A 56,451-nucleotide genomic window follows, 5' to 3' on the forward strand; every position below is an offset into this window, starting at 1 on the left:
ACCGTACAAAATTAGGTTCGGTCAAACTCACTTCTAAAAGCCGAAACGCCCTATTTTCCGTTCTCACTCTTCCTTGTCTACTGGTCTACCTGTCTTCTAAGTCTTACCTAAACCCCCATCTTAAAAACCTACCCTTGTGAGGGGGGGGGGAGACTTCTGTGAAACAAATCAGTTGAGTATCCGTATTAGAAACGGGGGTAATCGAAATGTCGAAATAGGTTGTATCATTAGCCATTTTCCAGGCTACATTTTCCAGCCTGACAGGATAGCGATCGCGTTTCACTTTTTCTAGAGATTGGCATAAACCCGGAAGCTGCCCAAGTGGGAGACTTTCCAGGGAACTCCCCAGATCGTTGAGAGTTAAGCCAAATAGAGTATTTGCCTTTGCATTCGCCATGATTAAGCAACGGTTGCTGTCTACAGCTAGCTGGGCGGCGGGACTTGTCTCAAAGGCTGTTTGCCAGATGCGGCTATCGGTAGCTAGAGAATTGATGGCTGGCTTTGGGCGCGATCGCGAACTGAGTTGCAACTGTTCCTCAACATCCAGTTTTAGCCCTTTCTGATAAACCCGATGCTTGATGTTAATGAGTGTGAAAATTGGTCTGGGAGTCATTACCATTTCTGACTTACCCAAGAAGAGAAAGCCGTTATTTTTGAGTCCATAATGAAAGCGAATCAGAATGGTTATTTGAATGTCCCATTTGAAGTACATTAGGGCATGGCGACACACCAGCAAATCGATTTTAGACATGGGAGCATGTTGTGCCAGGTTATGATAAGCGAAGAGGATCGTGCGGCGAAGTTGTCGATGAAAGATATAATCGCCTTGTTCGGTTTGCTCAAAGTATTTCTCCAGCAGATCGGCAGGAATTGCGCTGACGTCTCTCGGTTGATACGTGGCATTTCGGGCTTGCGAGAGGGCATCCTTATCCCAATCGGTAGCGAAAAATTTAAGGCGCTGTAAACAGGATTCGATGCCCAACGCTTCCGCAAATAGGATAATGAGGCTATAGACTTCCTGCCCAGACGCACAGGCGGCACTCCACACTCGAATCGGTTCATCGGGCTGTTTGCTGGCGATGATTTTGGGGATGAGTTCGTTGGCTAGGTACTCCCAGGAGTCGCGATCGCGAAAAAAGCTGGTCAGGTTAATTAAGACCGTGTTTAATAAATGAATATACTCCTGGGAATGGCTCTGCAAATAGTGCAAGTAGTCTTCATAGCTATCAATCTTTAACTCCCCCATCCGGACACGGAATCGGCGCACTAAGCTAGAACGTTTGTAGCCAGTCAAGTCGCAGCCACGGCTGTACTTGAGATACTCTAATAAGGCTTCTAATTCCCACTCTGCTGTGGACACAAGCTGTCCCTCAGTGACCAATAAACTGGAGTAACAAACAAGATGCTCAATGCAGTGAGCAAGATGCTTACACTTGACTTAAGGTTTAAATGCCAAACAGCTTAACCTACACTAGATTTGAGTCTAGCGGTTTCTCTCGTTTTCTTCAAGCTATGTAGTGAAGGGAACAGGGAACGGGCAACAGGGAATAGTGCGGGTCAAGTGTTGATTGGCTTGTCGATCAGGGGTAGCTTAACCTTAAAGGTTGTCCCCTGTCCAACGCCTGGGCTAGTGGCATGAATTGTACCACCGTGGAGTTCGACCAAGTGACGCTCTACTGCTGGTACATAAACAACCAATGGCTTACCCATCAGGTAATGGTGTGGTACATTCAGCAGCATCGCCGCCGCTTGGTTTGCTTCCAGAATTAATCCTTTGGTATCGGTGAGCAAGCAAGCATCCGGCGCAAAGTGGAACAAATCGTAATAGCGCTGGTATTGGATGAACCCTGACTCACTCTGTTCGAGTAACTCTTGTTCAATAACGTCTGATACATCCAGACTCGTCTGCATCCGCTCGTAAGCTACTTCCAGACTATCAAGGGAGGATGCGATCGCGTCCCCGATTTCTCCAATCTGTTCCTGTTGTTCCGGTGTCAGAGACATCATATACTCATGCAGCATCTCCCCCATCTCCCTCATCTCCCTCATCTCCCCCATCTTCCCCATCTTCCCCATCTTCCCCATCTTCCCCATCTCCCCCATCTCCCCCATCTTCCCCAGCTTCCTACCCTAGAAGGATGAATCATCTGCCTACCCCCTGTCAGGATAGTCCTGTAGATTGATAGCTGTCAGCGAACCCGAAAACTCTCAACTATCGCCACCTGACATCAAGCTACTGCTCAACCGTTAATCGGTGTAGATACAAGGGGCAATTGTCTCCTTGGTATCGCCTAGAGAGGCAATGCCATACTCTATGGCATTCCACCTGACATCGGGTTAATTATACCTTAGATTCGTTGTGCTGTTTCTGTGAACAAAAAGGAGGTTTCATGCAACGCGAACAATGGTGGAAAAACGCGGTCATTTATCAGATTTCGCCGTGGAGTTTTAAAGACACCATGGAAAATGGCAAAGGAGACTTAAAAGGGATTATTGAGAAACTCGATTTTATTGCCGCCCTTGGCGTCGATGCCATCTGGTTAACGCCCATCTTTCAATCCCCGATGAATGATCTAGCGTATGACATTACCGACATGCGTAAGGTTGATCCCATGTTTGGCAGCCTTGAAGATTTTGAGCGATTACTGAACCTATCTCACGCCCTGGGAATGAAAGTGATGATTGATCAGGTTTGGAATCATACCTCAGATCAGCATCCTTGGTTCCAGGAAAGTAAAAAAAGTCGGGATAATCCCAAAGCCGACTGGTATGTCTGGGCAGATCCCAAAGAAGATGGTTCACCCCCGAATAATTGGCTATCCGCCTTTATGGGCGAAAGCGCTTGGCAATGGTCCGGTGAACGTCAACAATTTTACTTCTATAATTTTCTCCCCAGTCAACCGGATTTAAATTGGCATAATCCGGACGTCGTTGATGCCTTAATGAAACGGGCAAAATTCTGGCTAGAGTTAGGTGTAGATGGTTTTCGGGTTGATGCGCCTAATTTTTTCTTGCATGATGCCAAATTGCGAGACAATCCGCCTCGCCCCGATGATGCATCATTACCCGATGGTGTCGCCCCCGATAATCCCATTGTTCGGCAGTCATTTAAATACAATTTCTGTCGTGAAGAAACCTTAAAAGCCCTCAAACCAATTCGGGAACTGGTGGATCAATACCCAGGGGTAATTACCTTAGCTGAAGTCACCTTCTGTGAAGACTCAATTGCGCTATCCAGTCAGCATGTGGGACCCGATAAATTACACATGGCATATAATAGTGCCTTGCTGGTTGATGAACCGATTAGCGCTAAATTAATGCACGATACCCTGAAGAAAGTCGAACATTATTTCAGCGACGGTGGTAATTGCTGGATTGTCGGGAATCATGATTATGGTCGTCTCAAATCCTGTTGGACAGGAAAGGATGTCAACGGAAATCCCTACCCTGACGAATTTTATCATGGAATTGCGGCAATGTTACTGTCTATGCCAGGGACGTTTTGTCTCTATCAGGGAGACGAATTAGGCTTACCTGAAGCCAGGATTCCAGAGGATATTCCTCCCGAAGAAATTAAAGATCCCTTTGGTAAAGCCCTTTACCCAGAAGTCCCTGGACGCGATGGTTCCCGCACCCCGATGCCTTGGAAATCTTATGCTGCCAATGCTGGATTTACTATCGCCCAACGCGCCTGGTTACCTGTTCCTGATTCCCATTTGAATCGAGCCGTAAATATCCAAGAACCTGATCCCAACTCCCTATTAAATACCTGGCGGCGGCTGATGCATTGGCGTCAAGATCAACCTGCTTTAATGTGGGGAATGACGAATGCTAAAGTTCTGGATACTGATGAACCTTTATTTGCCTTTATTCGGGAATCTGCTGAACAGCGTTTACTGTGTATGTTTAATCTGGGTGATACGCCACAGCAGTATGATTTGTCGGCTTATCCAGACTGCCAGGAAGTTAAGGGTTCTGGGTTTACCACAGACCGATCCGGTGATAGGTTAAAAATTCCGGCTTATGGTGTCTTTTTTGGGGAATTGAATCTATCTGAAGACGTGTAGAGACGTAGCATGCTACGTCTCTACACTCTCCCTGTTCCCTGTTCCCTGTTGCCTATGAATAACGTCAACTGTCAAAATCCTCAATTAATTGATTGGTGGCGGAATGCCATTATCTATCAGGTTTATCCTCGCAGCTTTTACGATAGTAATGGCGATGGTATCGGTGATATCCCCGGAATTATTGCTCATCTGGATTACATTACTGCCCTAGGTGTGGATGCTATCTGGTTATGCCCGTTATTTGAATCGCCAATGGATGATTTTGGCTATGATGTGACGGATATGTACACCATTGATCCAGATTTTGGTACTCTGGAGGATTTTGATCAGCTTTTGGCAGATGCTCATAATTTAGGCTTAAAAGTAATCATTGATCAGGTGTGGAATCATACCTCAGATCAGCATCCTTGGTTCCTGGAAAGTCGCCAAAGTCGGGATAATCCCAAAGCCGATTGGTATGTCTGGGCAGATCCCCAAGCGGATGGTTCTCCACCGAATAATTGGTTATCGGTGTTTTTGGGCAAAAGTGCTTGGGTATGGGCACCCCAACGAGAACAATTTTATTTTTATGACTTCTTAGAATTTCAGCCGAAACTAAATCTACACAATCCCCAAGTTGTAGATGCCATTTTCAAATGTGCCACGTTTTGGCTAGAACGGGGTGTAGATGGATTCCGCTTAGATGCGGTCAATTTCTTGATTCATGACCCCAAATTACAAGATAACCCGCCGCGTCCAGAGGATGCGTCACCCCCGGATGGTATTCTCTCGGCTAATCCCTTAGCCAAGCAACTGTTCCACAATCAAATTTGTGATGCCCAAAATTACCAGCTTTTGCAACAAATTCGCCAACATGTGGATTGTTATGAGGCGATTACCTTAGGAGAAGTTACACTGTCGGAAGATGCGATCGCGATCTCCAGCGATTATGTTACCGGAAGCGAACGATTACATCTGGTGTACAACAGTGCGCTATTTTTCCAGAACCCCTTCAGCGCCACTCAGATGCGTCAAACCTTGGAACGGATAGAACACCATTTCTCCAGTGGGGGGAACTGTTGGATCGCCGGAAATCACGATTACCGTCGCTTGAAATCCCGTTGGACAGGGAAAGATGCCCAGGGTAATCCTTATCCGGAAGAATTTTATCATGCGATCGCGGCAATGCTTCTCTCGTTACCCGGAGCCTTTTGTCTGTATCAGGGGGATGAATTAGGGTTAACCGATGCCGAGATTCCCGAGGATATCCCCGCCCAACAGATGCAAGACTCCTTTGGACAAGCCCTTTACCCCGATATCCCTGGGCGAGATGCCTCCCGTACCCCCATGCCTTGGCAAGCAGATGCAGCGAATGCAGGCTTCACAGAGGCAAAACAGCCGTGGCTACCCATACCAGAGGAGCATATCCCTTATGCCGTTGATCGGCAACACAAAGACTCCAATTCCCTACTAAATACCTGGCGGCGTCTCTTGCATTGGCGCAAACAGCAACCCGCCCTCATCCAAGGCGAGACGAAGATTTTACAGACAGAGGAACCAATTTTGGCGTTTATCCGCGACGGTGAACAACAGCGTTTGCTGTGTTTGTTTAATTGGAGTGACGTACCCACCCACTATGACTTATCCGATTATCCAGACATCAAAGCCGTCGCAGATTCAGGGTTTACGGCGGATAGACAGGGCGATACCCTCAAGCTTCCTGCTTATGGTGTCTTTTTTGGAGAGATAATCTAATGTAACGTTGGCGGGATGTCACGAATTTCTCCAATCGCCAAAAATTTATGTCAGGCTGGACTTAGAGCCTTAGTACAGAGTAAAGCGACAAGAGGTAACAATAAAATTAATCGCGTATGAGTGAACAATCCACCCTCAACCCCACATCTACCACAGACCCGGTTAAAAAACCGACAGACCCGGTTAAAAAACCGGAATCCAATCAAAAATCCCATGAGTGGTGGCGTAGTGCCGTTATCTATCAGGTCTATCCCCGCAGCTTCATGGATAGTAATGGCGACGGCATCGGTGATCTCAAGGGTATCATGCAAAAACTGGACTATATTGCCTCCCTTGGCGTTGATGCGGTTTGGGTTTCACCGTTTTTCAAGTCCCCGATGAAGGACTTTGGTTATGATATTTCCGACTATCGTGCAGTTGAACCGATATTTGGCACGATGGAAGACTTCCAGCATCTCCTGAATAAGGCACATGATTTGGGGTTAAAGGTACTCATTGATCAAGTATGGAACCATACCTCAAACGAACACCCCTGGTTTCTAGAGAGTCGCAGTAGTCACGACAATCCCAAAGCCGACTGGTATGTCTGGGCAGATGCCAAACCCGATGGGACACCCCCCACCAACTGGCTTTCCACCTTTGGCGGGACGGCTTGGACATGGGACCCTATACGAGAACAGTATTACCTGCACAATTTCCTCGCCGAACAGCCGGATTTAAACTGGTATAACCCAGAAGTTAGACAAGCGATTCTGGATGTGGCACGGTTTTGGTTAGATATGGGGGTTGATGGGTTCCGCCTAGATGTGGTCAACTTCTTTACCCATGACCGTCAATTGCGGGATAATCCACCCCGACCCAAAAAGATGAAGCGACCGGCTGGGGCAGATGCTCACGATCCCTTTTTCTCTCAATGGAATAAATATAACTTCTGCCAACCGGAAACTTTGGAATTTCTCGAACCGATTCGAGAGTTAATGAATCAATATCCCGGAACCATGACATTAGCTGAAATTAGTTCGGCTGAAGATACGGTGGTTACGTCCAGTGAATATGTTAAAGGAGAGAAACGCTTACATACAGCCTATAACTCTGCTTTGATGCACGATGAACCGTTGAGTTATCAGCGAGTGCGCGACATGATTGAGCAGGTAGAAAGCCATTTCCAAGATGGCGTCATCTGCTGGACAGGAGGAACTCATGATTTTCCCCGACTAAAAAGTCGCTGGCTGAAGTTTCTCATTGACGATAAATTCACTCATGCCATCTTTGACCATCTGTTTATCGCGCTACAGCTTTCGCTGCGGGGAGGTTGCTGTATTTATCAAGGGGATGAACTCGGTTTAACCCAAGCCACGATTCCCTTTGAAAAAATGCAAGATCCCTTTGGACTAGCGGGGTATCCATCCATTGTGGGTCGAGATGGGTCACGCACCCCCCTCCCTTGGCAGAAAGATGCGCCCAATGCTGGCTTTACCACAGCAGAAGAACCTTGGCTACCCATTGCCGAGGAACATCGTGACCAAGCGATTGACCAGCAGGACAACGAACGGATGTCTCTGTTAAATAAATATCGCCGTTTGATTCATTGGCGCAAGAAACAACCTGCTTTACTGAAAGGGGATTTAACGCTGTTGGATACAGAGGAACCGTTACTCGGTTTCACTCGCCAATGTGACGAACAAAACCTGATTTGTCTGTTTAATTTGAGTCCAATGCCTGTACATTATGATTTATCGCCCTACCCCAACTGTTATCGAGCCGATGAGTCTGATTTTATCAACCGACGGTATAACGGGGTGGTAGAAATTCCCGGCTATGGCGTTTATTTTGGCAATTATTCGCCGGACGCTGAATAGGGTTGAATTGTCAAAGGTGATAATTAAGGGAGGATTTGTAGGAATTCTCCCTTTACACAGACAGATCCCCGACTTCGTAAGAGTTGTCGGGAATCTTGCTTGAGGCTTTTTGACACAAGTTGAGAAAAGGGCGACCCGATCAAATTGAATGCAATGGAGTTTTTCATTAGTGCAAGCGGGTCGCCCCTACAGGTTTTTATACCAAATCCGCTTTAATAGTCCCCCTTCTCCCTTGATGGGAGAAGGGGTTAGGGGATGAGGGTGAAATGGGAAACCCAACAAAATCAAGGGCTAAAGCCCTTACTACGAACCTGGGTTCTATTACTAGCTCAACTCCCGAAGTGGCTAACCAATAATCAGACATGACACAGCTAAAATTGTGGAATAGATTTTACCGTTAAAATGGGCGCACGTCGGTGCGCCCCTACAATTCTAATCCACCAAATAAGGTGTGTCACGCCAGCCCCGACATCCGCCCGGAGTTCAAACTCCGGGCTAATAGCTTAAGTCCGTTAAAATGGACTAAAATGCTTATACTTATTCAGCCGACCCTAATTAAATGATTTCAATATGTTATCTCCAGAACAAGATCCTATTTATCAACTACGTTTTCGGGATTTAATCTTTGGCATTCAAATCCTATGTGTTGCATTTGGTGCTTTAGTTTTAGTCCCAATAATTGCTGGATTAGACCCTAATGTAGCTCTTTTTAGCGCAGGTATAGGGACTTTGATTTTTCAAGTTATAACCGGGGGGAAGGTTCCGGCATTTTTAGCCTCTTCTTTTGCTTTCCTTGCACCAATGGAATTGGGGATTAGTCAATATGGTTTAGCTGAAACTCTTTCTGGTTTATTGGCAACAGGCATCGTTTATTTGTTCCTGAGTTTGTTGATTTTTTGGGGAGGTGAAAAGATTATTAATCGCATTTTACCCCCCTGTGTCACTGCACCCGTAATTATGGTAATTGGTTTAGCTTTAGCCCCTACAGCCGTGAACATGGCTTCTGAAGCTGGAGAGACTTATTCCGTTGGCATGGCAGTTGCTGTTTCTTTAACGACTTTAACCGTTACTATTATTACTACCGTATTTGCCAAGGGACTATGGCGTTTACTACCCATTTTGACAGGTTTAGTTGCTGGTTATTTAGTGGCTTTACCATTAGGAATGGTGGATTTTTCCGTAGTTGCACAAGCCAATTGGTTTGCCATTCCCCCGTTTACCTTTCCTAAATTTCATTTACCCTCTATTATTTTTATTTTACCGATTGCGATCGCTCCAGCTATTGAGCATATTGGAGACATTCTAGCCATTAAGTCAGTTACAGGAGAAGACTATGTTCGAGATCCGGGGTTACATCGAACTTTATTAGGTGATGGTATTGCTACTTCGATAGCCGCTTTATTGGGGGGTCCGCCCAATACCACTTATTCTGAGGTAACTGGGGCAGTGGCAATTACCAAAATTAAGAATCCTGCCATTATGACCTGGACATCAATTTCTGCTATTATCTTATCGTTTTGTGGAAAATTAGGTGCTGTTTTACAAACCATCCCTGCACCAGTCATGGGGGGAATTTTAGTGATTTTGTTTGGTACTATTGTCGTAGTGGGGATGCAAAGTCTGCTTAATCACGGTGAAAATTTAATGAAACCTCGCCATGTAGCCATTATTTCGGTAATTTTGGTTTTTGGAGTTGGCGGGATGAGTTTTCAAACCGGATATTTTGCCCTGGAAGGAATCGGTTTATGTAGTATTGTGGGAATTTTGTTAAATCTGTTTTTACCTCAAAGTATTAATGATTAATACTATTGGGATTTATTTAATTATCCGGGACTAGCAGGCAATTTGTTCAATATCTTGGCTGCCGCAGCGATTATAGAGACTATTCTATGATGAGTCTGGGAAAGCTTAATTATGAACCGGCGCTAAAGCGCAACTACGAACTGGCAACTACGAACCGGATAAGCGCCCATCTTCCATATAAATAATCCGATCTGCAATATCTAAAATGCGATTATCGTGGGTTACGAGCAAGATTATACATCCCTGTTGCTTGGCTAAATCATGCATAATATCAACCACATCTCGTCCCGATTTTTTATCCAAGGCGGCGGTGGGTTCATCAGCTAGCACGATTTGGGGGCGGCTGACAAGAGCGCGGGCGATCGCGACGCGCTGTTTTTGTCCACCTGATAAATCGGCTGGGTAATAATTAATTCGCTCTTTTAAACCCACCTGCTTGAGCATTTCTGCCGCCCGATGGTGGCGTTTTGACTTGGAAAAAATGCCATGGACTTCTAATCCCATTTGCACATTCTCAAGCGCGGTTAAACTGCCGTGTAAATTGTGGGCTTGGAAAATATAACCATTGTGTCGTCTTGCCTGTACTAACTCATTCTGGCTGGCTTGACAAAGTTCCTGCCCCAACACGTTTAAACTGCCTGACTGAGCCGATCGCAAGCCGCCTAATAATGTCAGTAGTGTGGTTTTTCCCGATCCAGAAGGACCGGTCATAATTATAATTTCGCCAGCAAAAATCTCTAAATTGATGTCGAACAACACCTGCTTTCGCAGTTTCCCTGTGCCAAAGTAGTGGTTAAGTTGATGAATGGAAATTACGGGTTGATTAGTCATTTGTCAAAACACTGATTTCACGGATTTATTGGGGATATAGGGGTAGGGAGGTGAGAGCTTATTGACACTGATTACACAGAAAATTTAGTTCTCTCATCAAAATAGGATGATTGGGATTTTAAGCGTAATTTGTCTTATGTCATTTGTAAATTATCTCCCTCATTTCCCCCAACTTTAGAAAATATCAGCCGGATCAGCCGCTTGGAGTCGGCGAGTCGCGATCGCCCCTGATGCACCACACATGATAAATGTCAACAGAAGCACAAAAATAGCCCGACTCAACGGCATCGCCAAAGGTAGCGCGGTTGCAGCCGCTGTAACTTGATAAGCCGCCAATGCGATCGCTAAACCGGGTATAAACCCTAACACCGATAAAATCAGTGCTTCTTCAAAAATTACCCCTAACAAATAAGTATTCCGATAACCCATTGCCTTGAACGTGGCATACTCTTCCAAGTGACTATTTACATCCGTCGAAAGCACTTGGTAGACAATCACCGTACCCACAATCAAACCCATCGTGGTGCCTAAGCCAAAGACAAATCCAATCGGTGAGTTCGATTGAATATCAGCAATTTCAAAATCCACATAACCCTGACTCGTCAGCACCTGCACATCTTCCGGTAACCGCGCTGCTAAAGCGTCTCTCACCTGTTCTGGTTCATACCCCGGATGCAGACGAATTAATCCTAGGTTTATCGATCCAGCATCGCGTTTGGGAAATAGCCTTAAAAAGTTTTGATCACTGGTAATTAATGCGCCATCATCAGCAAAGGATGCGCCGACTTGGAATAATCCGGCTACAGTTACGGTTCGTTGTCCAATTTCTGTGGTGGCTGACTCTCTCTGTTTAACCTGGGCAATCATATCCTGGTATTCCCCCCGCGAGGCTTGGTCAAATAAAACGGTATCCGGTAGCCGAATCGCGTCGAGTTGTTGGTTGACTTCAGGTAAATTAAAAGCAGGTCGATCCGGGTTTTGTCCAATCAGCAGCATGGATGTCTTTTGGCGGGTTTGGGGATTTCGCCATTGCACGGAGCCAAGGTATAATGCATTAGCTGAGGCTACTCCTGGCACGTCTTGAGCTTGGTACAGTCGCCGTCGGGTAAAGGTTCGCAATTGCCCAAAGTTCTTTGCCTGAGTGCTAATTACGACTAAGTCGGCTTGTAGGGTGCGAGGATATTGGGTGTTGGTTCTGTAGAGAGCATCAGCAAACCCCAGTTGCATAAAAATCAGCACATCGGCAAAGGTGATCCCTGCGATCGCGGTTAACAGCCGCATTCGATCATGTTTAAGCTGAAGTAACCCTAGGGGAGTGCGCTGTTGCAATGTTTTGATGAAGCCAAGCATGGTTTCTGATTAGGGGTTGCTGAATAAGGATTGTGGTGAGGGGAAGCTGGAGGAGCAGAGACAGTCCGATGAAACATCTTTTGTAGGGGCGGGTTTTACAACTAACGTTTTATTTTCACCCTGATATAACTAAACCCGCCCCGACCTAACCGTTCAATTATCACAAATAACAAATGACAAATAACAAATGACAAATGACAAATTACTCGGTTTGAATCGTGACTGTAACTTGTAAATTGCTTAATCCTGCCACGTTCTGACTCGAGTTGGGATCAAGACGAATGTGAACTTCAACGACTTTGGCATCAATGTTGGCAGCGGGATCTTCATCAACAACCTGTTGTTGCTCGACTTGTAAGCCAATCCGCTTGACTGTACCCTGGAGTGAGTTAGGAATAACGGGTGATGTAATCGTGGCAGGTTGACCGACCTGAATCTGGGAAATATCACTTTGGTAAACTTCCGCGATCGCTTTCATCTGTTGGGTTTGCCCAAGCGTGACGATGCCCTGATCGGCTATTTTTTCGCCCGGATAGGTGTGAATTTTAATAATTTGACCCGCACGGGGCGATCGCACTTCGCCTTGCTCTAAATTGGCTTGGGCTTCGACAACGGCAGCTTTGGCTGATTGGACTTCTGCCTCGGCTGCTTCTACGTCTACGGGACGCACTTCGGCGAGTCGATCCAGGGTGGCTTGTGCCTGTTGAATTTGCTCTTGACTGGTTGTTTCAATCCGCCCTAACTCGGCTTGCGCCTGCTGAACCTGTTGTTGAGCCGTGATGTAAGCCAGCCGCTTGGCATCCCGTTGAGAGGCGGAGACAGCACCCTGCTGATACAAGGATTCGTATCGCTCATATTCGATTCGGGCATTTTGCACTTCTGCCTGCAACCGATCCACCGCCGCCCGTTGAGCCGCCAAACTCCCGGCTCGATCTGCCTGAAGTCGGGCAATTTCAGCACGCTGGGCTTGCAGTTCACCGGCTTTGACGCCAGCTTTTACCTGTGCCAGTTTTGCCTGAGCGACGCGAACCTGATTCTCGGCTTTTTGCAGGGATGCTTGTAAGCGATCGCGGTTATCTAAAATGGCAATCACCTCTCCCACTTGGACGCGATCGCCCTCCTCCACCAACAGTTGCTCAATTCGGCTTGGCTGAGTTGTGGTTGAGGCTGTGAGGTTAATCATTTCGACCGCTGGCTCTAACCGCCCCAATGCCGTCACTGTTTGGATTTCAGGCACAACGAGGACATCTGTTTGAGCCTCCCTCATCTGAGCTGCTCGAAATTGCCAGACTCCCCATCCTGTTCCAGCCAGTCCCAAAATGGCTACGCCGACAAATGCTAGCCAACGGCGTGGTGATTGTGTCGATGCTGCTTGATGGTTCAACAGGTCTAAGCTCATGGACGTTCTCCCTCTCAGAGGAAAGCTTTATCTGTATCTGTTTATATTTTACTAAACGGTTTAGTAATGTCAACTACACGGTTTAGTAAAATAAGAAGCATGGATCGGGCGACCTATCCTTTCTCCCCCTGAGCCAAAGGCAGGATCAAAACTCTCGCACTTTTGGGGCGGGCGCGAGTCACATCTAGGTCAGTGAACAAACCCTACACATTCAAAACCCAAAACTTAATCAAATGGTAAATCGTTCCACTCCACCCAAGTCATCCAACCCGGAAAAACCCGATAAAGCCCAGGCGATTTTGGCAGGTGCTTTGCAAGTGTTTACCAAGCATGGATACACAGCAGCGAGCATGGATCGGATTGCATCAGCAGCAGGAGTGTCCAAACCCACGCTGTATAACTACTTTCAAGATAAACAGGGATTATTTATCGCCTTAATCCACCAACTCACCCAAAAAAACAGTCAGCTCATCCTCAATTTGCCCACTGAGCCAGACTTGCAAACGCCTCCTGAGCAGGTTCTACGTCAAATGGCAACGGCGGTACTCGACGAGTTTGCTAACAATCCAGCGCTGTTAACCTTAATGCGGTTAATCATTGGCGAGTCGGAGCGGTTTCCGGAATTAGCTCAAACCCATGTACGCGAAATGATCAAACCCTTAATGGAACGGCTGTCCTTGTACCTAGCCTCTCAACCCCAACTCAAATTGTCTGATCCCGTTGTCGCCGCCCGGATTTTTACAGGCTCTCTGGTTCATTACCTGATCATTCAAAACGTCATGCAGGGTCATGAGATTTTGCCCTTAGACCGTGATCGCATGGTTAATGGTTTAATTCAGCTAATGGCGGCTGGGGAAGCTAGGGGAGCTGAGGAAAGCAATGTAGAGACGTAGCATGCTACGTCTGGGAGCTGGTTAGTTATTTCTGCCAGGATACACTAGATGCTGCTGATTGCTTGTGTCAAGCTTGATTGAGATACTCTAATCTTGACCCAGTTTGCCAACCTCACAGATAAGCGATTATTCTGCCTATGGTGACTCTACTCATGGAAGCAAAATAATTTTTTTTAGACTAAAGACCCAAATTTAAACTTATGCCAACGTTTCGTGATTTTGTAGCTGTAGGTGTGGGGACTGCGATCGCTCTGATCTATACAAAACCAAGCGCCTCTCAAGATTTACCGTCGCCGCTTAACTTTCAACGTCAAGCTCCGACTCATCAACCTGATCGGTTGACACAGCAAGGATTGACAGACATGGCTCCCCAATCCACGGAGGAGAACGTACTTCTTGATGCAGGTGATGAAGAGGACAAAAGGCAGAAGGAGGAAGGAATTGATCCCGATGCCTTCAGCACCAGCGTAGATGCGATTAAAAGGGAGCAACGCTTTCATTCTCCCCGGAACACGATAGAGGAATCAACTCACGCTGAACCACCTGACCCCCTGAACTCGGCGAGTGAACCCGTAACCTCTGATACAGAAAATTCCGCCAATTCCGCAGAACCAGCTCAAGACTCAAACCAACTCATTACCCAGGAGCCACAGCGTTCGATTGGTCAATCCCCTGAAGCCATTCCATCCCTTCCCACGCTAGAGGAACCAGAAACCCCTGCACCCGACTTTCTCACACCCGATATCGAACCTCTGCCGATACCTTCTACCACTCCTGATCGACCGATATCAGAATTGCTCAATCCCAGTCCCAATCCACTCCAGTTTCCCACCGAATCTGAAGAAGTCCAAGTGCAAACGACTCAGCCAATTACCCTAGAACAGGCAATAGGATTGGCACGGCGTAACAATCAACAGTTACAAGTGGCTAGACTCGAGTTAGAACGAGCGGAGTTTGCCCTGCAAGAAGCCCTAGCTGCCGAGTTTCCATCGATTAGTGCCATTGCCGAATTTACCCGAACTGAGTCGGAAACAGGGGGTCAACAAGGTTTTTTACAACAGCTTTTCGGTCAGACAAATCAGACGATCACATCGACAAGTTTTGATACCCGACTGGAACTAAATTATGCCGCCTACACGGCTGGGCGTCGTCCCGCTGCCATTAAAGCTGCCGAGCAACAGGTACGTTTCCAGCAACTGGATGTAGAAAGCATTTTTGAACAGCTACGATTGAATGTCACCAGTGCTTACTACGATTTACAACAGGCAGATGCCGAAGTCGAAATTAGCCAAGCGGCGGTTAACGATGCAGCTCGCAGTCTGCGGGATGCCGAGTTACTCGAACGAGCTGGCTTAGGCACTCGATTTGAAGTATTGCAGGCACAGGTGGAACTTGCCAATAATAATCAAGCCTTAACCGACGCGATTAGTCAGCAACGCATTGCCCGCCGCCAAATTGCACAATTGTTAAGTTTGGATCAGCAGGTAGGAATCTCTGCGGCTGATCCCATCGATGTGGCAGGGGATTGGGAACTCTCTCTGGAACAAAGCATTATTTTAGCGCTAAAAAACCGGGCAGAGTTGGAACAGCAACTGGCACAACGCAATATTAGTGAACAACAACAGCGCATTGCCCTCGCGGACAATAAACCCCAGGTGAATCTATTTGCCCAATATAATATTTCTGCCCAGTTGGATGATAGTGATGGTCCGACTGATGGCTTAACCTTAGGAGCGCGACTCCAATGGAATTTCTTTGATGGGGGAGCCGCCAAAGCCAGAGCCAGACAAGAGGAAGCGAATGTGGCGATCGCAGAATCCAATTTTGCCAATCAGCGTGACCAAATTCGCCTTGAGGTTGAACAAGCTTTTTTCCAGTTAAAAGCTAGCCAGGAGAATATTCAAACTGCATCCTTTGCTCTAGAACAGGCACAAGAAAGCTTACGATTAGCACGGTTACGATTTGGCGCTGGGGTTGGTACTCAAACTGATGTAATTAATCAACAAACGGCGTTAACTCGTGCCAGAATCAACCTGTTGACCGCAATTCTGGACTATAACCGAGCGCTAGCCACGCTGCAACGGGCGATTAGTAATCTTCCCAATAGTATTCTTTTTGATGTGCCTTAAGGATTCGTCATTCGTCATTTGTTAGGGAACAGGGAACAGGGAATAGGGAACAGGGAACAGGGAACAGGGAACAGGGAACAGGGAACAGGGAATAGGGAACAGGGAACATTGAGTGAACTTCCTCATCTCCCCCATCTCCCCCATCTCCCCCATCTCTAGGGGACAATTTCGGTAACGACGCGATCGCTCGATCCACTCCTGACGATCATGCTCTGATCCTGTAATTTACCCACGGCGGTGGCTCCGGTTACATTAAAAGGGGGATCAACTTGTTTATAAATTACATTCCCTGACGCCTGCATCTTCTGAGTGGGGATGTCCCACCTAACCTGATTGGCATAGAGTTCGGCTTGATTGCGGCTTCCTACCCCTTGCACACCCCCCTTTAAATTGGCGACTTCGCTCTCTAAATCCACCTGACCCTGATTCGCCGTAATCACCACATTCTCATCCTGATGGACAATTTTAACAGGCTGATTTGAGCGGACTGTTTCCGCCTTGACATCCCAGATTGCTTCATTGCTAGAGATTAAAACTGGGGGATCAATAGACGTAAGCTGAACATCGTTTTTCAAGATCGCGACTTTGGTTTTTAGGTTATAGTCTGTCTGGTTGGCGACAACGCGATCAGTCACGGTTTTATCCTTGTACCGTTCCATTTGAGTCCGTTGATCCCCCATTAACTTTTGTCCTTTAATTTGCCAAAGTAACTGCTCTGTTTTCAGTTGCACATTGGGATCTTTTGAGATTGCTTGAACCGACCCTTTCAGTTCCATTTGCTCTTGGCGGGTCAAATACTGCCCTTCATTCGCCGTGACCTCAATTTGTTCAGGATGGCGTCCCTCTAAATTTCGGCGTACCACTAACAACTCGTTCTCAGGTAACCATTCCAACTCCTCACCCTTGAAAACCGCACCATTGCGGGTATCTGTCGCCGTAATGTCGCCTCGCAGAAAGATTTGTTTCCCATCTTCCCGAACTTCCCCACTCTTGGCTGACACTTTTAAAATGACCTTTCCATCTTGAAATAAATCACCCGTTGGCTGTTCAACTTTAGCGATTTTTTTGTCTTTAGTATAGGTCGCTTGGTTCGCTTTTACCCGCCACAAAGGACGCCCTTGTTCATCGGCTTGCTCTAAGGTGACATTGTTGAAGACAAGAGAGCCTTCAATATCGGTAGATTCTGTATCTTGTTGAATTTTCTTGGCCGTTTGGCTTTCAGTCTGACAGCCAAAAAGCGGAGCCAATGCCAATAGACAGAGGCTCATCGCTAAACATTGTTTCCAACTCAAAATCATTGGAGCCAGCTTATTTGAAATTTGGATGGTTAACCATTAGTCCTTAACCGTAAAACAGCCAGGACTAATGACTCATAACTTATGAGTAAGCTGTCATGGCTTCAAATTCGGGTATTCGTAGCGAGCAAGATGCTCGCATTACCAGAATTTCGCCATTGCCATTATTGACAATAACGTTTCCATGACGAACAGCTTAATGACCCATGGAAGGATCTCCGGGATCATCCATCATGCCAATACCAGACAAAGGACGGTAGGTATAGTTTTGTCGGGGAGATTTGCGGATGCTTTCTTGAATCTGATCCAGATCAATATACCGATCCGCGACATTAATCAGACTATCGCTAGTCATCGAACGTAAACTAACCACCTCAACCCGCACTCCTCGATAACTAACGGCATCTACAGCATACGCCAGATCACCATCGCCACTGACGAGAATCGCGGTATCATAAGACCCCACTAATGCCATCATATCGACAGCAATTTCCACATCTAGATTCGCCTTTTTCGATCCATCAGGTAACTGCACTAAATCCTTAGCAATCACCCGGTATCCATTACGGCGCATCCACAGCAAAAACCCTTGCTGCTTTTCATTGGTGCGATCGACCCCGGTGTAAAAGAAGGATCGCAGCAATCGTGAACCAGCCGTTAAACGAACCAACAGTTTGGTGTAATCGATTTCAATGCCTAATTGCAAAGCTGCATAAAACAGATTCGAGCCATCAATGAATATGGCAACTCGACCGCGATTTTCTAAGACTTGTTCAGGTGTAAAAATGGGATCGGTACTAAAATTATTCAACATGATTTTTATGCCTCAGTTTTTTATGCAAGAAATAGATGCCTCCTTCCCAACCATCTTCTCGTTTAGTCAGCCGTTAGTGTGATTTTGGCTGAAAACGACGGAACACTATTAGGCTTCCATCGCCCAAAAACAAGTGGGGATGTCCTGTCGCGATCATTCGCTAACGTTCCCCAATGCCGAGGAATGACTGATGTTGCACGATATTAAATGAGAGTTTTTTGGTTAAAGTCAATGGGATAGCCAGGTTTTTGGTAGATATCGATGTTTACTGGGAATAGTCAGCACGAGTAGACAAGCTGTTAGTCTAACTGATTCCCCGATACTGTACAAGACCTACACAGTTAGGGTAGTGTTTCCGTATCTTGGACGAACTCCCAAATGCTTGTTTGACAAGGAATTGGTTAAATGAGTTAAGGGAATTAATTCCCCAAATGATGGTTTTGCCGACTTGCCTCAAGGCGAGGACAGTCTCCGTATTAGCTATGCGATCGCTTAACCGTTGTTCGATAGATTCTAGACCATGATCTGTCCTCCTGTATTTGTGGATACTCTCTACCCTAGTACAAGAAGGCAGAAGTCCGAAGGCAGAGGGCAGAAGGCTATAAGCCTTATGGTAGCTGCTTTTAAGGAGCTTGTTAACTGATTAGTTATTTCTGCCGCGCTACCCTAGCCTCTTGGTAATCGGGACTCCTCTTACCTAAGCTTCGGCACAGGAAGTCCCTGAGTTTGTGGGCTACGTTGCTTTTAACGGTGAATGGGTTTCTTTGAGTCCGGTTAGAAGTCATCGATTGTTTACAAAAACGCCCTCCCTTACTTGGTGGTTATGGTATATCCACTTGGCTTTACTTAGCATTTTGCCCAAAAAAAGTATTAAATACTACAAGATATTAACAAAGTTTACTAAATTTTGTTTAAAAATGCTTGAACTAACTAAAAAAAAGAAGTTATTTCTCAATATATGTAATTATTTCGTTAAATTTAGGATAGCTCAAGCTCATCTCTAGGTTGAGTGACAGGTGAACGGAACTGAGATGAGGCAAAGGCAGCAGGAGAGGTAAGTCCTGGTAATTTGCCGTCTTTTCATATAATAGCGATTTTGTCAACTCCTGTTGTTGAATTAGCGATTCGTGACTGAGGATTGGGACTAATACTGCTCAGATAAGCTGCCCCGGCTGCCAGACGCTTCTTGCATCGCGTCCCTACAGGCTGCCTCATCTCCCTGATTATTCCCACCTTCCCCACCAGGATCATCATCCCCACCTTCAGCATATTTGCCAGTCAGCCATATTACCGCTTATTGTAAAGAAAGATTAAATAACTATCCCTGAGGATTGTGTCAGGGCTAATCGATACAGATCTCAGCTTTAGCCGAGAAAGCCCCTAGGGGGGAAATCGTCTAGTATAATCGAAAGCTGCCTAAGGTCAATGATGCCAGAGCTAAAAAGTGATCCTTATTTTCTGACACCGCGATCGCCAAATCCGGATTATCCCTTGTTCGTCTATTTACCGGGGATGGATGGAACGGGTCAGCTATTGCGATCGCAGATGCCCAGTTTAGCCGCCGCGTTTGATGTTCGGTGTTTGGTCATTCCTCCCCACTATTTGAGTCACTGGCAAGACTTAGCCAATCAGGTTGCTAGCTTAATTGCCACAGAACTCAGCCAACGACGCAGCCAAAGCGTTTATCTGTGTGGCGAGTCCTTTGGTGGCTGTTTAGCGCTAAAGGTCGCCCTCACCGCCCCCCATCTGTTACACCGAATCATTTTATGTAACCCTGCCACATCAGTGAGTCAACCCTCTTGGTTACTGTGGGGATCACAATGGTTGGGCGTATTACCGGAGAATATTTATCACCTATCAACTCTGACATTATTGCCCGTCCTATCATCCCTCAATCGGATGACTCCCAGAAATCGCCGCGCCCTCTTAGAGGCGATGCGATCTTTACCCGCAAAAACCATGCATTGGCGAGTATCCATGCTGAGGAATTTTCAAGTTTCTCCAGAACAACTCGAACAATTGACCCAACCCACCCTGATCCTCGCCAGCGCTTTGGATCGCTTGTGGTCTTCAGTCTCAGAAGCCAAATCCCTAGTCAACTATCTGCCAAACGCGACGATGTCGGTATTGCCGAAGTCAGGTCATGCCTGTTTACTGGAAACCGATGTCAACCTATTCGAGATTTTAAACCAACAAAATTTTTTAGATCTCACTGTTCCTCAACCCGAACTTGAATCTGATTTATCGGAAATTATCGGGGTTTAGGCGGGGAGTTGAGTGTACAGGTGTCTGCTGACGCAATTGAGTTCCTGTTCCCCCATCAGCCGGATCAAGAAAAGGTCGCAAATTAATGGCTTCAGAACTCGGTCTAGACGGTTGACCCATTCCCAAGACTGACAATCCTTCATTTAACACCTGATTCAGCACATCTGAACGGTTATCATCTTCAATAAAAGTGGTCACAGCATCCGTCGATTGACCACTATCAGCAACCGTCAAATTTTCAAACACGCGATCGCGAGTAAGTTGAGGATCTTGACCAGGCGGTACAGTCAGGACAATTTGGCAGTCTGGGTTCTTCTGAGTCGTGACACAAATAATGTTGTAATTATTTTCCGTCGCTGTCCGCATTTCCAATAACCCATCCGGTCGATAAAACTCCAACCGACGGCTAATTTCATTACAGCGGCGTTCTGGAGTCCAACCCCCACCCATCAGACTCGGAGTCGCCCAAGCATAAGCTTGTTCAGGTTGACTTTCGGGATGATACATCACCGTATACTCCCCCTCAAAGAATTGGCAGGTGAATCGAGGGTCATCAGTGTTATTCTGAGCAACGGTAGCATCGCGCTGAAGCTGATTTTGAACGGGGAGGTTTTGGTTGACAGGATTGACGGCTAAACCATTGGTACTAGCGAGGACAATAGCTAAACTCGCTGACCAACCCGTGGTTCTTAACCCCAAAGACACCGTATTGGTTAACCTATTACGGGTCATCTGGGTAGAGGGAACAGGGAATCGGGAAGAAGGTTTCATGGTCTGGATACGTTGTGGATAATCGACTACTTATGAGGTTAAGACCATAGCAGTACGATCAGAGGTTCCCTGAATATTTCACAGTTATTGGTCATTGGTCATTGGTTATTGGTCATTGGTCATTGGTCATTGGTCATTGGTCATTGGTCATTGGTCATTGGTCATTGGCTACCCCATCTCCCTCATCTCCCTCATTTCCTGAGCGAAGCCGCCAAAACGTGTTAAGCTTATCAGTCGGTCAATTTTGATTAAATCACCTGATGTCAACAAAACTTTATAATTCTGTTCAGACATCTTATACTACCAAAGGATAGTTAATAAGGAGTACAAACAACGATGTCGGAGGCAATCAAGCCACTGACCGTACCCAGAGAATTCTTGGGTGCCCCCGAAGATTTTAATCTAACGTTACTAATGTTCATAGTAGCGATGGCTCTGATCGTCTTCTCGACCTGCGGTTACTGGCTGTGGGAGTTACCTGCACCCTTGTGCTTTGGGATTAATGTCCTAGCATTGCATATGGCGGGTACAGTAATCCATGATGCCTCTCACAATGTCGCCCACAAAAATCCGATCGCGAATGCGCTGATGGGTCATGGGAGTGCGTTGATGTTGGGGTTTGCGTTCCCCGTGTTTACCCGGGTACACATGCAGCATCATGCCAATGTGAATGATCCAGAAAACGATCCTGATCATTTTGTCTCAACGGGGGGTCCTCTGTGGTTAATTGCGGCACGCTTTTTTTACCATGAGATCTTTTTCTTTAAGCGTCGCTTGTGGCGTAAGTATGAACTGCTGGAATGGTTCTTGAGCCGAGCGTTTGTGGCGGGGGTGATTTACCTGGCGTGTCACTATGGCTTTTTGGGCTATATCATGAACTTTTGGTTTACCCCAGCCTTGGTTGTGGGATTGGCGTTGGGCTTGTTTTTTGACTATTTACCCCATCGTCCCTTCAAAGAACGCGATCGCTGGAAAAATGCCAGGGTTTATCCTAGCCCCATCCTGAATATTATGATTATGGGTCAGAATTACCATTTGATTCATCATCTGTGGCCCTCTATTCCCTGGTATAAATATCAAGGAGCCTATCGAGCCACTCAGCCTTTATTAGAAGAAAAGGGCTGTCATCAGTCATTGGGACTGCTACAAGGCAAAGATTTTTTAAGTTTCGTCTATGATATTTTCCTGGGAATTCGTTTTCACCCTAAAGGATCTGAGCAAACCCATGATACCAAATCCCTATGACCCGCATTGCTCACAAGTTTTGCCATCTTAATCCTTGAAACCTTTACCTAGAGTAGATTTTGAGTACAAAAACTATTGCCTATTGCCTATTCCCTATTGCCTCTCCCCACCACAAGACTTATTCAGCAGACTCTAATTATCCCATTGAGTAATTGGCTCAAAGGAATTGAAAAACTGAGCCGCTTGATAATGCGTCTTCTCTGGCTGCTGTTGACTGGCTCTCAAAACATATAGGCGATCGTCCGCCCAATACAACCTGTAAGTCATCAGTTGATTGGGGGTTCTCAGTTGAAAGGATCGACCGGGATAACCCTCTAGAGAAATCGGGCGATCGCGCTGTAATTGAGCGTCAGTTTCGGCTAAAATTTGGTCGCGGACTTGGCGTAACTTGGCTTCTGGTTCAGCTAACGTGGTTTCTTCAGAATAAGCGATAACGAATCTTTTTGAGGCTTGATTCACGCGATACGCTTCTAGGTCAAGATTAGTCGCTTGGTTGGCGGGAACGGCTGTGACATCTGTCGGCTTTTTGGGTAGAGAAACCGCAAATTCTCCCTGGGGGGAAACCACTCTCGTCCATCCTGTTTCTGGATCACGCAACGTCAGCAAACTATCTGGATGGTCTCGATTTTGCCAGTAGGCTTGCTCTTCAATCGTGAGTACATCCTCTTCAGATTCATCTTCATCGCGTCTTTCTCTTAGCCTGTCAATGCGTCGTTCTAGCTTTTCTTCCCCTTCCTCAAAGAAGTCGGGATGCTCATAGATCCCATGCGGGGGTAAGGGTTGAGGCGGTTCGGCGTCAGGAAGGTCTATATTCGGATTCTGATCTGATGGTAAGGGTTGCGGCGTTTGCAAATTAGGATTCCTGGGAATTTGAGTTTGAGCAAACGCTGAATGGGTTAAACCCAGATTCGTTAGGACTACGGCGATGGCTAGAGTCCCTAGTTTGATAATGGTAGAACCTACGCCTAGTTTAGACTCTGACGCTTGAGATTGAGGAGTGCGATCGGGTAAACGCGGTAATTTTGAATACTTGTTACGTTGAGTAGTCATAATTTAACCTCCGTTTTTATTCGGTTTACGTTCATTCTAAAAAAAATAGAAGGGTTTACCTTCTATCAATGGGCTTATATCTGGCGACAAATTAACACACCTCTATACCTGAGTTCGTAGTAGCCACTTTAATGGCAGAAGCGCTTAAGCGCTGACTACAAACAGTTAATTTAGCTCAGAGTTGGATTTGTTCGTCAACCAACTCTCTCCATGGTCTTGATTTTCCCAGTACGCTGACTCTTCAATTGTGAGTACCTCGTCTTCGGAGGAATCTGGCGTATTCCTCTGTCTGAGCTTGTCAATTTGTTCCTCGAATTCTTCGTGTCCTTCCTCAAAGAAATCAGGATGTTCATAAAGAGAAGGAATTGGTGCAGGTCGCACAGGTTCTACGTTTAGCTCACGCCTTGGCAATCTAGGAGAGGGGAAAGACTGTGGTGTTGGCGAGTTTATCGTACTATTTCCCGGAACTTGAGCTAAAGTTGTTCCCAGATTAGTTAATCCAACCGCAATGGCTAGCGTGAGGACTTGGGCTAACGTTGAGCCTGCTAATCGTTTTGCCCCTATCCTCTGAAGCGGAAAATAGCGATGGAGGAAACGAGGCAACTTTGAATAGTTCTCGTTTCTAACTTGCATGATGACACCTATGTATCTTGTTAATTCTATTTTATTGTGCCAACCAATAAACATTGGTTTGTTTTTACAGATTGATACAATTTTGATTAATTATTTAGATTAAAAATATAATTTTTTAAACTTAAAAAATACACCCAAATGGGTGAAACTGATACCCGAATGGGTGAAAGTTAACCAGAAAGCGACCTTGTAATTCTGACTTTAGAGTTTGTAGTCAGCGCTTTAGCGCTTCTGGCACGCTTCGTGCCTACTACAAACCCAGCTTTAAGTAAGTGCCATTCCAGTTAAAACGGTTATGAAAGGCAAAAGCTGCTAAAAAAAATGGGACACGCATTGCATAAGCCCCTGAAGCTGGAGAGATATAGTCCAGTAACCCCATCACAACCAAGTCAATGAGAAGTCGATGAGTTCTCGAATAACTCCGATGGGATCTCAAAGAGGGGACTGATTAGATGGGAGATAACACGAGTTGCTGGAGAATACCGATGACACAAAAGCCAAGCCTGGATTTGACTCTGCTCCCTCTGACGCCTGCTCCCTTGGTTCCTTATAGGGGTGTCCCCGTAAAGCCGCAGCCGCCGAGACTATCTTGGCTTAAGGTGACAGGAGGTACAGTCGGTTTACTGCTAATGCTGACATTACCCGCTATGGCTTGCGGTGGATTGAATAGAGGATGGTTATTTGGCTCTAGTCTAATTACGCTTCCGGCTATGTCATTGATGTACGGGTATGGATTACCCCTATTGGCTACGGTTTTAATTGAATCCTTTATCTTGTGCAAGCGAGAATTGATTCCTTACCGAAAAGCTTTTGTAATAGCAGGGTTGGCGAATGGGTTTTATCTGTTAGCTAGTTTGGTTAGTTGGGTTGTCTTAAGTGTAAGCCTTCCTCTGGCTCTCATTGGCTCAATTTTATCGGCGGTGATGTGTCTTTCATTCTGTCAGCGTCGGGGATATTTGAAGAATATCAGTCAAGGGATGTTTAGGTTTTGTGTTTATCTTTTCTTCATGGCTTTGGGTTTTGCTACGTTAGTTCTGATTAGCGCCATGGATAGTTCCGTAAACCTAGCGTTTCTTTACAGTGTAACAGCAGGGTTACTGCTGATTGCTTTTATATTTGGTTTTGTGACGAAAGGGTTTGCGATCGCAGGTTTATTAAAGCAGAAGCATCCTAATTTCGCAATGACAGTTATGTCGATGAATGTGGGTTCCTTTGGAATTATTCCCATGGCTTATTATTTGATGCAGCTTCAAGGGTAGGTGGGCGTTGGTTTAAGGTTTTTTTTGAAACGCAGAGGACGCAGAGGTTAGCGCAGAGTTTCGCAGAGGGAGAGAGAGGTGAAAGGGGCAATGATTAATTTTTGGCTTTAAGTTAGGTGGTTTTGTACCGTTTACTTTGGAGGAGAGAGAGTTAAATGCTTGTTGATAAAAACAGTGGCTATAGTTGTGGCTGGTTAGCTTTGCTAGGAATCATCGGAATTGGCTTTATGTTCCTATTAGTTAAGCCATTAATTATGGTTAACCCTAGTAAAGCAAAACAATCCGAAGCAAAACAATATACTGGTGCAATGAATCGCGCCCAGCAAAATTATTTTTTAGAGAAAAGTAATTTTACGAATAATATTGGTGAACTGGGACTAGGCATTAGCACTGAAACCAAAAACTATACCTATTCAATTCATGCAACTCTTTTGAGTTCGATTAATTATGGCGTTTCCCGCCAATCCGATTTAAAGAGTTATGTGGGCGGTGTATTTTTGGGTGACGCTGAAGAAACAGGAGAATTAACAACATTTGCGATTCTGTGTGAGACAAAAGATAAGGGTACTAATCGCCCTCCAGCACCAATTGTAGAAGATGGTAGGCTTCAATGCGCTCCGGGTACAGAAAGTCTTAGTGGAGGGGATCAAGAGGTTTTTTTCGGAGAAGATGGGAAGTTAGTATATATTTCAGCTAATTACGCGAAAGCTGGTAAGTATAATCAAGCCCTTGATACTGTGGAAACGATCACCGAAGAAGGTTTTAAGGCAAAAGCATTGCAGATTATTGCAACAGAATTAGTTGCGGCTGGTGAGTCTGAGCAAGCCTTGAGAGTGACTCGTAATATCTCCAATGACTCGATTAAGAGTAATACTATTCAAGCGATCGCACTCAACTTAACTGATGCTGGTGAGTCTGAGCAAGCCTTGAAAGTAACTCGTCATATCACCGATGAGTCGATTAAGAGTAAGACCATCCAAGCGATCGCACCTTATTTAACCACGTCTGCTGAGTATGAACAAGGGATTCAGGTGGCTAAAACGATTACAGACTATGAACAAAAAGCTAAAGCCTTGGATGCCATTGTACGCCGATTAGTCGCGACAGGAAACGATAAACAAGCGGTTCAGATTACTAAAACTATCCACTATTACTATGGCAGTAGAGATAAAGCGATGGCGGCAATTGAAAGTTACAAAGATTTACAATAATGCCTAAAAAGTCATGAACATTATCAAACTTATCCGGACTATTTTTGTTGATTCAGATATTTGATTCCGTTGAACAGTTACAGCAATAGAGGCGGTCAATCCTTATGAAAACTAATCTTTTGTTTAATCCCAAGCAAAGCTTAAAGGAAAGTTACCAATTGCAACAGCCATTAGGGAATAATGCAGGGCGTCAAACCTGGTTAGCTCAAGATTTACAGTCTGGTGAACAGGTGACGGTAAAGTTACTGGCGTTTAATCCCCAGATGGAGTGGGATGAGTTTAAGTTGTTTGAACGGGAAGCAGCGGTGCTGAAGCAACTGAATCATCCTCGAATTCCTCAATATCGGGATTATTTTTCCTTGGATCAAAAAATTGGGGCGGGGTTATGTTGGTTTGGCTTGGTGCAGGATTATATCCCAGGCAAATCTTTACAGCAGTTACTGAATGAAGGAAAGCGGTTTACGGAGTCACAGGTTCGTTCGATTGCTAAACAAGTGCTGGAGATTCTCATCTATTTACATGGGTTAAATTCTCCGGTATTACACCGAGATATTAAGCCAAGTAATCTGATTTTAGGAGAGAATAAGCAGATTTATTTAGTTGATTTTGGTGCAGTGCAAGATAGTGCGGCGGTAGAAGGGATGACGTTTACCGTGGTGGGAACGAGTGGATATGCACCCTTAGAACAGTTCTGGGGACAAGCAGTTCCGGCTTCTGATCTCTATGCTTTGGGCGCGACGTTAATTCATCTATTAACAGGTGTTTCTCCGGCTGATTTGCCGCAACGAAATTTACGGATACAATTTCGGGAGCAGGTGAGTATTAATTCTCAGTTGATCAGTTGGATTGAAGCCTTGACGGAACCTGACCTAGATTTGCGCTTGAGTTGTGCAAGTCAAGCCGTTGATGCATTAGAAACAGGGCGATCGATTCGTTCTATGCATTATCAATTGGAAACTGTGCATCCGCCTTTTTCAACACGAATTAGACTTAAAAAAAGCCAGAATAAGCTTATTATTAATTTGCCTAAAAGCCGACTATTATTTCCCCTAGAAACTTGCTTGTTTATGTTAAAGCTAATTCCTTTTGTTGGTTTGACTCTACTTTTACCAATTATAGGTTTGGTTCTAATATTTAGTATTTTGGGGGCTTTGGTAAATTTGATGAATTTATTTGTATTAATAATAAATATAATTTGGATAATTTTAGCTGGAAGATTACTACAAAAAGGAGTATCTCATTTAAAGGCAATGTATAGAGACATTAGCAATTTTAAATTTGTTTTTTGGGGATACTCTATAGTATTTGATGCAGAAAAATTTATTTGTCAGAGATTTGATCGTTATTTACGCCTTTCGGAGATTCGAGGAGTAGTTAGTAATCATTCGGGTAATGCTATCTATCTTAAGACAAAAACAGGAAACTCCTGTTTAGTCAATCGACTAAAACCATCTGAATCAAACTGGTTAGTTGGTGAAATCACAGATTGGCTGGCAAATTGTAAATAACGGATGTAATTAATAAATTAGAATTTCAAGGAGTAACTCATGTTAAGCGCAGGACAAGTTTTATGCGATCGCTATCAGCTAGAAAAACCGTTAGGACACAATGCAGGGCGGCAAACTTGGTTAGCGATGGATACTCAAGCCTCACCACCAACAGCCGTTGTGGTTAAATTGTTGGCGTTTAATCCCCAGATGCAATGGGATGAGTTGAAGCTGTTTAAACGAGAGGCTCAAGTTCTAAAGAATCTCAACCATCCTCGCATTCCGAAGTATCTGGATTATTTCTCAGTAGATGATGTTGAAGCGGGTTTAGAAGCATCTTCTATCGATAAGGAAAATAGTGATAAGTATAAAGTAAACGGATTACCGTGGTTTGCTTTAGTGCAAGAATATATTCCTGGTAACTCTCTCAAGCAGTTATTAGAGCAAGGGAAAAGGTTTAACGAAAATCAGGTGCGTTATTTTGCCGAAGATTTACTCAAGATTTTACTTGATTTACACGAATTGAGTCCGCCTGTTCTCCATCGAGATATTAAACCCAGTAATCTGATTTTGGGGAAAAATAACCAAATTTATCTGGTAGACTTTGGTGCTGTGCAAGACAAAGCCAAAGCCGAAGGGGTGACATTTACGGTAGTCGGAACCAGTGGTTATGCACCCCCCGAACAGTTATGGGGAAAAGCTGTACCTGCATCAGATTTATATGCATTGGGTGCGACTTTGGTTCATTTATTAACAGGGATTCCGCCATCTCAATTACCTCAGCAGCGAATGCGGATTAAGTTTCAAGATAAAGTCAAGATTAATCCGAATTTTGCTAACTGGATTGAGCAGTTAATTCAACCGGCACCGGAAAGACGGTTGAGTACGGCACGTCAGGCTTTTTCTGCACTGCAATCTTCTTTGATTCCTCAACACAATCAAATTTCTGCCCAAGGCTCAAGACGCTATTTAGATGATAGTGATAATGGCTACGGTTGTGGCTGCTTGGCTTTGCTAGGACTAATGGGAATTGGCTTTATTCTCCTATTACTTCCTTCATTTCTTGGTAGCGCTGATAAAGCCAAGCAATCCGAAGCAAAACAGTATATTGGCTCAATGAATCGCGCCCAGCAAGCTTATTTTTTAGAAAAAGGTCATTTTACCGATAATATTCCTGAACTGGGGCTAGGCATTAGCACTGAAACAGATTACTATACCTATTCAAGTTATGCAACTTTTTTGAGTGCGATTAACTATGGCGTTTCACGCGAATCCGATTTAAAGAGTTATGTGGGCGGTGTGTTTTTGGGTAGCGTTGAAGCAACAGGAGAAATGACAACATTAGCTATCTTATGTGAGACAAAAGATAAGGGTACTAATCGCCCGCCAGCACCAATTGTAGAAGAGGGTAGGCTTCAATGCGCTCCGGGTACAGAAAGTCTTTATGAAGAAAATGAGCGGGGAATTTTTCTGGGGGAAGATTGGAAGTTAGTAGATGTTTCAGCTAATTACGCGAAAGCGGGTAAGTACAATCAAGCCATTGATACTGCGGAAACGATTACAAATGACTTGATTAAGGTAAAGGCTTTGGGGATGATTACAACGGAGTTAATGGTGGCGGGTAAGTCTAAGCAAGCTTTACCAATTATTGAAAAGATACAAGCGATCGCACTCAACTTAACTGATGCTGGTAAGTATACCCAAGCCCTAAACGTGACTTACAGTATCCCCCATGACTCGATTCGGAGTAAGACTATCCAAGCGATCGCATCCTACTTAACCACGTCTGTTGAGAATAAACAAGCCTTGCGAGTAATTCTTAGTATCACAGATGAGTCAATTCGCAGTAAGACCATCCAAGCGATCGCACGCTATTTAACCACGTCTGCTGAGTATGAACAAGCCATTCAGGTGGCTAAAACGCTCACAGACTATGAACAAAAAGCCAAAGCCTTGGATGCCATTGTACGCCGATTAGTCGCAACCGGGAACCATGAACGAGCGGTTCAGATAGCTCAAACTATCCAATCTTACTATGGTGGTAAAGATCAAGCCATGGCAGCACTTGAGCGTTATAAAAATTGACGGTGAGGCATAAACATCATGAATCTGATACATCTTAATAAGGACTATTTTGGTGGCGACAACCCAGAGAATTTATTCGTTGCATGATTACAGAGAAAGGGTATTATGAGAGATAATTTTTTGTTTCATCCCAAGCAATGCTTAAAGGAAAGTTACCAATTGCAACAGCCATTAGGGAATAATGCAGGGCGTCAAACCTGGTTAGCTCAAGATTTACAGTCTTGCGAACAGGTGACAGTTAAGTTACTGGCGTTTAGCCCTCAGATGGAGTGGGATGAGTTTAAGTTATTTGAACGGGAAGCGGCGATGCTAAAACAACTGAATCATCCCCGAATTCCTCAGTATCGGGATTATTTTTCCTTGGATCAAAAAAATGGGGCGGGGTTATGTTGGTTTGGTTTAGTGCAGGATTATATTCCCGGAAAATCCTTACAGCAGTTACTAAATCAAGGAAAGCGGTTTACCGAGTCACAGGTTCGTTCAATTGCCAAACAAGTGCTGGATATTCTCATCTATTTACATGGGTTAAATTCTCCGGTATTGCACCGAGATATTAAGCCGAGTAATCTGATTTTAGGAGAAGATAAGCAGATTTATTTAGTTGATTTTGGTGCAGTGCAAGATAGTGCGGCGGTAGAAGGGATGACGTTTACCGTGGTGGGAACGAGTGGATATGCACCCTTAGAACAGTTCTGGGGACAAGCGGTTCCGGCTTCGGATCTCTATGCTTTGGGCGCGACGTTAATTCATCTCTTAACGGGTGTTTCTCCGGCTGATTTGCCGCAACGAAATTTACGCATACAATTTCGGGAGCAGGTGAGTATTAACTCTCAGTTAATCAGTTGGATTGAAGCCTTGACGGAACCTGACCTAGATTTGCGCTTGAGTTGTGCGAGTCAAGCCCTGGATGCATTGGAAACAGGGCGCTCGATTCGTTATCCGTTAGAAACTGTATGTCCGCCTTTTTCAACACGAATTAAACTCAAAAAATCTCCACATCAGCTTGTGATCAAATTTCCGGGTAGAAAAGTATTTTTTTGTGTAAGTATTTTGATTTTTTCGTTTAAATTGATTTTATTTTTTAGTTTGTATTTACTGTTCATTTGTATATTTATGTCTACAGTCTTGTCTGGGTTGTCTGCAATAGTCAATTTCTTTATATTAATTGCTGGAGAGGAGGTTCCATTTTTATCGATAATTTTAAGTTTATCTATATTTTTTATTTCTCTGTATTTTGCCATGCAAATCCCCGAAAAGTATTCAGAAATAACTAGGGAAATTAGAGGTTTTATATTGCCTAAATTTCGGGGTTATTATGTAAGCTTTAATAAAAACAGTTTTTTCGTTTGCAATAAATTAAACTTTCATTTGTTGCTTTCAGAGATTCAACGAGTAAGCCCAGATTCTTTAAAGCAGGCAATCTATCTCAAAACGAAAAAGAGAAATTACTGTTTAGCCCATCACCTAAAACCATCTGAAGTTAATTGGTTGGTTTATGAAATTAAAGATTGGCTTGCAGATTGTTAGGAACGAATGAAACCATATTAGTTAAGAGTTGAAGGAATTAATTATGTTAAATGCGGGACAAGTTTTACGCGATCGCTATCAGCTACAAAAACCGTTGGGACAAAATGCAGGGCGGCAAACTTGGTTAGCGATGGATACTCAAGCCTCACCGCCAACAGCCGTTGTGGTTAAATTTTTGATGTTTAATCCCCAAATGCAATGGGATGAATTGAAGCTGTTTAAACGAGAGGCTCAAGTTCTTAAGCATCTCAATCATCCTCGTATTCCGAAGTATCTGGATTATTTTTCAGTGGATGATGTTGAAGCGGGTTTAGAAGACTCTTCTATCGCTAATGAAAATAGTGATAAGTCTAACGTAAACGAATTACCCTGGTTTGCTTTAGTGCAAGAGTATATTCCCGGTCATTCTCTCAAACAGTTATTAGAGCAAGGGAAACGGTTTAACGAAAATCAGGTGTTTCGTTTTGCTGACAACTTGCTCAATATTTTAATCTATTTACATGAATTGAGTCCGCCTGTTCTTCATCGTGATATTAAACCCAGTAATCTGATTTTAGGGAAAAATAACCAAATTTATCTGGTAGACTTTGGTGCTGTGCAAGACAAAGCTAAAGCTGAAGGGGTGACATTTACGGTAGTGGGAACCAGTGGTTATGCGCCCCCTGAACAGTTATGGGGAAAAGCTGTACCTGCATCAGATTTATATGCATTGGGTGCGACTTTGGTTCATTTATTAACAGGGATTCCACCGTCTCAATTGCCCCAGCAGCGAATGCGAATTAAGTTTCAAGATAAAGTCAAGATTAATCCGAATTTTGCTAACTGGATTGAGCAATTAATTCAACCTGCACCGGAAAAACGGTTGAGTACGGCACGTCATGCTTTTTCCGCGCTGCAATCCTCTTTAATTCCTCACCACAATCAAATTTCTGTCCAACGCTCAAGAAGCTCTGCATATAGTACCAACAGTGGCTGTGGCTGCTTGGCTTGGCTAGGACTAATCGGGATTGGCTTTATTTTCCTGATGCCTGGTTTCTTTTGGGCTTTTGGTGATTATAGTAAAGCAAAGCAATCCGAAGCGAAACAATATATTGGCTCAATGAATCGCGCACAGCAAGCTTATTTTTTAGAGGAAAGTAATTTTACGAATAATATTCCTGAACTGGGACTAGGCATTAGCACTGAAACCGCAAACTATACCTATTCAACTCATGCCACTTCTTTGAGTGCGATTAACTATAGCGTTTCCCGCGAATCCCATTTAAAGAGTTATGTGGGCGGTGTGTTTTTGGGTAGCGTTGAAGCAACAGGAGAATTGACAACATTAGCTATCTTATGTGAGACAAAAGATAAGGGTACTAATCGCCCCCCAGCACCCATTGTAGAAGAGGGTAGGCTTCAATGCGCTCCGGGTACAGAAAATCTTGGTGGAGGGAATGATCAGGGAGTTTTTATCGGGGAAGATTGGAAGTTAGTAGATGTTTCAGCTAATTACGCGAAAGCTGGTGAGTACAATCAAGCCATTGATACTGCGGAAACGATTACAAATGACTTGATTCAGGTAAAAGCATTGGAGGTGATTACAACGGAGTTAATGGCGGTGGGTAAGTCTAAGCAAGCCTTACCAATCATTGAAAAGATACAAGCGATCGCACTCCAGTTAACGGATGCTGGTGAGTATACCCAAGCCCTGAGAGTGACTTACAATATCACCGATGACTCGATTCGCAGTAAGACCATCCAAGCGATCGCACCCTATTTAATCACGTCTGCTGAGTATGAGCAAGGGATTCAGGTGGCTAAAACGATTACAGACTATGAACCAAAAGCCAAAGCCTTGGATACCATTGTACGCCGATTAGTCGCTACAGGAAACGATAAACGAGCGGTTCAAATTGTCCAAATTATCCAATCTTACTATGGCGGTAAAGATCAAGCGATGGCAGCAATTGAGCGTTATAAAAATTAACGTTAATCGGCAATTTACAACACCTGGTAGAAATGTTACGGCGGAAGTCTGTATACCCTGAAACTTTACCCAGGAAACAGGATAGAGTAGTTGTATCAAAAAAGGCAATTATGGAGATGAGATAATTGTCAGTCAGGGCAAGTTTAGTCATACCTAGGTTAAAGTAAGAAATGATGACCGTAAAACCAGCCCCTACACACGCGCTAGATACCGTCAACATTTATCAGAGGGAATCTCGTGTTCAATCCAGAGCAATGCTTAAAGGAACGTTACCAACTGCAACAAAAATTAGGACGCACGGCTGCAGGGCGACAAACTTGGTTAGCGACGGATTTACAGTCCAATGAACAAGTGACGGTTAAGCTATTAGCCTTTAGCCCGGAAATGCAGTGGGACGAATTTAAACTCTTTGAACGCGAGGCACAAGTTTTACAAGCCCTGAATCATCCCCGAATTCCCCGCTATCGGGATTACTTTTCCTTAGATAAGGAAGCGGGGTTACAGTTACCGTGGTTTGGACTGGTGCAAGATTATATTCCGGGAAATTCGCTGCAAGAATTATTAGATAAAAATAAACGGTTTAGCGAGAAACAGGTTCGTGCGATTGCGACTCAAGTTCTAGATATTCTGATTTATTTACATGAACTGAGTCCGCCTGTATTACACCGAGATATTAAACCCAGTAATCTTATTTTGGGGGAAGACAAGCAAGTTTATCTGGTTGATTTTGGCGCAGTACAAGCGCAAGCGGCTGTTACAGGGGTGACGTTTACTGTGGTGGGGACGAGTGGTTATGCGCCCTTAGAACAGTTTTGGGGACGTGCAGTTGCAGCTTCTGATTTATATGCTTTGGGCGCAACGTTAATTCACCTATTAACGGGTATAGCCCCGGCTGATTTACCCCAAAAAGAAGGGCGGATTTATTTTCGCGATCGCGTCAGTCTCGATTCTCAGTTTATCACTTGGATTGAGCAGATGACTGAAATCGTGTTAGAAAAGCGCTTTAGCACCGCCAAACAAGCTATGAAATCGCTAATATCCGGACATGTTCAACCGTCTAATTATACCTCAAGTCCGGTTCGCGGAAATATACCTAAACCTTCAGGTAGCTTAATTAAGCTTAAAGCCAATAGGGATAAATTAGGAATTACTATCCCATCTCCTGGGTTGAGAAAAATCAGACAATATAATTTGTTTATTGCCTTAATCGTTGTCTGTTTAAATCTGGGAGCTGTTTTTTTACTTATAAATTTATTCATGAATGCTCATGGATTAATCAGCGCAATTATCGTATTAATGGCTTTAATCGGTATAGGAACTTTGTGGGCAAATACTCTCGGACAAAAAACTCACGTTTTATTTGATCGCAACCGTAAAAGCTTAGAAATAGAACGGCAAATTTTGTTATTTAAATATGGTCATCAGCAGATCAATATCATGACTATTGGTAATGTTTTTTTGATGAATCGTGGTTCGATTTACGAAATTAGAATTCCATCAGCTAATTATAATTATAATTATAATCTGGGCGGCGCTTTAGGAGAAAAGGAAAGTACCTGGTTACTCCAAGAAATATTAAATTGGCTTTATTTTAAATAAAACTGGTGAGCTTATTGTTTTTCTAGAGGAAAATATCATGTTTAATGCCAAGCAATGTTTAAAGGAACATTACCAACTGCAAAAAAAATTAGGACGGACGGCAGCAGGGCGTCAAACTTGGTTAGCGACCGATTTACAGTCAAATGAAAAAGTGACAGTTAAGCTATTAGCCTTTAGTCCAGAAATGCGGTGGGAAGAGCTTAAACTATTTGAACGGGAAGCACAAGTTTTACAAGCCTTGAATCATCCCCATGTCCCTCACTACCGCGATTATTTTTCTTTAGACAAAGAATCTGGACTACAGTTACCGTGGTTTGGATTAGTGCAAGATTATATTCCAGGAATTTCACTTCAGAGATTATTAGACAAAAATCAACAATTTAATGAAAAACAGGTTAATTTTATTGCCCGTAAAATTCTCGATATTTTAATTTATTTACATGAACTGAGTCCGCCTGTATTGCACCGAGATATTAAACCCAGTAATCTTATTTTAGGGAAAGATAAACAGATTTATCTCGTAGATTTTGGTGCCGTACAAGCTCAAGCGGCGGTTACGGGAGTCACATTTACTATCGTGGGTACGAGTGGTTATGCACCCTTAGAACAATTTTGGGGACGTGCAGTTCCAGCGTCTGATTTATATGCGTTAGGTGCTACCTTAATTCACCTGGTAACTGGTACAGCACCCGCTGATTTACCCCAAAAAGAGGGACGGATTTATTTTCGCGATTCCCTTCGGGATAGCTTTGCTTCACGCATCAGCCTCAACTCCCATTTTATTAGTTGGATTGAGCAGATGACTGAAATAACCATAGAAAAACGTTTTAGCACTGCTAAACAAGCACTCGAAGCGCTCAAAGCTGGATGGACTCAATATTCTCATCCAACCTTCCATCCTACAATGAGAATTCGACCTTATGGTAGTCTGATCAAACTCTACAAGTATCCCGAACGATTAGAAATTATCATCCCTGCTCCGGGAATGAGAAAATTCACCAAGTTTAGTTTATTTGGTGGAATCATAAATTTACTTCCACATTTGTCTCGTTTATTCGGTGGAATTGCAAATTTGTGTCTATCTAGGCTTAAAAATACTGGTGTATTGTCAATTTTGTTGGTATTGTTTTTATTGCTTTCATTTGTTGTTTTTAGCTTGATTTTTCAGTTTTTATTTGTGGTTGCCGGTTTAATTATACTTATCGTCGGTGGTATAATGGAAGCTTTATTCTCTTTTTCCCCTATCTTGGCATTGTCTTTGTTGCTATTGTTTACTGCACTTTGCTTTAAACTCTTTGCAGAAAAGACTTATATTTGCTTTGACAAAAAAAGTAATTCTTTTAATATGAAACGAATGTTGGGTAATATAAATTCTTTTGAATATGGTCAGCATTACCAGGAACTCACAGAATTAAAAAATATTTTTATGGCAAATAGTGGAGCGGCTTATGAAGTAAGAATTTCTTCATCAAAGCGAATTTATAAGCTCGGTGGGGCTTTGGGTGAAAAAGAAAGTACATGGTTACTCCAAGAAATACAGGAATGGCTCAATGGCAGATAGTACATAAAAACTATTTGCATATTATTAATTTGTGTTTGCCGTTTATACAGAAATTTTGAATAAAATACAATACTATAAACAATTATCAATTTATTCGTATAAACTAAAAAAAAGTGATCAAAAATGAAACAATTTTTCTATCAAATTGGTGGAAGTCTTCCCGAAGATGCCCCGACTTACATTATCCGACAAGCAGACACCGAACTCTATGAAGGACTCAAAGCCGGAGAATTTTGTTATGTCCTCAATTCTCGCCAAATGGGTAAATCCAGTTTATTAGTTCGCACGATGCAAAAGCTATCTGCGGAAGGATGTGCCTGTGCTGCAATTGATTTATCCGATATTGGTAGTCAATCCCTGGAACAGTGGTATGGTGGTGTAGCCTATCAGGTATTAAATAGCTTTAATCTATTTAATCCCCTGGAATTTATGGACTGGTGGCAAAGTCGAGACTGGATGTCTCCAGTACAGCGACTGAGTGAACTGGTTTCTACGGTACTGCTAAAACAGTTATCTCAACCTATTGTTATTTTTATCGATGAAATCGATAGCATTCTCAGCTTGCAGGAAGCTGCCGATGACTTTTTTGCCTTCATTCGCGCCTGTTATAATAAACGCGCCCAAAATGTTGACTATCAGCGGCTTAGTTTTGTCTTAGTTGGAGTCGCCACGCCATTGGATTTAATTAGTGATCCCACTCGCACCCCCTTTAATATTGGTCGGGCGATAGAATTGCAGGGGTTTCAATTCCAAGATTGTCAACCGTTGATTCAGGGATTAGCAGGAAATGTTCCTGATCCTGAAGCTGTGTTACACGAGATTTTAGACTGGACAGGTGGACAACCCTTTCTCACCCAAAAAGTTTGTCAATTAGTGGTGCAATATTCAAGCCTAGTCGGGGTGAATCACTCGACTATCAATGATTCAACCGACGATTTAAATTCACCCTTAATTGGGCAAATCGTCCAATCTCAAATCCTGGAAAACTGGGAATCTCAAGATGAACCTGCCCATATTAGAACTATCCGCGATCGCATTCTCAAAAATGAGCAGCTTGCTGGCAGATTATTGGGACTTTATCAGCGCATTTTGCACCAAGGAGAATTGATTGCTGATGATAGTCCGGAACAAGCGCAATTATGCCTGAGTGGATTAGTGGTTCGTCAAGGGGGAAAATTACGAGTAAAAAACCGAATTTATCAGTCTATTTTTACCAAAAATTGGGTAGAAAACGCCCTGGCAGAATTACGCCCCTACAGTGAAGCATTAACCGCTTGGTTTGCCTCAGATTGTCAAGATGAGTCTCGATTATTGCACGGACAGGCTTTACAAGATGCTCAAGATTGGGCAACAGGGAAAAGTTTAAGCGATCGCGACTATCATTTCCTCGCGGCGTCTCAAGAAGCAACCCTGGCACAGTTACGGCAAATCGAAAGCCAAAATCAAGCTGAAATTCAGCAACTGCGTCGCGAAAAAGAATTACTGGAAGAATTAACCAAAGAACAACAGCAACGGAAATTAATCCAAGCGAAATTAAATCGGGAACAGCAGTTGAAATTTCAATATCTCACTGGTGCAGCGGCGGTGATTATAACACTATTGATGGGTGTATTTTGGGTTAAACCCTCGATTGAAGAACGGAATACTAAAATTAATACCCTGAGTTTATTATCCGAATCCCTTTTAGCCACCAATCAAACGCGAGATGCACTCATCGAAAGTATTCGCGCCACCAAAGAACTTAAACAGTCCCTTGGCGTGACGGCGGATACCAAAATGCGGGTGATTATGGCATTCAATCAAGCGATTTCGAGTTTCAGTCAGCCGAATACCTTACCCGGACATGCTTCTGGTGTGACTCAGTTTCGGTTTAGTCCGGATAGTCAGATGTTGGCTGTCGCCTATCAGGATGGTACAGTAAAGCTGTGGCATCATCGGAGTGATCCCGATAAATCTAACCGAGTTTATACCTTACAGGAAGCAGGCGATCGCATTATTAATCTTGGCTTTAGTTCTGATAGCCAAACCCTCGCCAGTGCTAGCGCTGATGGTACAATTCAAGTTTGGGATCAAAAGGGTCAACGACAGGGAACTGTAAACGTTGATGCTGATACGATAACCAGTATCAGTTTTAATCCCAACCGTCAACAAATTGCCGTTAGTACCGATAAGGAGATTCAACTGTGGCAATATCTGGAGGATAAATTATCGCAAAGGTTAACTCGTCCCCATGTTTCCCATGTCCGTTTTTCCGCCAACGGTGATCAACTAGCAACCGTGGATCACCAAGGCGCGATCGCACTGTGGCGGTGTCGGGATGGTGCGTTACTCCACACCTTTAATACAAGCACTGATTCTATTATCGATATCCAATTTAGTCCCAATAGTCAACTCATTGCCTCTAGCAGTACAGAAGGTACAGTAAGACTCTGGCGTAAAAATGGCACATTGTTGAATATCTTACAACATACCAAACCAGTCACCAGCTTTAGCTTTAGTGCGGATAACCAAATGCTAGCCACAACAAGTACCGATAATCGGGTTAGACTCTGGCATCAAAATGGTACATTACTCAAAGCCTTACCGAGTCATAAAAATCCAGTCGCCAAGGTTAGCTTTTCCCCCGATGGTGAACAATTAGCATTAGCGAATCCGGATGGAACAGTTAGCTTGTGGAATTTGAATCTGAATCACCTGTTGCAGCAAGGGTGCGTTACCCTCATTGGAAGCGACAATCGTGTTCACACCAAGACTGATTCTGATGCATTCCACCTTTGTCAAAGGTACAGAATTAACCATTAGCCCCGAAACTGTAGGGGCGCACAGACGTGCGCCCGATTCAATGGTCAAATCTATTCCACCATTTTAGCTGTGTCAATCCAGTAGGGTGGGTTAGGCGGTGTTTAATTTAGGAAACAAATCATTTAATTCTCGCTCCGCCGTAACCCACCACCTTATCCTAAGATGCGGTTTTAGCGTACTATAGATAAGATAAGTAGTGGGATACAGAAAGCCTTTAGGTGAAAGATCATGCTAATCCAACTAACCCTACAAAACTTTTTATCTTTCAGAGATGAAGTTACGTTCAGTATGCTAGGGGTTAACAGTGACCAAAAACATTTAGAGCATCTGGCTAACAATGCAGCCGGGAAAGATCGCTCACTGCTACCAATCGCCGCAATTTATGGGGCAAATGCAGCAGGCAAATCAAATCTAATCAAGGCTGTCAAGTTTGCCAAGGATTTAGTTGTAGAAGGAACTAGAAGCACTCAAAAGATTCCAGTCATCCCATTTAAACTGGGCAATTATAGTCAAAAACAAAGTAAATTTGAGTGTATATTTACATATCAAGTTATCCAGTACTCTTATGGATTTAGATTGAATAGAGAACAAATTTTTGAGGAATGGCTTTATGGTGTTCCTCATGATAAAAAACAGGAAATAATGTACTTTGAACGCATTACTTCTTCAAAAAAAGAAACAAGCTTGGATTATGGCACACCCCTTAAAGGGAGAAGTAATAAACGTAAGCAATTCCTTGATTTCGTGGCTGAAGGAACTCGCCCTAATCAGCTTTTTTTAACAGAAGCGATTGACCGCAATGTTGATGTATTAGTTCCGGTGGCTAACTGGTTTAGAGAAGCACTGACTATTATTCCAGCCGAGGCTGACTATCCGGGATTAGAAATTGGCATTCTCAGTGATGAATCATTTATCGATTTTATCAGTGAATTTCTTCGATTTTCCGGAACAGGTATTGATTCGATCAGCACTGAGGAAGTTGAACTCGACATTGACTATCATTTTCTAAATATACCTAAAATTGTTATAGATGATTTAATACAAGAACTTAATCAGGCGGATAGAGAAGCACTAGCAATAATAGGGAGTAATAGTCGAGGTAAACGGTATCTAATTCGTAAAAATAAAGATGGAAAATTAGCGTTGATTCAATTAAAAACTCAACATCGAAATGACAACGGCAATCTGATTGATTTTACGATTGAAGAAGAGTCAGAAGGCACGCAACGTTTGCTTAATCTTATACCGACTCTATTTCTTTTGAAGCAAGAATCTGAAAAAGTCATTTTTTTAGATGAACTTGATAGACGATTACATCCGCTACTTTCTCATTGTTTTGTACAAACAGCAATAAACTGTAGAGAAAAAAGTAATCAATTAATCTTTACAACTCATGACACTAATCTACTCGACTTAGATTTGCTGCGACGGGATGAGATTTGGTTTGTTGAAAAGAATCAACAAGGTGCATCAAGTCTTTATTCTTTAGCAGAATTCAAAATTAGACCTGACTTGAAAGTTGAAAAAGGTTACTTAAACGGTCGTTTTGGTGCTATTCCTTTTTTTGGAGACCCACAACGTTTAGGATGGTTTGGTTGTGAAACTGATTTGTCTGTCTAAATCAGCTAGAGCTAATGAGCAGAATCAATCGAACTAAGCTACTGGATCGCCAGCCTGATCGGAGAGATGCAAAGCTTTTCATCGTTGCGACTGAAGGGGAAGTCACCGAAAGGCAATATTTTGGTATGTTTCATAGTACTAAAATTAAAGTAGAAGTTCTGGCTACAGGAGATGATCATAAGTCCGCTCCTCAGTATGTTTTAAACCGTTTAAATGACTTTAATGAGAAGTATGATCTAAACGACGATGATATGCTTTGGCTGGTATTTGATGTAGACCGTTGGTCTCCTAATAATTTGAGTTTAGTTTGTCGGGAAGCTAAACAAAAAAATTATCATTTAGCTATCAGCAATCCCTGTTTTGAAGTTTGGTTGTGCCTGCACTTTGCCGATTTAGATCCCCAGGATACAAATTGCCAGGATTTCAAAGCAAGGCTAAGAATGCTTTTAGGAAGTTACAATAGTAGTAAACTTAATCTATCTTTATACGAACCCAAGATTGCAGATGCGGTAGCTCGTGCCAAGCAGCTACATTCAACAGCGACACAAAACTGGCCTCCTACATCAGGAACACACGTATATCGGCTCGTTGAAATTCTTCTACAAAGCTTGAATAAGTAACTTAAGATCAATAGCACTAAAATAAGCATTTTGGAATCGCCGAAACCTTTGATATAGCGTAGGGTGGACACTGCCCATCAGCCTTATAGCACTGAGCGGTGGTGTGTTTACACATTAGAAATAAAGGCTTTATCATGACTGAATACAACGCCTCTACGATGAAGACAATGACGCTTAGAAATAGAGTTCCTTCAACTCGTCCAACGATACATCATTTTCAGGTCGCGGATCACGGAAATAGGGATGAATCGGCAACAATTCATCAGAACGACGAGCGTTAGGTGAAGCGACAATTTCCTCGATTAAATTCAGATAATCTATCGCTGTTGTCCTCCAAGTGTAATAGTTCCATACATGCTGGCGACAGGCGTTGTGCAACCACTCCCACCGTTGAGAATCACTAAGAACTTCTTCTAAACCTTGGGCAATGGCTGCTGGATTCTCTGGATCAATGAGAATACCATAAACCTCATCTCCCTCTCGTAAACTCTCCCTCAAACCGCTGTTCTGAGTCACGACTAATGGTAACCCAGCTAACGCGGCTTCTATCGGACCCAATCCAAAAGGTTCGTGGTGAGACGTGAGGGCAAATACAGAATGACGTTGGACAAAAAATCGATAAGCAGCAGCGAGGGCGGGTTGATCGGGGAGGCTAAAGCCACTGATTTTACCCCATAAGTGATTATTGTTGACCACTTCGCGTATGGGAATGAGTACCTCTTTTTCTGCTGTATGATTGCTAACAGGTTCCCGCAGTGGGTTGTCCTCCCCCTGGGTAAAAATAACCAGATTGGCTTTTTCTTGCAGCGTTTCACTCTCAGCAAAGGCTTGAACTAAACCCAGATGATTCTTTTTCGGCGCTAATCGACTCGCCGCAATAATTGCTGGCAAATCCCGCCGCTCTTCTTCAATATCCCGCGCTAATCGTTCTTGAATTAATTGATAGGTTTCTTCCTCGTTTGGGGAACGGGATTCAAGATCGAACAATGAAGGGTCAACTCCCGGTGGGATTTCGGCAAAACGAGCATCATCGTTAACATCAACTGCGCCTCGATAGGCAGGATGAGCGTATTGTTTAAACCGTTCTTGATCCGTTGTACTGGTAATATTGACAGCCGAGCGATTCATACTCAACCGTTCAGCCACAATGCGGCGTCCGAAGTGATAATACTCATCCATTTCTGGGAGATTTTCAGGTGTGACTTCCAGTTTATCCATCTTCAACGCCCCCAGAGAATGAGCGGTAAAGGTGAAAGGAATACCCACTTCTGCTTCAATTAAAACCCCAGATATGCCACCATCAGCATAATGGCTGGTCATCACATCAGGAAAGTTCCCTTCCTCTCGATAAAATTGCAGGATATTAGGTATCCAATCTGTCACCAAATGTGACCAAAGCAATTCTTTGCGAAGAAATTCTTTGGGTCCAGCCGGTAAGCGGATAATCCGAACATTGGGCGTATCGGGATAGTGATCAAATTTCTCGGAAAATTCAGGCCACTCTGGGTCAATAATCTGGCGCGTGATAATGTCTACGTTATGACCGTGCTTTGCCATCTCCACCGCCACATTTTTCACATAGATGAGCTGACCCCCGAAATCTGGATGTTCTGTCCAGTAACTATCATGGCGGTCAAAGTTACCTTGTGGGTTAAGAAATCCAATATGCATAATAAAAACTCACTAAAATTAAATTAATTTGTCCATCATATCCGTAATTATGTGGACACAAGCATTAATTAAGTAGGTGGGGACAATTAAAGTTAACGGTGGGGAACTCGCTGTCGCGAGAAGCAAGCTACGTCATTCGTCATTGGTCATTCGTCCTTTGTAAGGGTTTGAGGCTTGTTAACATAACTTCATAAGGTTGAATTTATTTCCACCAACCTACTTACCCTTTTACTCCCTCCCTCATTAGCAATGACAATGCTACTGAAATTGAGAGAACAGGGGAAATAGTTAGCCAAAAAGCCTCCTCTCATGCAGAAAGGAAGCTTAAGTTATTGATTAGGATAGCGCTAGTTTGCGGCTATTTAATTCGCTGCGCCAGTAACTCTTGGGCTTTGTGGGCGCACTCGGCATTCTGCTTTTTAACATTTTGTAAAAACTGAGCCAGTTGCTGATCGTCAGATTGCTCGGCATCCTGGATATACTGATCGTAAGTAGCGGCACCATTGAGCATGTGATACAACACACTAACCAGGTTATAGTTTGTGTTCTGTACTCCTGTAGCTTGTTCGCTTTGAGTCGGCATTTTAATTCTCCTTATTTTTTTATCGTTCAATTATTCTCTCTAATTCAGGCTTTGGCTGATTAAGGCAAGCCATTTAACTTAACCCGACTTTACCACCGAAGCCTTCACTAGGGTAAAACTCCTCAGCGAGGATATTCGTCACTCCTAAGATAGATAAGATATCAATGCTATTTTTATGCCATAAGGCAGACGTAAAGCAGGCTTCAAATTTATTAAGGTTATGGTTGCCCTAGTCAGGGATCAGATATTTAGAACTTAGCTCAATAGCAATTCCTTGTTTAGCTATCGATTGATGACGTTTCCTCTAGATTTGGGCATGATTTCTAATTTTTGTTACATCACTATCAATATCGCTAATCTAAGCCTTACGAATCTAAGGCTTATTTACTGAAGTTCAAGGAATTTCAGAAATTCCCCCCTTGACGTTCAATAAGAAGAATAACTATGACGACCCAGAATCAATGGCACGAACTCGCTCAACAACTGCGCGTGGATAGTATTCGCTCCACGACGGCGGCGGGTTCCGGTCATCCCACCTCCTCCATGTCGGCGGCGGATTTAATGGCGGTGTTCATGTCCAAGTATTTCCGCTATGACTTCGACAATCCCGATAACCCGAATAACGATCGCTTCATTCTCTCCAAAGGACATGCTTGTCCCTTACTCTATGCTATGCATAAAGCGGCTGGGGTGATGTCAGACGAGGAGATGATGTCCCTGCGTCAGTTTGGCAGTCCGGTTCAGGGTCATCCAGTTCCCGTTCTCCCGGGAATTGAGGTGGCTACGGGTTCTCTGGGACAAGGCTTATCCGTTGGCGTGGGTATGGCATTGGCTGGAAAGTACCTGGATCAACTTCCTTATCGAGTTTGGGTACTTCAAGGTGATAGTGAAACCGCTGAAGGGTCAGTTTGGGAAGCCTTTGATCACGCTTCCTACTATAATCTGGATAATCTGATTCTGATTATTGATGTGAATCGCTTGGGTCAACGGGGTCAAACTGAACTGGGCTGGAATACCCAAGCCTATGCAACCCGGGCGAGAGCGTTTGGTTGGCATGCGATTGAAATCGATGGTCATGATTTTAAGGACATTGAGCAAGCCTACGGTGAAGCACTGTCCATCCATAACCAACCTGTGGTAATTATTGCCCGCACCGTGAAAGGAAAGGGTGCCTCTGTGGTGGAAAATCAGAGTGGTTGGCATGGTAAGAATTTGGACGATGAAAAGGCAAACGCGGCAATTGAGGAATTAGGCGGTCAACGCAATATTCAAATTTCCGTCCAGAAACCGGAGGACGAGGGAGAACCTGCCATAATTGGTGAGACACAACCCTTGGAACTCCCCACCTACGACGAAGGCGAGAAAGTTGCCACCCGTACCGCCTACGGTAAGGCATTAGCCGCCATCGGCGCATCGCGATCGGATGTGGTGGCGCTTGATGGGGAGGTAAGTAACTCCACCCGCGCCAAATTCTTCGCCAAAACCCATAGCGATCGCTTCTTTGAAATGTTCATTGCTGAACAGCAGATGCTGGGAGCGGCGATGGGATTACAAGCACGGCATTATAAGCCGTTTGTCTCTAGCTTTGGCGCATTCCTGAGTCGCGCTTATGACTTCGTGCGAATGGCAGCTATTTCTCGTGCCAATATTAAGTTATCGGGGTCTCACGCCGGAATCTCCATTGGTCAAGATGGACCCTCGCAAATGGCATTAGAAGATTTGGCATCTATGCGAGCCGTTTGGAGTAGTACGGTTCTGTATCCCTGTGATGGTAATCAAACCGCTAAACTGGTGGGTCAAATGGTTGACCGGGATGGAATTGTGTACCTGCGGACAACGCGGATGAAAACACCTGTTATTTATGAAAAAGCGGAAGAATTTCCCATTGGTGGTAGCAAAACTCTCCGCAGTAGCGATCGCGACCAAGTAACGGTGATTGGTGCCGGGGTAACATTGCACGAAGCGCTGAAGGCGTATGATCAGCTCAAACAAGAGGGGATCACCGCCCGGATTATTGATGCCTATTCGGTTAAACCCATTGATACAGAAACCCTGCATCAAGCCGCACAGGATACCGAAGGTAACTTAATTGTCGTCGAAGATCATTGGCTGGAAGGTGGCTTAGGTGCTGCCGTACAGGACGCCTTTGCTGGTGTTGATACTGCACCCACCTATCAAGGTCCTCAACTCCAGTTAATTAAGTTAGCGGTACAAAATATGCCCGGTTCTGGCAAACCCCAAGAACTGATGCATGAGGCAAAAATTGACGCCGATGCCATCGTTGCAGCCGCGCGATCGCTGGTTAAACAACCCGTTGGCGCATAACTCATATCTCGCATCACTCGCGTTAATCGGGAGCATCCCTATTTTGCACGTTGGTTCTTTTGGGAGAGCTGAAACCCTTGAAATACTGTTACTTGAGGTGATGTTGTTTCCAAAATGGGATGCTCCCCGTTAATCAGCCAGTTAATCAGCCAGTTAATCAGCCAGTGGTTTAAACCACTGGCTAAAAGCGAAAGTCGTCTAAAGACGACTGGATAATACTTTTAATCTGAATGTCCAAAAATCTGATAATTTTCGGGAATGGGCAATGGGCAATGGTAAAGAGTTTCAAGGCTTTTTTCTATTTTTTGATTTTTCACAACCTATTTAGGAGTGCTATATCTACTTTTTATGAGGTTTTAGTTGCCCTATTCATATTTTTCTTTCGCCATTTTGCTGCACTGTGTTTAACCGCTTCTATTTCCGCAAAGTCTACCTGCATCACAGCCGTCTCAAATTCCACACCCAATGCTGTGCTAACTTCCAGGATTTCTACAAAACTGGCACATTGATAATCGGTGTCTTCATACTGCTGAACTCGTTGCTGATCAATTCCCAGCAAATCAGCCAGTTCGTTTTGGCTCATTTTGGCAGCTATTCTGGCTTTGATTAAAGCATCGGGCAGCTTATTTAAACTCTCCACTTCAATTTTAATCGGCTGGCTCTTATCACAATTAATCAGTCTTTCATATTCAGCAATTTCGGCTTGTAAAGCCATGAGATGAGATTGTTTTACATCACGAGAAAGCTGCCAACCATCAGGATATTTCTGCTTGAGTGCTTCATCTTGATCTAACATGTTGATGGAATATTCAAATTTTCTGGCACATTCCTGGCTGTATTCATATTGCTTTTCATTTTTAATCATGATTCCCACCTCAATAAATCTATGGCAATAATTCCTTTTGGATTGAACTGTCTATCTCGCTGAAAAAATTCTAGAGAAGCTAACCCGTAATCTCCTACGGGTTGATCTGAACGAAAAAGTTCACCTTTATACTGGACTGACACAGCTAAAATTGTGGAATAGATTTTACGTTTAAACCGGGCGCAAGCCTTGCGCCCCTACAATTCTAATCCACCAAATAAGGTGTGTCACGCCTCGCAAAAATGAACTCCTAGTGGTAGATTGCCGTTTTCATCGAATTCTGGAATCACTTCCTCACACCTGTGTCACCAATCGATTGTCCGGCTATTAAGTGTATCACAATTATCCTTTATGACGTTTTAGTTGCCATATTCATTTTTTTATTTCGCCATTTTTTTACACTTTGTTTAACGGCTTCTAGTTCCTCAAAATCTACCCGCATCACAGCCGTTTCAAATTCCACACCCAGCGCTGTGCTAACTTCCAGGATTTCTACAAAACTGGCACATTGATAATCGGTGTCTTCATACTGCTGAACTCGTTGTTGATCAATTCCCAGCAAATCAGCCAGTTCGTCTTGGCTCATTTTGGCAGCTATTCTGGCTTTAATTAAAGCATCGGGCAGTTTATTCAAACTTTCAATTTTAATTTTAATGAACTCTTAACAGTTTCAACCCCTTGATGGGGGAAGATTCTGCTTAAGCATCCTCGAAAAATGCCAGGATTTCCAGCTTATGGGTTTCTTTCGCCGAATTTTCCCTCGACAGAGGGTTGAGTTGAAACCATTGCCCATTGCCTATTCCCTATTGCCTCTCCCCGCCCCTAATTATTGCCGCAACTTTTTCAGTGTCTTGATGACTTCCTGGGATGACTTCATATCCCCCTTTTCATAAAACACTTTTGCCGCTTTCTGAAAATCTGCAATTGCCCGTGATTTATCACCCAGACGACGATAGGCAAATCCTCGACAAGTCAACGCCGTGGCGTCATTTTGATTATGCTGTAAGACATGATTAAATGCTTCAATTGCGCCGTGGAAGTCTTCTTGATTCAGCTTTTCTACGCCTCGATCCTGGTACTCTTGAGGTGTTGGTTCATCTGTCGCTACTGAGACGGGTTCTGGGGAGAACGGAGTCGTTAGGGAGAGGGTTTTAACCATTTCTAAATCCGCCATCGCCCCTTGATAATCCCCCATCGCGGAACGCACGGTGCTGCGTTGGTTATACGCTTCTGTATGATTGGGATCGAGTTCTAAAACCTGATTATACGCATTCAACGCCGCTTGATAATCGCCTAATTGATAGCGTAAATTCCCTTGAACTATTAATCCTTGAATCAGTTTCGATTCATCATCCTCAGTCGCGTCTGGTTCTTCATTGAAGGAATTGGAAATCTGTTGGAAAAATGCCTTCGCCGCTACGGGTTCTAGGCGCATCGCTTGGTCAAAATCTTCAATACTCCCCCAATTTTCCCCCAACTGCAACCGCACATAACCCCGATTCAGATACGCTTGAGCATCGTTGGGGTTCAATTCCAGAACATGACTAAAATCTGCGATCGCCTCTTGATAGGCTCCCAAGGCGATTTGATTCATCCCTCGGTTAAAATAAGCCGCCGCCAGATTTGGATTAATTGCTAAAGCGCGATCGCAATCGACTATGGCGTCTTGATAGGCTTCTAGTTCAAACCGGGCAATTCCTCGATTCAGATACCCTTCAGCTAAATCAGGATTAATCCGAATCACTTGATCACAATCGGCGATCGCACCGTCATAGTCCTCTAGTGCCAACCGCAACATACTGCGATTCAGATATCCTTTATCATAATTTCCGTCAATTTGCAAGGCTTGATTATAATCTTGCATTGCGCCCCAGCGATCATTCAGCGTCGCCAGAATCAAACCGCGATCGCTATAAGCCTGGGCATTTTGGGGATTAAGCCGTAACACTTCATCAAAATCCCCGATCGCACCCAAAGCATCTCCCTGACAATAATGACTCATTCCCCGGTAATGGTAAGCCTGTGCCAAATCGGGATTAATCTGCAAGGCTTGATTCAACGCCGCGATCGCACGGCGGTAGTCCCCTTGCTGAAACCATGCGATTCCCTGACTCAAAAAGTTGTCAGCCTCAGATTGCACATCCTCCATCCCCGTCGAGGGAGTCTCGGATACCTTAGAATTCCCTGATAAAACCATCGTTTCGTCCTGCTGATGCTTATCGCTACTCATGTCCGTCAACCGAACAGCTTCTTCCTTTCTTGTTTCGCCGGTGCGATCGCTTCATCCGGAATAGGGAACAGGGAACAGGGAACAGGGAACAGAAAGTATGATTCTATTCGAGTCTTCTGACACTAAGCGTTTGCCACTTTTCTACATCCTCCCGACTCCGAACAGGTTCCGGTGTGGAAATTGCTCTCACTTCATCAAAGAAAACTTGGGTGTAGGGAATAACTAACTCTGTGGCTAATTTTGTTTGAATGGCTTGATCAAGGTGCTGGTAAATCAAACTTAAATGGGGATTGAGAACATAATTAGAGGGATGAGCCGAATTACGTCGCAACGTTTCTGAAATCTGAGTCAGAATTGCCGATGGATGAAATTGCACAAATAATGTCTTGGTGTATAGATCAGTATAACTAATCTGATCGATATCCAGCATAAACCCAGGTACATTCTTTACGGCTGTTTCGATTAATTGATCAACTGATTCATCAGCCGTATAGTTCTCTGAATAAATCGTGACATGAGGCTCAAACCTGGGCGCATCATGGGCGTTTGCTAGAGAATTGATCATCTCTTGAAAAAAGGGTCGATAAGCGGCTGACGGTATCAGCCAGAACGATATCTTAGTATTCATTGGGTATCTAGAGCTGTATATCCCCTGTAGGGGCGGGTTTAGGGAAATAATTAACCCAGAAAGTAATAACTTTTCTACAAAACCCGCCCTTCCCCACCTTCACACTCAACTGATCACCTAAATGCCCAATTTACACAATAGCGATGATGAAAGACTCCGCGCTCGATTCCGAGTGAGCGGTTAGGATTAGGGCGGGTTTCGTTGTTTAGTTTGAGATGGGTTTCCTCATTTTATCCCTAAACCCGCCCCTACAAGTAACTGATGATCGTATTGGTGAATTCATAACTCATCGTCAGAGAAATCTGACAAGTCTGGCGGAACCACAACCCGATCAACGGAAACTTTATGACTTTCTCGTTCACTGTTTAAATCTACAGTAATCGCTTCAAACCGGATTTCTACTGTACCAAAGGGTACAACTAACTGAGTTAAGGCTTCTAATTCTCCTGCTTTATTGGGGCTTAAATCCATTAACCAGCGGGGTCCATCGAGTAGGGAGCGACTTTGGCGATCTTGAACCCATAATTTAACGCCTAAGCGAGCCGAATCAGCCGCCAATTTAACTCGTACCAGTACAGGTTCACCAGCCGCCAGTTCTTGAGTCGGGATGAATAGTTCGGGTGTGGGTAATGGCGTCTCTAGGTCGAGTTGAGCCATGTCAGAGGTTCTCAATCGCTGTTTCTCAACGGTTCTGGAATCCGCTGGCTGAGACGCTGAGGGTTCCGTCGCTGGGGGTTCATCCTCAACCACAATTTCTCGCTCCAACAATTCCTCTCGATTCAAGGGAGGGTGATCGGGTTGAGCAGGGGGTTCGAGTTCCGGGATATCCTCATGATTAAGACTTCCCACCTCCTCGCTGTCTTCATCCCACATCGATTCATCAAAGTCGTTTAATGTTGTATCTTCATTATCATCAGAGGATGGCGGAATTTCTTCAGGTTGAGCAAATAAAGGATCAACCTCTGACTCGGATAGTTCTCCTTCCAACTCAACCAAGTCCTCACTAGGAGGTAATTCGACTTTCAGCCATTCTGCTAAATCCGTATCTGTCATTAACGCATTCAAACGTCCCCAGAATCGGTCATCCAGGTTGAGTTCAGTGAAAGCGCGATCGACGGCGATCGGATCTTGATCGATGGGTGCAGCACTTGACATCGCGGCTGTTTTCCACTCGGATAGGTCTGGATTTGATATTTCCTCTTCCTGGGAAGATTCGGATTCAGCCTCTGGTGTTGATGTCCAAACATCGGATATGTCGGTGGACTCGGTTGCCGCCTGTTCAGATGTCTCCTCTAAGGTGGCGAGATTCTCCTCTAGGGGCGGTGTTTCGGGTTCAATGTTATGTGAGGGGTCAGCGGAATCAGCCACGGTCTCCGCCTGCTCTGATGCTTCAGAGACAGTCGGGCTAGGAATGGAGACCTCCTCATTGTTGTCCCCATCGGCTATTTCCTGCACCGGAGACTCGCTTACAGATGACTCTCGCACCAAGGCTTCTGTGGTATTGTCGGCTGCTGAAGGCGTTGTTTCGGTTGTCTGTTTCTCGGTGGGTTCAATGGATTGCGATCGCGCTTCTGTTTCTTGTTCTATTTTCTCAAGGGATTCCGAATCTCTCCCTGTGGTTGGTTTGGGCTGAGAAAAGGTAGGCAGATCCAGGGATTTGCTTAATCCGGGCTGGGATTGGGGTTGATAAAGCTGTGGGGGTAAGGCTTGATTGGATGAGGGGTGGTAATTTAAGGGCTGACGGCTTTTGGGATTATTGACTAACTCCAGCAAGGTCTGATTCAGGGGAATTGGCTGGGACTTGGGTTGTGGAGTAGAAACCACAGGAGTCGTATCTTCAGATTTTGTCCAATTTCCCGATTGAACTGCAACTAACAATTCATCTAAATCCACCGTTACGGTAAACGGTTGACTGGCTAATCCTGTCCCGGTTGATCCGTACAGGTTAACTTTTCCCAGTAATAAACAGGTTGTGCTGTCAGAGGGAATGTCTAGAGTCTGGCTAAAGGCGACCGGAAAGGTGGATGCGGCGATGGGTGTTTGTACATCCACGACAACCTCTCCGGTTTGCGGATGACGTAATTCATAGTGTAGGACGCCCTGAAACTGATTTGTTTCCCTGGGGATGGTTTCTCCAGGATCTAGCTGATGCACATTTAATTGATCGACCTGTCCGGCTACAGTCAGGGATTCTCCCCGTTGGGTGACAAAGGCTTCCTCCTCTAAGGTTAACGTTAATCCTTGCCATGGCGTCTCCTCTGGTGAGGAAAATTCAGATTCTGTGGGGATGGGAATAGGCAATTCTGAAGACTCAGAGGCTTCAAATTCTTGGAGCACCGGATCAAGTACCTGTTGCAACACTTGCTCTAGCACTTGTAGGGATTGATCCAAAATGGGGTTGGAGATAGGAGATGGGGAAGAGTGAGAGGTTTGGATGGGGATATCGGGTTCGGGAATCCCTAACTCAGGTAAGGGTTCTGGGGAGGGAGAGGGGGCGTTGGTTTCTCGTGGTGTTGTTTCCTCTTCATCCCCAGTTTTGCCATTGGTCAGGTGGGAAAGGGAGTGTTCGGTATCCGTTTCCGAGGGTTCTGTCGCCGCTACAGGGGTTTGAGGGGGGGTCTGAGTTTGGGGTAAGGTTATGGTTTCAGTTAAGCGAGGTAGTTCAGTTGGAGAGGGGGATTGGGCGGATTGGGTGACAGGGTGAGATGAGTCGAGTGAACCATTATCCGCGATCGCACGTTGCTCTTCTGGTTGCGCTTGTGGGGGGTGAACCTCTTCTTTCTCTGGGCGATGAAGGGAAGCAATCAATGATGGGTGAAGTCCCTCAGAAGGCGTGAAGTCACTATTTACCGTTTCATGAGTGAGATCATTTTCGTCTGCCTGATTGTCTTGTTCCTGGTTTCCGTCCTGGAAGCCTCTATCTTCTGCCTTCTGCCCTCTGCCTTCTGCCTTCTCTAAAACCTCACTCGCTTTGGGTACAACTGATAATCGTACCGTTTCCTGCCAGGAATTCCCCAGAAAATCGGACATAATATCGCCACAGCAGCGTAATTCCCACAGACCGGGCTTCAGATAGGTAAAGGGAATAATCACCATTAACCCATCCGGGTTAGTGCGGCGCGATCGCTTTTGATACCGTCGCTTGGGTGGTGTTTCATTCGTATCGGTATGCGTCACGCAAATTTCCACATCGGTATTGGCGCGACTCGAATGAGCCACCACGCGGTATCGACCCACATCCAAGTCAAGCTTCGGGGAGTTAATGGGGAACCAAGTGCGATCGCCCTCTTTTTGGAGTAGAAATTCCCAATAGTCCATAATCGTTAACGATTCTTCATTAAGTTGCGAGTAGGTTATAGTGGGTCAAAATTTGGTTAACTCGTTCTCGACTCACCGCATCAGAATCATCAGCATGTTGAATCCATAACCCCTCTACTTGACTTTGATTGTAGTCAAACGTCTGAGACATTTGGGGCATTAGATCAACGTCTACTCCTTCTACTTGCCGTAAATGAGCCGCCACCTCTCGATAAACGGCTAAAGGTAATCTCGAACAAGATACATAGTATCGTAATGATTGGCTGGTCATATCATGTCCGGTGGAATAATTACACTATCGGTACAAACAAGGCAGAAGGCAGGAGACTCCAGGGCAGAAGGAAAGGAAGAAGGTTGCAAGGCACAAGGGAATAATGACTGTTTGGTCGGACATGATATCACAGGCTATACGTTTGAATTCATCTAATTTTTCGTTTTCTGGGATACGTTTTTGGCGTTGAATTCCTCCAGGCTACCAAAGTTTGCGAGCTACTGCTTTTAAAAAGAGACGCGCCATGGCACGTCTCTACAAACTATTTATCCTGACAAGATGCGATCGCACTCCCGTCGGTCAAGTATTCCTAGAAACCAGGTTAAGAGTGAGGATGACAACGAAATATCAACCTTTCACCCAAAGAAACCCGGTTTCTTGACCGATGTCCTAGGGGGCTGCTCATTCACTTCAGCTACTCACCCCATGAATAACCACAAACTGACATCAGGCGGGTGGTGGTGGCAAAGCGGTAGAGGATTCGGCTTGTGCTGGGGTTCCCGCCGGTTCTTCGCCAACTTGTCTAGCCACCTCTTGACCATATTGCTCCAGAACCACCACTGGCGTCGGACCGCGATTCAATTCAATCCGCTTAACCAGAACTTGTCCGTTGGAAATCCTTTGTCCTTCTTGAACGTAACGACTCGGTTGATTCGGAACTTTAACAATAGCTCGAGGCACATTCCCGACTTGAACCACGCCCTCAACTTCCACTTGCCTAGCCAGTGTGGGGTCTGGTAATTTGGGCAGTTCGGGAACCAAGGGAGGGGGTTGCGGAATCGGACTGCCACTGGCTGTGGCGCTACCGGGTTGTCCCCCATTATCCCCATTGGCTGTGGCTCCTCCATCCCCATTAGCTCTCGCTCTTCCTGGTGGCGTGGGCGGTTCGGGTATTACATTGGAGCCGTTTGTGCCTGTTCCCGTTCCTCTGGTTTGATTGCCACCCCCGGGACTACCATTACCATTTGTCCCCCTCCTCGTTTGAGGAGGCGAGGGGACTTGAGGAACCACAGGTACAGGTCTAGAGCGTCCTTGTGCCTGAGGGTTAGGCGATACCGTTACTTCGGGTTGCAGGGTAAGGGTAGCAAAGGGATCGCTGCGTCCTTTTTCTACTTTTTTAACTTGCTCCTGGGGTGGCATAGTTTCGATCAACCCTGATGCTGCTGGCAATCTTGGCTGCGCGTCTACATCAGGATCTGCAAAGGGTGCTACCTTTGGTGCAGCTTGTGAGTCGCTTGGCGATTCCTCTGTCGTCGGCTCTGGGACTTCACCAATTGGTTCACTCTCTTCCCCCTGACAACCTCCCATGTACAATGCTAATACTGTGATCAATCCAACTAATAATTTTTTATGCATGATCGAGTCCCCCCATCGTTTTCCAGAAGACACCACACAGAACACCCCAATTAGAAATTAATTCCAATTATTTTCTCTACTTATCTATTATAGTAAAAGCATTATGGATACTTTGACTGCCACAGCGACTAGCGATCGCATCCATTATCGTTGACACTTACCGCTCCCCACCATTCATGAGATTTTTCATGGCATTGAGTCCTTTCTTCATGCGGCGAGACACGGTTACCACGCTAATATTCAACAACTCTGCCACCTCTTTCTGAGTCAAGTCATGTAAAAAGACAAATTCCAAAACCTCGCGAGTCCGTTGTTCTAGGTGAACCAAGGCTTGTTGTAGACGAATTTGGTCTTCTTGTGCCAGTTGGAAACTGCGATATCGTGGATCGGGAACCAGATCACCCAAACTGGTTGTGCCGTCGTCTTCATCACCAACAGGTGTATCGAGGCTCAGAGGTTCTCGATTCTGATGTGCCAGCTTAATTTCTTGCCATTCAGTTAAGGGGATGTCAAGAGCCTCAGCGACTTCCGCATCCGTGGGTTGGCGATTGAGTTGCTCTCGTAACTGGCGAATAATCGCGATCGACTGCTGCTGTAGGGCTAGCCAGCGCCGGGGGATACGTACACAACCGCCGCGATCACGCAAATAGTGCTGAATTTCGCCACGAATATAGGGAATGGCAAAGGAACTAAAGGCATTACCCTTACTGGGAGCAAATCGCTCAATCGCTCGAATCAGACCTAGACAGCCAACTTGTAGCAAGTCTTCATAGCTTTCGGTACATTGATTGACCCAATAATGAGCTTCTCGTCTAACGAGCCCGATATTAAGATAGACTAGCTGGTTGCGAATCTCTGGGGATTTGGATTGCTGATAGTCTCGCAGCAATCGCAGGCTTTCGTGTTTTAGTTCTTGTTCGTGGGTAACGGGGGTCAGCATAGCAAAAGTAAAGGGGGTAGAAGCGTACTTTGAGTGAAAACCCTTAACTCAAGCCAGCGGTTTGGCAGGAAATTTGTTGCTGGAATCTAGAGATCAGGATCACTACAGGTCAGGATCATCATCATCAATAGATTAGCCAGCTACAGCCGTTTTTCACAAGTACGGCTACCACAACGCCAGAAAGCAGGAGTAGGGTAAACCTATAGAATAACGTTTTGGCTAATCTCCAAGTTTGCGGTCAATGCACCGATATAATTTTGCTAACTTATGCTAACAATGCACTCTAAAAGACAAGCTCTTAGAGAGGGGATATCTCCCAAAGCCCGTAGGAAAATCCCACGGGCGCCGTTAATGTCCCTGTCCATCCGAAATCCATCACCACCAAC

40 protein-coding genes and 4 pseudogenes are annotated in these 56,451 nt (G+C 44.5%); 23 read left to right on the forward strand and 21 right to left on the reverse strand.

Going from position 1 to position 56,451, the window contains the following annotated elements; translation table 11 throughout:
• Positions 1-103: 103 nt before the first annotated feature.
• Together RIE73_RS35650 and RIE73_RS35655 are read right to left on the reverse strand one after the other, a co-directional pair.
• Complete coding sequence (locus RIE73_RS35650; protein ID WP_446405670.1) at positions 104-1,360, reverse strand: CheR family methyltransferase; 1,257 nt, start codon at positions 1,358-1,360, stop codon at positions 104-106.
• Between the two features lie 197 nt (positions 1,361-1,557).
• Positions 1,558-2,022, reverse strand: a complete 465-nt coding sequence (locus RIE73_RS35655; RefSeq protein ID WP_446405671.1) for a PAS domain-containing protein — start codon at positions 2,020-2,022, stop codon at positions 1,558-1,560.
• Positions 2,023-2,390: 368 nt separating this feature from the next.
• On the opposite strand from RIE73_RS35655, the gene RIE73_RS35660 reads away from it, so the two are divergent.
• The 4 genes from RIE73_RS35660 to RIE73_RS35675 all read left to right on the forward strand — a co-directional run bounded on the left by RIE73_RS35660 (position 2,391) and on the right by RIE73_RS35675 (position 9,463).
• Positions 2,391-4,067 (forward strand): alpha-glucosidase family protein, encoded by a 1,677-nt coding sequence (locus RIE73_RS35660; protein ID WP_446405672.1) that lies wholly within the window; start codon positions 2,391-2,393, stop codon positions 4,065-4,067.
• A gap of 9 nt (positions 4,068-4,076) precedes the next feature.
• Positions 4,077-5,801 (forward strand): alpha-glucosidase family protein, encoded by a 1,725-nt coding sequence (locus RIE73_RS35665; protein ID WP_446405673.1) that lies wholly within the window; start codon positions 4,077-4,079, stop codon positions 5,799-5,801.
• A 116-nt stretch (positions 5,802-5,917) separates the two neighbouring features.
• Positions 5,918-7,660 carry an alpha-glucosidase family protein gene (locus RIE73_RS35670; RefSeq protein WP_446405674.1) on the forward strand — a complete coding sequence of 581 codons (1,743 nt, stop codon included), beginning with the start codon at positions 5,918-5,920 and terminating at the stop codon, positions 7,658-7,660.
• Between the two features lie 570 nt (positions 7,661-8,230).
• Positions 8,231-9,463: a uracil-xanthine permease family protein gene (locus tag RIE73_RS35675; protein WP_446405675.1), complete on the forward strand. Its 1,233-nt coding sequence runs from the start codon at positions 8,231-8,233 to the stop codon at positions 9,461-9,463.
• Positions 9,464-9,610: 147 nt separating this feature from the next.
• Here RIE73_RS35675 and RIE73_RS35680 read toward each other — a convergent pair whose 3' ends face one another.
• The 3 genes from RIE73_RS35680 to RIE73_RS35690 all read right to left on the reverse strand — a co-directional run bounded on the left by RIE73_RS35680 (position 9,611) and on the right by RIE73_RS35690 (position 13,043).
• The gene (locus tag RIE73_RS35680) at positions 9,611-10,294 is read right to left on the reverse strand and encodes an ATP-binding cassette domain-containing protein (RefSeq protein ID WP_446405676.1); all 684 of its coding nucleotides are present in this window, start codon (positions 10,292-10,294) and stop codon (positions 9,611-9,613) included.
• Between the two features lie 174 nt (positions 10,295-10,468).
• Complete coding sequence (gene devC / locus RIE73_RS35685; RefSeq protein WP_446405677.1) at positions 10,469-11,644, reverse strand: ABC transporter permease DevC; 1,176 nt, start codon at positions 11,642-11,644, stop codon at positions 10,469-10,471.
• A gap of 202 nt (positions 11,645-11,846) precedes the next feature.
• The gene (locus RIE73_RS35690; RefSeq protein WP_446405678.1) at positions 11,847-13,043 is read right to left on the reverse strand and encodes an ABC exporter membrane fusion protein; all 1,197 of its coding nucleotides are present in this window, start codon (positions 13,041-13,043) and stop codon (positions 11,847-11,849) included.
• Positions 13,044-13,276: 233 nt separating this feature from the next.
• Here RIE73_RS35690 and RIE73_RS35695 point away from each other — a divergent pair, with 233 nt between their 5' ends.
• Positions 13,277-13,936 carry a TetR/AcrR family transcriptional regulator gene (locus RIE73_RS35695; RefSeq protein WP_446405679.1) on the forward strand — a complete coding sequence of 220 codons (660 nt, stop codon included), beginning with the start codon at positions 13,277-13,279 and terminating at the stop codon, positions 13,934-13,936.
• Between the two features lie 200 nt (positions 13,937-14,136).
• On the forward strand, positions 14,137-16,065 hold the full coding sequence (locus RIE73_RS35700; RefSeq protein ID WP_446405680.1) for a TolC family protein: 1,929 nt from the start codon (positions 14,137-14,139) through the stop codon (positions 16,063-16,065).
• Positions 16,066-16,220: 155 nt separating this feature from the next.
• Here the strand turns inward: RIE73_RS35700 and lptC are convergent, their stop codons facing one another.
• Both lptC and RIE73_RS35710 read right to left on the reverse strand, forming a co-directional pair.
• Positions 16,221-17,363 (reverse strand): LPS export ABC transporter periplasmic protein LptC, encoded by a 1,143-nt coding sequence (gene lptC / locus RIE73_RS35705; protein WP_446405681.1) that lies wholly within the window; start codon positions 17,361-17,363, stop codon positions 16,221-16,223.
• Between the two features lie 193 nt (positions 17,364-17,556).
• Positions 17,557-18,174, reverse strand: a complete 618-nt coding sequence (locus tag RIE73_RS35710; RefSeq protein ID WP_446354357.1) for a LabA-like NYN domain-containing protein — start codon at positions 18,172-18,174, stop codon at positions 17,557-17,559.
• A gap of 1,425 nt (positions 18,175-19,599) precedes the next feature.
• Between RIE73_RS35710 and RIE73_RS35715 the strand changes: the two genes are divergently transcribed.
• A complete protein-coding gene (locus RIE73_RS35715; RefSeq protein WP_446405682.1) occupies positions 19,600-20,439 on the forward strand; it encodes an alpha/beta fold hydrolase in 840 nt (279 codons plus the stop codon).
• Here RIE73_RS35715 and RIE73_RS35720 read toward each other — a convergent pair.
• Positions 20,416-21,210, reverse strand: coding sequence for a COP23 domain-containing protein (locus RIE73_RS35720; protein WP_446405683.1), 795 nt, complete (start codon positions 21,208-21,210; stop codon positions 20,416-20,418). The two genes, RIE73_RS35715 and RIE73_RS35720, sit on opposite strands and share 24 nt — an antisense overlap.
• Positions 21,211-21,311: 101 nt before the next feature.
• On the opposite strand from RIE73_RS35720, the gene RIE73_RS35725 reads away from it, so the two are divergent.
• Together RIE73_RS35725 and crtR are read left to right on the forward strand one after the other, a co-directional pair.
• Positions 21,312-21,458 (forward strand): hypothetical protein, encoded by a 147-nt coding sequence (locus RIE73_RS35725; RefSeq protein WP_446405684.1) that lies wholly within the window; start codon positions 21,312-21,314, stop codon positions 21,456-21,458.
• Between the two features lie 88 nt (positions 21,459-21,546).
• Positions 21,547-22,455: a beta-carotene hydroxylase gene (gene crtR, locus RIE73_RS35730; protein WP_446405685.1), complete on the forward strand. Its 909-nt coding sequence runs from the start codon at positions 21,547-21,549 to the stop codon at positions 22,453-22,455.
• A 132-nt stretch (positions 22,456-22,587) separates the two neighbouring features.
• Here crtR and RIE73_RS35735 read toward each other — a convergent pair whose 3' ends face one another.
• Positions 22,588-23,505: a hypothetical protein gene (locus tag RIE73_RS35735; RefSeq protein ID WP_446405686.1), complete on the reverse strand. Its 918-nt coding sequence runs from the start codon at positions 23,503-23,505 to the stop codon at positions 22,588-22,590.
• Between the two features lie 165 nt (positions 23,506-23,670).
• A complete protein-coding gene (locus tag RIE73_RS35740) occupies positions 23,671-24,138 on the reverse strand; it encodes a hypothetical protein (RefSeq protein WP_446405687.1) in 468 nt (155 codons plus the stop codon).
• Positions 24,139-24,623: 485 nt separating this feature from the next.
• Here RIE73_RS35740 and RIE73_RS35745 point away from each other — a divergent pair, with 485 nt between their 5' ends.
• The 13 genes and pseudogenes from RIE73_RS35745 (at position 24,624) to RIE73_RS35805 (ending at position 41,878) form a co-directional block, all read left to right on the forward strand.
• On the forward strand, positions 24,624-25,397 hold the full coding sequence (locus tag RIE73_RS35745; protein ID WP_446405688.1) for a hypothetical protein: 774 nt from the start codon (positions 24,624-24,626) through the stop codon (positions 25,395-25,397).
• A gap of 155 nt (positions 25,398-25,552) precedes the next feature.
• Positions 25,553-26,608 (forward strand): type IV pilin-like G/H family protein, encoded by a 1,056-nt coding sequence (locus RIE73_RS35750; RefSeq protein WP_446405689.1) that lies wholly within the window; start codon positions 25,553-25,555, stop codon positions 26,606-26,608.
• A gap of 104 nt (positions 26,609-26,712) precedes the next feature.
• Positions 26,713-28,116 carry a serine/threonine protein kinase gene (locus RIE73_RS35755; RefSeq protein ID WP_446405690.1) on the forward strand — a complete coding sequence of 468 codons (1,404 nt, stop codon included), beginning with the start codon at positions 26,713-26,715 and terminating at the stop codon, positions 28,114-28,116.
• A gap of 39 nt (positions 28,117-28,155) precedes the next feature.
• Positions 28,156-29,043, forward strand: a pseudogene (locus RIE73_RS35760) (serine/threonine protein kinase); the annotation flags it as partial.
• 168 nt (positions 29,044-29,211) lie between these two features.
• A complete protein-coding gene (locus RIE73_RS35765) occupies positions 29,212-30,180 on the forward strand; it encodes a type IV pilin-like G/H family protein (RefSeq protein ID WP_446405707.1) in 969 nt (322 codons plus the stop codon).
• 105 nt (positions 30,181-30,285) lie between these two features.
• Positions 30,286-31,707, forward strand: a complete 1,422-nt coding sequence (locus tag RIE73_RS35770) for a serine/threonine protein kinase (protein WP_446405691.1) — start codon at positions 30,286-30,288, stop codon at positions 31,705-31,707.
• A 43-nt stretch (positions 31,708-31,750) separates the two neighbouring features.
• Positions 31,751-32,656 (forward strand): annotated as a pseudogene (locus RIE73_RS35775) (serine/threonine protein kinase); the annotation flags it as partial.
• Positions 32,657-32,731: 75 nt separating this feature from the next.
• Positions 32,732-33,676 (forward strand): type IV pilin-like G/H family protein, encoded by a 945-nt coding sequence (locus RIE73_RS35780; protein WP_446405708.1) that lies wholly within the window; start codon positions 32,732-32,734, stop codon positions 33,674-33,676.
• Positions 33,677-33,913: 237 nt separating this feature from the next.
• Positions 33,914-35,275 carry a serine/threonine protein kinase gene (locus tag RIE73_RS35785; protein WP_446405692.1) on the forward strand — a complete coding sequence of 454 codons (1,362 nt, stop codon included), beginning with the start codon at positions 33,914-33,916 and terminating at the stop codon, positions 35,273-35,275.
• A gap of 37 nt (positions 35,276-35,312) precedes the next feature.
• Entirely contained in the window at positions 35,313-36,836 is a 1,524-nt protein-coding gene (locus RIE73_RS35790) for a serine/threonine protein kinase (protein WP_446405693.1), read from the forward strand.
• A 123-nt stretch (positions 36,837-36,959) separates the two neighbouring features.
• The gene (locus tag RIE73_RS35795; RefSeq protein WP_446405694.1) at positions 36,960-39,638 is read left to right on the forward strand and encodes an AAA-like domain-containing protein; all 2,679 of its coding nucleotides are present in this window, start codon (positions 36,960-36,962) and stop codon (positions 39,636-39,638) included.
• 228 nt (positions 39,639-39,866) lie between these two features.
• Complete coding sequence (locus RIE73_RS35800; RefSeq protein WP_446405695.1) at positions 39,867-41,258, forward strand: AAA family ATPase; 1,392 nt, start codon at positions 39,867-39,869, stop codon at positions 41,256-41,258.
• Positions 41,259-41,272: 14 nt separating this feature from the next.
• Positions 41,273-41,878 carry an RloB family protein gene (locus tag RIE73_RS35805; RefSeq protein ID WP_446405696.1) on the forward strand — a complete coding sequence of 202 codons (606 nt, stop codon included), beginning with the start codon at positions 41,273-41,275 and terminating at the stop codon, positions 41,876-41,878.
• Positions 41,879-42,052: 174 nt separating this feature from the next.
• Here the strand turns inward: RIE73_RS35805 and RIE73_RS35810 are convergent, their stop codons facing one another.
• Positions 42,053-43,549, reverse strand: a complete 1,497-nt coding sequence (locus RIE73_RS35810; RefSeq protein WP_446405697.1) for a glycosyltransferase — start codon at positions 43,547-43,549, stop codon at positions 42,053-42,055.
• 358 nt (positions 43,550-43,907) lie between these two features.
• Positions 43,908-44,132: a hypothetical protein gene (locus RIE73_RS35815; RefSeq protein ID WP_446405698.1), complete on the reverse strand. Its 225-nt coding sequence runs from the start codon at positions 44,130-44,132 to the stop codon at positions 43,908-43,910.
• A gap of 444 nt (positions 44,133-44,576) precedes the next feature.
• Here RIE73_RS35815 and RIE73_RS35820 point away from each other — a divergent pair, with 444 nt between their 5' ends.
• Positions 44,577-46,457: a transketolase gene (locus RIE73_RS35820; RefSeq protein WP_446405699.1), complete on the forward strand. Its 1,881-nt coding sequence runs from the start codon at positions 44,577-44,579 to the stop codon at positions 46,455-46,457.
• A gap of 346 nt (positions 46,458-46,803) precedes the next feature.
• On the opposite strand, the gene RIE73_RS35825 is transcribed toward RIE73_RS35820, so the two are convergent.
• The 9 genes and pseudogenes from RIE73_RS35825 to RIE73_RS35865 form a co-directional block, all read right to left on the reverse strand.
• Positions 46,804-47,322, reverse strand: a complete 519-nt coding sequence (locus RIE73_RS35825) for a helix-turn-helix transcriptional regulator (protein WP_446405700.1) — start codon at positions 47,320-47,322, stop codon at positions 46,804-46,806.
• Positions 47,319-47,456: pseudogene (locus RIE73_RS35830) on the reverse strand (DUF6932 family protein); the annotation flags it as partial. The gene RIE73_RS35825 and the pseudogene RIE73_RS35830, both read right to left, overlap by 4 nt.
• Before the next feature lie 215 nt (positions 47,457-47,671).
• Positions 47,672-47,977, reverse strand: a pseudogene (locus RIE73_RS35835) (helix-turn-helix domain-containing protein); the annotation flags it as partial.
• 171 nt (positions 47,978-48,148) lie between these two features.
• A complete protein-coding gene (locus RIE73_RS35840) occupies positions 48,149-49,552 on the reverse strand; it encodes a tetratricopeptide repeat protein (protein WP_446405701.1) in 1,404 nt (467 codons plus the stop codon).
• Positions 49,553-49,655: 103 nt separating this feature from the next.
• A complete protein-coding gene (locus tag RIE73_RS35845) occupies positions 49,656-50,180 on the reverse strand; it encodes a 2'-5' RNA ligase family protein (protein WP_446405702.1) in 525 nt (174 codons plus the stop codon).
• A 279-nt stretch (positions 50,181-50,459) separates the two neighbouring features.
• On the reverse strand, positions 50,460-53,498 hold the full coding sequence (locus tag RIE73_RS35850) for a hypothetical protein (RefSeq protein ID WP_446405703.1): 3,039 nt from the start codon (positions 53,496-53,498) through the stop codon (positions 50,460-50,462).
• A 19-nt stretch (positions 53,499-53,517) separates the two neighbouring features.
• Positions 53,518-53,769, reverse strand: coding sequence for a hypothetical protein (locus RIE73_RS35855; RefSeq protein WP_446405704.1), 252 nt, complete (start codon positions 53,767-53,769; stop codon positions 53,518-53,520).
• Between the two features lie 447 nt (positions 53,770-54,216).
• Positions 54,217-55,125, reverse strand: coding sequence for a hypothetical protein (locus tag RIE73_RS35860; protein ID WP_446405705.1), 909 nt, complete (start codon positions 55,123-55,125; stop codon positions 54,217-54,219).
• Positions 55,126-55,282: 157 nt separating this feature from the next.
• A complete protein-coding gene (locus RIE73_RS35865; RefSeq protein WP_446405706.1) occupies positions 55,283-56,065 on the reverse strand; it encodes an RNA polymerase sigma factor SigF in 783 nt (260 codons plus the stop codon).
• Between the last annotated feature and the right edge of the window lie 386 nt (positions 56,066-56,451).

The organism is Coleofasciculus sp. C1-SOL-03 (genome assembly GCF_040220555.1).
Classification (GTDB): domain Bacteria; phylum Cyanobacteriota; class Cyanobacteriia; order Cyanobacteriales; family Coleofasciculaceae; genus Coleofasciculus.

What these genes read in the sequence shown, in the direction of transcription:
- RIE73_RS35825 (WP_446405700.1), bottom strand. Translation starts at nt 47,322, where the DNA reads ATGATTAAAAATGAAAAGCAATATGAATACAGCCAGGAATGTGCCAGA.
- RIE73_RS35710 (WP_446354357.1), bottom strand. Translation starts at nt 18,174, where the DNA reads ATGTTGAATAATTTTAGTACCGATCCCATTTTTACACCTGAACAAGTC.
- RIE73_RS35755 (WP_446405690.1), top strand. Translation starts at nt 26,713, where the DNA reads ATGAAAACTAATCTTTTGTTTAATCCCAAGCAAAGCTTAAAGGAAAGT.
- RIE73_RS35665 (WP_446405673.1), top strand. Translation starts at nt 4,077, where the DNA reads ATGCTACGTCTCTACACTCTCCCTGTTCCCTGTTCCCTGTTGCCTATG.
- RIE73_RS35850 (WP_446405703.1), bottom strand. Translation starts at nt 53,498, where the DNA reads ATGGACTATTGGGAATTTCTACTCCAAAAAGAGGGCGATCGCACTTGG.
- RIE73_RS35695 (WP_446405679.1), top strand. Translation starts at nt 13,277, where the DNA reads ATGGTAAATCGTTCCACTCCACCCAAGTCATCCAACCCGGAAAAACCC.
- RIE73_RS35840 (WP_446405701.1), bottom strand. Translation starts at nt 49,552, where the DNA reads ATGAGTAGCGATAAGCATCAGCAGGACGAAACGATGGTTTTATCAGGG.
- RIE73_RS35720 (WP_446405683.1), bottom strand. Translation starts at nt 21,210, where the DNA reads ATGAAACCTTCTTCCCGATTCCCTGTTCCCTCTACCCAGATGACCCGT.
- RIE73_RS35750 (WP_446405689.1), top strand. Translation starts at nt 25,553, where the DNA reads ATGCTTGTTGATAAAAACAGTGGCTATAGTTGTGGCTGGTTAGCTTTG.
- RIE73_RS35765 (WP_446405707.1), top strand. Translation starts at nt 29,212, where the DNA reads ATGAATCGCGCCCAGCAAGCTTATTTTTTAGAAAAAGGTCATTTTACC.
- RIE73_RS35810 (WP_446405697.1), bottom strand. Translation starts at nt 43,549, where the DNA reads ATGCATATTGGATTTCTTAACCCACAAGGTAACTTTGACCGCCATGAT.
- crtR (WP_446405685.1), top strand. Translation starts at nt 21,547, where the DNA reads ATGTCGGAGGCAATCAAGCCACTGACCGTACCCAGAGAATTCTTGGGT.
- RIE73_RS35800 (WP_446405695.1), top strand. Translation starts at nt 39,867, where the DNA reads ATGCTAATCCAACTAACCCTACAAAACTTTTTATCTTTCAGAGATGAA.
- RIE73_RS35715 (WP_446405682.1), top strand. Translation starts at nt 19,600, where the DNA reads ATGATGCCAGAGCTAAAAAGTGATCCTTATTTTCTGACACCGCGATCG.
- RIE73_RS35675 (WP_446405675.1), top strand. Translation starts at nt 8,231, where the DNA reads ATGTTATCTCCAGAACAAGATCCTATTTATCAACTACGTTTTCGGGAT.
- RIE73_RS35820 (WP_446405699.1), top strand. Translation starts at nt 44,577, where the DNA reads ATGACGACCCAGAATCAATGGCACGAACTCGCTCAACAACTGCGCGTG.
- RIE73_RS35860 (WP_446405705.1), bottom strand. Translation starts at nt 55,125, where the DNA reads ATGCATAAAAAATTATTAGTTGGATTGATCACAGTATTAGCATTGTAC.
- RIE73_RS35805 (WP_446405696.1), top strand. Translation starts at nt 41,273, where the DNA reads ATGAGCAGAATCAATCGAACTAAGCTACTGGATCGCCAGCCTGATCGG.
- RIE73_RS35780 (WP_446405708.1), top strand. Translation starts at nt 32,732, where the DNA reads ATGCCTGGTTTCTTTTGGGCTTTTGGTGATTATAGTAAAGCAAAGCAA.
- devC (WP_446405677.1), bottom strand. Translation starts at nt 11,644, where the DNA reads ATGCTTGGCTTCATCAAAACATTGCAACAGCGCACTCCCCTAGGGTTA.
- RIE73_RS35670 (WP_446405674.1), top strand. Translation starts at nt 5,918, where the DNA reads ATGAGTGAACAATCCACCCTCAACCCCACATCTACCACAGACCCGGTT.
- RIE73_RS35855 (WP_446405704.1), bottom strand. Translation starts at nt 53,769, where the DNA reads ATGACCAGCCAATCATTACGATACTATGTATCTTGTTCGAGATTACCT.
- RIE73_RS35660 (WP_446405672.1), top strand. Translation starts at nt 2,391, where the DNA reads ATGCAACGCGAACAATGGTGGAAAAACGCGGTCATTTATCAGATTTCG.
- RIE73_RS35745 (WP_446405688.1), top strand. Translation starts at nt 24,624, where the DNA reads ATGACACAAAAGCCAAGCCTGGATTTGACTCTGCTCCCTCTGACGCCT.
- RIE73_RS35740 (WP_446405687.1), bottom strand. Translation starts at nt 24,138, where the DNA reads ATGCAAGTTAGAAACGAGAACTATTCAAAGTTGCCTCGTTTCCTCCAT.
- RIE73_RS35690 (WP_446405678.1), bottom strand. Translation starts at nt 13,043, where the DNA reads ATGAGCTTAGACCTGTTGAACCATCAAGCAGCATCGACACAATCACCA.
- RIE73_RS35770 (WP_446405691.1), top strand. Translation starts at nt 30,286, where the DNA reads ATGAGAGATAATTTTTTGTTTCATCCCAAGCAATGCTTAAAGGAAAGT.
- RIE73_RS35735 (WP_446405686.1), bottom strand. Translation starts at nt 23,505, where the DNA reads ATGACTACTCAACGTAACAAGTATTCAAAATTACCGCGTTTACCCGAT.
- RIE73_RS35700 (WP_446405680.1), top strand. Translation starts at nt 14,137, where the DNA reads ATGCCAACGTTTCGTGATTTTGTAGCTGTAGGTGTGGGGACTGCGATC.
- RIE73_RS35655 (WP_446405671.1), bottom strand. Translation starts at nt 2,022, where the DNA reads ATGCTGCATGAGTATATGATGTCTCTGACACCGGAACAACAGGAACAG.
- RIE73_RS35680 (WP_446405676.1), bottom strand. Translation starts at nt 10,294, where the DNA reads ATGACTAATCAACCCGTAATTTCCATTCATCAACTTAACCACTACTTT.
- lptC (WP_446405681.1), bottom strand. Translation starts at nt 17,363, where the DNA reads ATGATTTTGAGTTGGAAACAATGTTTAGCGATGAGCCTCTGTCTATTG.
- RIE73_RS35865 (WP_446405706.1), bottom strand. Translation starts at nt 56,065, where the DNA reads ATGCTGACCCCCGTTACCCACGAACAAGAACTAAAACACGAAAGCCTG.
- RIE73_RS35845 (WP_446405702.1), bottom strand. Translation starts at nt 50,180, where the DNA reads ATGAATACTAAGATATCGTTCTGGCTGATACCGTCAGCCGCTTATCGA.
- RIE73_RS35790 (WP_446405693.1), top strand. Translation starts at nt 35,313, where the DNA reads ATGTTTAATGCCAAGCAATGTTTAAAGGAACATTACCAACTGCAAAAA.
- RIE73_RS35795 (WP_446405694.1), top strand. Translation starts at nt 36,960, where the DNA reads ATGAAACAATTTTTCTATCAAATTGGTGGAAGTCTTCCCGAAGATGCC.
- RIE73_RS35815 (WP_446405698.1), bottom strand. Translation starts at nt 44,132, where the DNA reads ATGCCGACTCAAAGCGAACAAGCTACAGGAGTACAGAACACAAACTAT.